At 63.4% G+C, this 57,671-nt stretch carries 41 protein-coding genes (2 of these 41 cut by a window edge); 9 read left to right on the forward strand and 32 right to left on the reverse strand.

What is annotated here, in order from left to right:
* From tkt to uxuA, 18 genes are all read right to left on the reverse strand, one after another.
* Nucleotides 1–1,571: the 5' portion of a transketolase family protein gene (gene tkt, locus ACYVGC_RS18310; protein ID WP_460585297.1), read on the reverse strand. The gene continues 505 nt to the left of window position 1, outside the view; 1,571 of the gene's 2,076 nt are visible here — the first part of the coding sequence; its start codon is at nt 1,569–1,571; its stop codon lies beyond the left edge, outside the window.
* Between the two features lie 169 nt (nt 1,572–1,740).
* On the reverse strand, nt 1,741–3,057 hold the full coding sequence (xylA, locus tag ACYVGC_RS18315) for a xylose isomerase (protein WP_460585298.1): 1,317 nt from the start codon (nt 3,055–3,057) through the stop codon (nt 1,741–1,743).
* Nucleotides 3,058–3,814: 757 nt separating this feature from the next.
* Nucleotides 3,815–5,158 carry a family 43 glycosylhydrolase gene (locus ACYVGC_RS18320; protein WP_460585299.1) on the reverse strand — a complete coding sequence of 448 codons (1,344 nt, stop codon included), beginning with the start codon at nt 5,156–5,158 and terminating at the stop codon, nt 3,815–3,817.
* A gap of 197 nt (nt 5,159–5,355) precedes the next feature.
* On the reverse strand, nt 5,356–6,972 hold the full coding sequence (locus ACYVGC_RS18325) for a glycoside hydrolase family 43 protein (RefSeq protein WP_460585300.1): 1,617 nt from the start codon (nt 6,970–6,972) through the stop codon (nt 5,356–5,358).
* Between the two features lie 11 nt (nt 6,973–6,983).
* A complete protein-coding gene (locus ACYVGC_RS18330) occupies nt 6,984–8,285 on the reverse strand; it encodes a glycosyl hydrolase family 8 (RefSeq protein WP_460585301.1) in 1,302 nt (433 codons plus the stop codon).
* 89 nt (nt 8,286–8,374) lie between these two features.
* Nucleotides 8,375–10,051: a glycoside hydrolase family 43 protein gene (locus ACYVGC_RS18335; RefSeq protein ID WP_460585302.1), complete on the reverse strand. Its 1,677-nt coding sequence runs from the start codon at nt 10,049–10,051 to the stop codon at nt 8,375–8,377.
* 131 nt (nt 10,052–10,182) lie between these two features.
* Entirely contained in the window at nt 10,183–12,834 is a 2,652-nt protein-coding gene (locus ACYVGC_RS18340; protein ID WP_460585303.1) for a glycoside hydrolase family 3 protein, read from the reverse strand.
* A 100-nt stretch (nt 12,835–12,934) separates the two neighbouring features.
* Nucleotides 12,935–15,517, reverse strand: coding sequence for a glycosyl hydrolase 115 family protein (locus tag ACYVGC_RS18345; RefSeq protein WP_460585304.1), 2,583 nt, complete (start codon nt 15,515–15,517; stop codon nt 12,935–12,937).
* An 88-nt stretch (nt 15,518–15,605) separates the two neighbouring features.
* Nucleotides 15,606–16,721 (reverse strand): endo-1,4-beta-xylanase, encoded by a 1,116-nt coding sequence (locus tag ACYVGC_RS18350; RefSeq protein ID WP_460585305.1) that lies wholly within the window; start codon nt 16,719–16,721, stop codon nt 15,606–15,608.
* A 258-nt stretch (nt 16,722–16,979) separates the two neighbouring features.
* Entirely contained in the window at nt 16,980–18,311 is a 1,332-nt protein-coding gene (xylA, locus tag ACYVGC_RS18355; protein ID WP_460585306.1) for a xylose isomerase, read from the reverse strand.
* 113 nt (nt 18,312–18,424) lie between these two features.
* Nucleotides 18,425–19,924 carry a xylulokinase gene (locus ACYVGC_RS18360; RefSeq protein WP_460585307.1) on the reverse strand — a complete coding sequence of 500 codons (1,500 nt, stop codon included), beginning with the start codon at nt 19,922–19,924 and terminating at the stop codon, nt 18,425–18,427.
* Between the two features lie 62 nt (nt 19,925–19,986).
* Entirely contained in the window at nt 19,987–21,945 is a 1,959-nt protein-coding gene (locus tag ACYVGC_RS18365; RefSeq protein ID WP_460585308.1) for a sialate O-acetylesterase, read from the reverse strand.
* Nucleotides 21,923–23,557: a GH35 family beta-galactosidase gene (locus ACYVGC_RS18370; RefSeq protein ID WP_460585309.1), complete on the reverse strand. Its 1,635-nt coding sequence runs from the start codon at nt 23,555–23,557 to the stop codon at nt 21,923–21,925. The genes ACYVGC_RS18365 and ACYVGC_RS18370 overlap by 23 nt, the downstream gene beginning before the upstream one ends.
* 95 nt (nt 23,558–23,652) lie before the next feature.
* The gene (locus ACYVGC_RS18375) at nt 23,653–25,416 is read right to left on the reverse strand and encodes a RagB/SusD family nutrient uptake outer membrane protein (protein WP_460585310.1); all 1,764 of its coding nucleotides are present in this window, start codon (nt 25,414–25,416) and stop codon (nt 23,653–23,655) included.
* 91 nt (nt 25,417–25,507) lie between these two features.
* Nucleotides 25,508–28,660 carry a SusC/RagA family TonB-linked outer membrane protein gene (locus ACYVGC_RS18380; protein WP_460585311.1) on the reverse strand — a complete coding sequence of 1,051 codons (3,153 nt, stop codon included), beginning with the start codon at nt 28,658–28,660 and terminating at the stop codon, nt 25,508–25,510.
* Between the two features lie 150 nt (nt 28,661–28,810).
* On the reverse strand, nt 28,811–29,638 hold the full coding sequence (locus ACYVGC_RS18385; protein ID WP_460585312.1) for an SDR family NAD(P)-dependent oxidoreductase: 828 nt from the start codon (nt 29,636–29,638) through the stop codon (nt 28,811–28,813).
* Between the two features lie 47 nt (nt 29,639–29,685).
* Entirely contained in the window at nt 29,686–31,803 is a 2,118-nt protein-coding gene (locus tag ACYVGC_RS18390; RefSeq protein ID WP_460585313.1) for an alpha-glucuronidase family glycosyl hydrolase, read from the reverse strand.
* Between the two features lie 98 nt (nt 31,804–31,901).
* On the reverse strand, nt 31,902–33,104 hold the full coding sequence (uxuA, locus tag ACYVGC_RS18395) for a mannonate dehydratase (RefSeq protein ID WP_460585314.1): 1,203 nt from the start codon (nt 33,102–33,104) through the stop codon (nt 31,902–31,904).
* A 307-nt stretch (nt 33,105–33,411) separates the two neighbouring features.
* Here uxuA and ACYVGC_RS18400 point away from each other — a divergent pair, with 307 nt between their 5' ends.
* Nucleotides 33,412–34,590, forward strand: a complete 1,179-nt coding sequence (locus ACYVGC_RS18400; protein ID WP_460585315.1) for a LacI family DNA-binding transcriptional regulator — start codon at nt 33,412–33,414, stop codon at nt 34,588–34,590.
* 14 nt (nt 34,591–34,604) lie between these two features.
* Here the strand turns inward: ACYVGC_RS18400 and ACYVGC_RS18405 are convergent, their stop codons facing one another.
* Nucleotides 34,605–34,946 carry a hypothetical protein gene (locus tag ACYVGC_RS18405; RefSeq protein ID WP_460585316.1) on the reverse strand — a complete coding sequence of 114 codons (342 nt, stop codon included), beginning with the start codon at nt 34,944–34,946 and terminating at the stop codon, nt 34,605–34,607.
* Between the two features lie 11 nt (nt 34,947–34,957).
* Nucleotides 34,958–35,908 carry a polysaccharide deacetylase family protein gene (locus tag ACYVGC_RS18410; protein WP_460585345.1) on the reverse strand — a complete coding sequence of 317 codons (951 nt, stop codon included), beginning with the start codon at nt 35,906–35,908 and terminating at the stop codon, nt 34,958–34,960.
* A gap of 72 nt (nt 35,909–35,980) precedes the next feature.
* Between ACYVGC_RS18410 and dapA the strand changes: the two genes are divergently transcribed.
* Nucleotides 35,981–36,844 carry a 4-hydroxy-tetrahydrodipicolinate synthase family protein gene (gene dapA, locus ACYVGC_RS18415; RefSeq protein WP_460585317.1) on the forward strand — a complete coding sequence of 288 codons (864 nt, stop codon included), beginning with the start codon at nt 35,981–35,983 and terminating at the stop codon, nt 36,842–36,844.
* Here the strand turns inward: dapA and ACYVGC_RS18420 are convergent.
* The 4 genes from ACYVGC_RS18420 to ACYVGC_RS18435 all read right to left on the reverse strand — a co-directional run bounded on the left by ACYVGC_RS18420 (nt 36,828) and on the right by ACYVGC_RS18435 (nt 40,176).
* On the reverse strand, nt 36,828–37,151 hold the full coding sequence (locus tag ACYVGC_RS18420) for a hypothetical protein (RefSeq protein WP_460585318.1): 324 nt from the start codon (nt 37,149–37,151) through the stop codon (nt 36,828–36,830). The two genes, dapA and ACYVGC_RS18420, sit on opposite strands and share 17 nt — an antisense overlap.
* 65 nt (nt 37,152–37,216) lie before the next feature.
* Nucleotides 37,217–38,419, reverse strand: a complete 1,203-nt coding sequence (locus tag ACYVGC_RS18425; RefSeq protein WP_460585319.1) for a glycoside hydrolase family 130 protein — start codon at nt 38,417–38,419, stop codon at nt 37,217–37,219.
* A 71-nt stretch (nt 38,420–38,490) separates the two neighbouring features.
* A complete protein-coding gene (locus ACYVGC_RS18430) occupies nt 38,491–39,228 on the reverse strand; it encodes a (Fe-S)-binding protein (RefSeq protein WP_460585320.1) in 738 nt (245 codons plus the stop codon).
* Between the two features lie 69 nt (nt 39,229–39,297).
* Nucleotides 39,298–40,176 (reverse strand): hydroxymethylglutaryl-CoA lyase, encoded by an 879-nt coding sequence (locus tag ACYVGC_RS18435; protein ID WP_460585321.1) that lies wholly within the window; start codon nt 40,174–40,176, stop codon nt 39,298–39,300.
* Nucleotides 40,177–40,317: 141 nt separating this feature from the next.
* On the opposite strand from ACYVGC_RS18435, the gene ACYVGC_RS18440 reads away from it, so the two are divergent.
* Entirely contained in the window at nt 40,318–41,643 is a 1,326-nt protein-coding gene (locus ACYVGC_RS18440) for a M23 family metallopeptidase (protein ID WP_460585322.1), read from the forward strand.
* 211 nt (nt 41,644–41,854) lie between these two features.
* Nucleotides 41,855–42,841 carry a hypothetical protein gene (locus tag ACYVGC_RS18445; protein ID WP_460585323.1) on the forward strand — a complete coding sequence of 329 codons (987 nt, stop codon included), beginning with the start codon at nt 41,855–41,857 and terminating at the stop codon, nt 42,839–42,841.
* A gap of 264 nt (nt 42,842–43,105) precedes the next feature.
* Here ACYVGC_RS18445 and ACYVGC_RS18450 read toward each other — a convergent pair whose 3' ends face one another.
* The 3 genes from ACYVGC_RS18450 to ACYVGC_RS18460 form a co-directional block, all read right to left on the reverse strand.
* Nucleotides 43,106–43,720, reverse strand: coding sequence for a hypothetical protein (locus ACYVGC_RS18450; RefSeq protein ID WP_460585324.1), 615 nt, complete (start codon nt 43,718–43,720; stop codon nt 43,106–43,108).
* 86 nt (nt 43,721–43,806) lie between these two features.
* Nucleotides 43,807–44,514, reverse strand: coding sequence for a hypothetical protein (locus ACYVGC_RS18455; protein ID WP_460585325.1), 708 nt, complete (start codon nt 44,512–44,514; stop codon nt 43,807–43,809).
* Nucleotides 44,515–44,571: 57 nt separating this feature from the next.
* Nucleotides 44,572–46,419 carry a S8 family serine peptidase gene (locus ACYVGC_RS18460; RefSeq protein ID WP_460585326.1) on the reverse strand — a complete coding sequence of 616 codons (1,848 nt, stop codon included), beginning with the start codon at nt 46,417–46,419 and terminating at the stop codon, nt 44,572–44,574.
* A gap of 158 nt (nt 46,420–46,577) precedes the next feature.
* On the opposite strand from ACYVGC_RS18460, the gene ACYVGC_RS18465 reads away from it, so the two are divergent.
* Nucleotides 46,578–47,393, forward strand: coding sequence for an OmpA/MotB family protein (locus tag ACYVGC_RS18465; protein WP_460585327.1), 816 nt, complete (start codon nt 46,578–46,580; stop codon nt 47,391–47,393).
* A 155-nt stretch (nt 47,394–47,548) separates the two neighbouring features.
* On the opposite strand, the gene ACYVGC_RS18470 is transcribed toward ACYVGC_RS18465, so the two are convergent.
* The 4 genes from ACYVGC_RS18470 to ACYVGC_RS18485 all read right to left on the reverse strand — a co-directional run bounded on the left by ACYVGC_RS18470 (nt 47,549) and on the right by ACYVGC_RS18485 (nt 52,095).
* Complete coding sequence (locus ACYVGC_RS18470) at nt 47,549–48,952, reverse strand: zinc-binding metallopeptidase family protein (RefSeq protein WP_460585328.1); 1,404 nt, start codon at nt 48,950–48,952, stop codon at nt 47,549–47,551.
* A 464-nt stretch (nt 48,953–49,416) separates the two neighbouring features.
* A complete protein-coding gene (locus tag ACYVGC_RS18475; protein WP_460585329.1) occupies nt 49,417–50,376 on the reverse strand; it encodes an MlaD family protein in 960 nt (319 codons plus the stop codon).
* Nucleotides 50,377–50,502: 126 nt separating this feature from the next.
* Nucleotides 50,503–51,282 (reverse strand): ABC transporter ATP-binding protein, encoded by a 780-nt coding sequence (locus tag ACYVGC_RS18480; protein ID WP_460585330.1) that lies wholly within the window; start codon nt 51,280–51,282, stop codon nt 50,503–50,505.
* A 186-nt stretch (nt 51,283–51,468) separates the two neighbouring features.
* Nucleotides 51,469–52,095 carry an ABC transporter permease gene (locus ACYVGC_RS18485; RefSeq protein ID WP_460585331.1) on the reverse strand — a complete coding sequence of 209 codons (627 nt, stop codon included), beginning with the start codon at nt 52,093–52,095 and terminating at the stop codon, nt 51,469–51,471.
* Between the two features lie 360 nt (nt 52,096–52,455).
* Between ACYVGC_RS18485 and ACYVGC_RS18490 the strand changes: the two genes are divergently transcribed.
* Complete coding sequence (locus tag ACYVGC_RS18490) at nt 52,456–53,895, forward strand: BON domain-containing protein (RefSeq protein ID WP_460585332.1); 1,440 nt, start codon at nt 52,456–52,458, stop codon at nt 53,893–53,895.
* Nucleotides 53,896–54,021: 126 nt separating this feature from the next.
* Nucleotides 54,022–54,852 (forward strand): DUF6544 family protein, encoded by an 831-nt coding sequence (locus ACYVGC_RS18495; protein ID WP_460585333.1) that lies wholly within the window; start codon nt 54,022–54,024, stop codon nt 54,850–54,852.
* A 13-nt stretch (nt 54,853–54,865) separates the two neighbouring features.
* Here ACYVGC_RS18495 and ACYVGC_RS18500 read toward each other — a convergent pair whose 3' ends face one another.
* Nucleotides 54,866–55,999 carry an Acg family FMN-binding oxidoreductase gene (locus ACYVGC_RS18500; protein ID WP_460585334.1) on the reverse strand — a complete coding sequence of 378 codons (1,134 nt, stop codon included), beginning with the start codon at nt 55,997–55,999 and terminating at the stop codon, nt 54,866–54,868.
* A gap of 336 nt (nt 56,000–56,335) precedes the next feature.
* Here ACYVGC_RS18500 and ACYVGC_RS18505 point away from each other — a divergent pair, with 336 nt between their 5' ends.
* Both ACYVGC_RS18505 and ACYVGC_RS18510 read left to right on the forward strand, forming a co-directional pair.
* Complete coding sequence (locus ACYVGC_RS18505) at nt 56,336–57,388, forward strand: cyclic nucleotide-binding domain-containing protein (protein WP_460585335.1); 1,053 nt, start codon at nt 56,336–56,338, stop codon at nt 57,386–57,388.
* Nucleotides 57,389–57,588: 200 nt separating this feature from the next.
* Nucleotides 57,589–57,671, forward strand: partial view of a universal stress protein gene (locus ACYVGC_RS18510; RefSeq protein ID WP_460585336.1) — the beginning only. Its footprint extends 748 nt past the window's final position; the window shows 83 of its 831 coding nt (coding positions 1–83); it begins with the start codon at nt 57,589–57,591; its stop codon lies beyond the right edge, outside the window.

The raw sequence follows: 57,671 nt of genomic DNA on the forward strand, positions 1-57,671 counted from the left end.
CGCGAGAAGATGAGCACGACTGGCGACTTGGGCGTGGTCATGGCGATACGCCAGGCCTCGGTGCTTTCGTTGGCGTCGGCGGGGCGCAGCACCACGATATTCGGGATGGTGCGCAGAGCCAGCACCTGCTCGACCGGCTGGTGAGTCGGGCCGTCTTCGCCCAAGCCAATGCTGTCGTGGGTGAACACGAACGTGGCCGTGCTCTCGGCCAGGGCCGTGAGGCGGATGGCCGCGCGCATGTAGTCGCTGAACGTGAGGAAGGTACCGCCGTAGGTACGCAGGCCGCCGTGGTGGGCGATGCCGTTCATGGCCGCGCCCATGGCGTGCTCGCGCACGCCCCACCACACGTTGCGGTTGGCCGGGTGCGCGGGCTGGAAGCTGTCGCTGCCCGCCTTGTCCATTTCATTCGACGAGGCCAAGTCGGCCGAGCCGCCGAACATAAACGGCACCGACTTCTTGATAGCGTCCAGGGCTTTGCCCGAGGCCTGGCGGGTGGCCAACTCACCATCGGCGGGCGTGTACACGGGCAGGTCCTTGTCCCAGCCTTCGGGCAGCTTGCCTTCGAAGGAGAGCTTGAACATAGCGGCCTCGTCCTTAAAGGCTTCGGCGTACTTAGCGAAGTCCGCGTCCCACTGCTTTTGCAGCTCCGCGCCCTTCTGGCCGGGCTGCTTGAGGTGCTCATACACTTCAGCAGGCACCTGGAACGACTGCTCGGGGTCAAAGCCGTAGAACTTCTTGGTAATCTTGACGTTATCGGCGCCCAGCGGTGAGCCGTGCGACTTGTTGGTGCCGGCCAGCGGCGAGCCGAAGCCGATGATGGTCTTCACGGCGATAATCGAGGGGCGGTCCGTCACCGACTGCGCCACCTTGATGGCGTTCTCAATGGCGTCGAGGTCGTTGCCGTCCGTTACGTGCTGCGTGTGCCAGTAGTAGGCATCGAAGCGCTTCATCGGGTTCTCGGTGTAGGTGAGGTTGGTGGGGCCGTCGAGCGAGATGTTGTTATCGTCGTAGAGATAAATCATCTTGCTGAGCTGCAAGTGGCCGGCCAGCGAGGCGGCCTCCGAGGCGATGCCTTCCATCAGGTCGCCGTCGCTCACCAGCACGTAGGTGTAGTGGTCCTGCACCGGCGCGTGGCCCTCTTTATTGTAGATGGCGCCGAGGTGCGCCTCGCTCATGGCCATGCCCAGGCCGTTGGCAAAGCCCTGGCCCAGCGGACCAGTCGTTACCTCAATACCGGGTGTGATGTGCGACTCGGGGTGGCCCGGCGTCTTGGAATCTAACTGGCGGAACTGCTTCAAATCGTCCAGACTCAGGTCGTAACCATAGAGGTGCAACAGGCTGTACAACAGCGCCGAACCGTGGCCGGCCGACAAGATGAAGCGGTCGCGGTTCGGCCACTTGGGGTCTTGAGGATTGAAGCGCAGAAAGCGCGACCACAGCACGTAGGCCATGGGGGCGGCACCCAGCGGCAGGCCGGGGTGGCCCGAATTGGCCTGCTGCACCATGTCTACCGACAGCAGGCGGATGGTGTTGACGCTTAGCTCGTCAATCGAAATTTGGGAGTTACTCATATTTTTTTAGGCGAAAGAATGACGCCGTAAAGGAACGCAACGCGGGACGCCCGCGCTGCCTTCGCTCACGAATTTTTCTACTGGGTAGTAGCGTGGACTCTGTGAGTCCGCGCGTGGAGTCGTTGTTCAACGTTTCCACGCGCGGACTCGCAGAGTCCACGCTACCCGACTAGATGTACTGATTGATAATGCTTTCCAGCCACTCCTGCTTGCCGCTGCGCAGCGTGGGCTCACCCGATTCGTGCGCGATGGTACGCAGGTCTTCCAGCGTAAGGCCACCCTTGGCAAACTCCGCACCGGGGCCCTGGTCAAACGAGGCGTAGCGCTCTTGGCGGAACTTCTTGTAGGCCGACTTGGTGAGAATAGTATCGGCCGTCACCAGCGCGCGGGCGAAGGTGTCCATGCCCGCGATGTGGGCCACGAAAATATCCTCCAGGTCGGTCGAGTTGCGGCGCGTTTTGGCGTCGAAGTTGATGCCGCCCTGCGTGATGCCCCCCGCCTCCAGGATAATCAACATGCTTTCTGTCAGCTCGTTGAGGTTGTTGGGAAACTGGTCGGTGTCCCAGCCATTCTGGTAGTCGCCGCGGTTGGCGTCCATGCTGCCCAGCATGCCCGCATCAACGGCCACTTGCAGCTCGTGCTGGAAGGTGTGGCCCGCCAGCGTGGCGTGGTTCACCTCCAGGTTCAGCTGGAAGTCGTGCTCCAGCCCGTGCTCCTTGAGGAAACCGATGACGGTGGCGGCGTCGAAATCGTACTGGTGCTTAGTAGGCTCAGCTGGCTTGGGCTCGATGAAGAACTTGCCCGTAAAGCCCTGCTGCCGCGCGTAGTCGCGGGCCATGGTCAGGAAGCGCGCCATGTGGGCCTGCTCGCGCTTCATGTCCGTGTTCAAGAGGGTCATGTAGCCCTCGCGGCCACCCCAGAATACGTAGTTCTCCCCGCCCAGCGCGATGGTCGCGTCGATGGCGTTCTTGACCTGCGTGCCGGCGTGAGCCACCACTTGGAAGTCGGGGTTGGTGCTGGCCCCGTTCATATAGCGCGGGTTGGAGAACACGTTGGCCGTGCCCCACAGCAGCTTCACGCCGCTTGCCTGCTGGTGCTGCTGCACGTAGTCCACCACCGTGGCCAGGTTGCGCTCGTACTCAGCCAGCGACGCGCCCTCATCAACCAGGTCAATGTCGTGGAAGCAGTAGTAGGGCGTGCCGAGCTTGGTGAAAAACTCAAACGCGGCATCGGCCTTGTCCTTGGCGCGGCCCACGATGTCACCCTTGCTGTCCCAGGCGAAGTTCTTGGTGCCGGGGCCGAAGGGGTCGCCGCCGGTGCCCACGAAGGTGTGCCAGTAAGCCGTGGCAAAGCGCAGGTGGTCCTTCATGGTTTTGCCGGCCACCACGCGGTTCTCGTCGTACCACTTGAAAGCCAAGTAATTATCGGAGTCGCGGCCTTCGAACTTGATTTTGTCGATGCCTTTAAAAAATTCAGACGTTGCCATGTTGAGAGGATGGTTGGGGGTAGTTGGGAAGTTTTTATAAAGGAATAGTCGTTTGAGGGGCACCTCACCCCTAGCCCCTCTCCAAAAAAGATGGGGAACTAGCACTGGTCTTTAGGCTAGCATTCGAGCCTGGTTCCTCACTCGCTATTTCGGAACGGGAGTCAGTGGGTGAGGCGAACACCTACGCAGCTAAGCCAGTAGCAATTCCACCGGTCAAGTTTCGCGGGCCCGCAGTTGCTGCCAGTTGCCATACAGCTCTTACTGCTGCGCCTGCCAGGTGAGCGTAGGTTCTACGGTACTGAGATTTGCCAGGTCATTAAAAGCTTCTTTTGGGCTAGCCTAAGTACCGACGCGGCCCGCGCCGGATGCTGGGCCACGTTGGTTTAGCAGAGCGACAGCGCCACGCGGCCGCAGCTCACCTGGCGCACGGTCTAGCTGCGGGAAGCAGTCACCCAGCTACGGAAAGAAAGGCAGGTAGTGCCCCCTCTTTTGTGGAGAGGGTGCTAGGGGGCAGAGCTGTTAAGTTCTCGCGTTTCGCCCTCCACGTGACCTCACCCCCTAGCCCCCTCTCCCGTGGAGAGGGGGAACTAGCTCTAGTTCTAAAAATCTAGTAATCAAGGCTAAAACTAAAAACTAGTCCCCCCTCTCCACGGGAGAGGGGGCTAGGGGGTGAGGTTACGTGGAGGGCGAAACGCGAGAACTTAACAGCTCTGGGGCTAGGGGGTGAGGTGCCCGTTAGGTTTCCCCGCGCCGCTGCTCACTCAAACCGCACCCAGTCAATCGCCACGGGCGCATTGGTTTTAGGGGCCACGAGCAGCGTGTGCGTGCCGGGCCGGAAGGCACTTAGCGGCGCTTTTACCTCCTGCCACTGGCTGCCCTTGGGCACCGTGACCACGGCCAGCACGGGGCCGGTGGGCCCGTCGGCGCGCAGCTGCACGGTGGCCCCGGCGGCGGCCTGCACGCGCAGCGTCACGGTCTTAAGGGCCTTTTTGCCGAAGGCTACGCCATTGTACTGCACCCAACCCTGGCTGCTGGCAAAATCGGTTTTCCAGCCCTGGAAGGTGTTCGCCGTATCCAGGAAGGCGATGGCCGCGCCACTGCTGCTGAGGCGGCTATAGCGGTCGAGCTGGATTTTCTGCCGGGCATCGGTCAGGCCTGCGCCGCGTAGGGTAGGCACCACTTTGCGGATGTTCCCGTTGGGCTCAAAAAACAGGCTATCCAGGCGAATGGAGCGGCTTTTGTCGAACTTCGGCGACAGGTCGTTGTGGTGGTAGAACAGGTACCACTGGTTCTTGAAATCGATAATGGAGTGGTGGTTGGTCCAGCAGCCCGTAAACTCGTCCATAATCACCCCCTGCACCTTAAACGGACCTAGGGGGCTGGTGCCGGTGGCGTATTCTAAGCGCTCAATTTTGTTCTCCACGTGCGGGTAAGTGAGGTAGTAGGTGCCGTTGCGCTCGAATAGATAGGGCCCTTCTTTCAGGCCTTTGGTGGGCAGCTCGCCCAGCGTTTTGGGCTCGGAGGCCAGCTCCAGCATGTTCTCCTTCAGCTTGGCCCCGTAGAGGTTGCCCTGCGACCAATACAGGTAGGCCTGCCCGTCCTTGTCGATGAACACGTTGGGGTCGATGCCGCGCACGCCCTTGATAGGTAGTGGCTGCGACACGAAGGGGCCCATGGGCTGGTCGGCCACGGCCACCCCCACCGTAAAGCCTTTGCTGCTAGCGGTATCGCGCGGGGTAGTAGGGAAGTAGAAGAAGTACTTGCCGTTACGAAATACGCAGTCGGGGGCCCACATGCTGTAGCTGTCGGGCTTCACCCAGGGCACCTTGTTTTGGGTCACCATCACGCCGTGGTCGGTCCAGTCGGTGAGGTTGGCGGAGGAAAACACGTGGTAGTCCTCCATACAAAACCACCCGACGCGCCCGTGCCCTGGGGTAGCCACAATATCGTGCGACGGGTACACGTACACCCGGCCGTTGAACACCCGCGCCGATGGGTCGGCGGTGAATTGGTTGGTAATTAAGGGGTTTTGAGCCCTGGCGGTGCCCGCCCAAAGGAGCGCGAGCAAGCTCAGGAGATACGGCAGTTTACGAAGGGTCATGGGGTTGTTTTTTGGTCGGGAAGTCAGACAAAAGGCTTTTGCTAAGTATTCGGTCATCATTGACAGTTCAACGGTTCGCCTCACGAGACCCCTATGGGGCCGGCCCCATAGGGGTCTCGTGAGGCGAACCGGTCGCGCCGTTGCAACGAAGCGGCAGGGCTGCTTCACTGCGTGGACGCCAGATGGGCATGACGGCCTCACTTCCCTCCCACTATCGTATCGGCGATGTGGAAATAATCGAAATCGGCGTAGCCGCCCGGCGTTTTGGTGGCGTAGTTGAACAGGCCGAACCGGTAACCGATGAAGTGCGGCAGCGTGTAGGCCATTTTGAGGGGGCCGCCAATGGGCTTCCAGAACTTCCCGTCGAGGCTGTAGAAGAACATGGCCCGGTCCTGGCGGTCGATGAAATCGCAGGTAGCCTTGAAGTACACCGTGCTTTGGGTGAGCGGGATGCGCGCCATTTCCACGGGCTTTTCCGATTCAGCGCTCACCATTACGATGGATTTTACGCCGTTGCGGTAGTCCACGCCCACCTGGCCGTAGCGCTTTTGCAGCAGGGCCAGGCCGGCAAAATCACCTTCCTTGAGGTGCGACACATCCAGGGCGGTGCTACCGGCGCACACGGGGCCGATGGTGCGCTGCGTGAGGGTGTTGCGGGCCAGCAGAAAGGTGGTGTCCTCGCGGTTGGTTTTCAGGCGCAGGAAGCCGGGGCGCTCCTGCACCGACCAGAGGCTATTAACGGGGTTGTGGTTCCACTGCCAGACCAGCGGCAGGGCGGGCTCGCCCGGCCGGCGCGCAAACTCGTCGGAGGCCACGAGGCCGGGGATGAGGCGCTGGTTGGGGGGCAGGGCAAGGGTTTCGGGCACCTGGCCGGCCGGGTCGCCCAGCACGGGCCAGCCGTCGGCCCAGGTCACCGGCACCAGGTAGGGAATGCGGCCCACGGACCCAAAATCGCGGAATAAGTAGGCAAACCACCGGCCGTCGGGCGTGTCGATGAGGCCGCCCTGCGCCACGCCCTGGTCTTGCAGCGCCAGGCGGCCCTCGTAGGGGCCCGTGAGCTTGTCGGCCCGGTGCACCACCACGGTGCGCATCCCGTTCTTGGGCCATACGATGTTGAACAGGTAGTATTTACCCTTGATTTTGAAGAGCTGCGAGCCCTCGGCTTGCAGGTTAATGTCGGGGCCGGCGGGCGCGCTGGCGTTTTCAATCAGCACTTGCTCGGTGGTGCCGGGCTTCACGCCCGAGGCATCGGCCGTAAGCTCCAGCAGGCGCAGCTTGCCCGCGCCGTACACCAAGTACACGCGGCCGTCGTCGTCAAAAAACAGCGAATGGTCGTGGTAGCTGGGCTTGAACGATACCTCCTTCCAGGGGCCCTTTTCGATGTTTTTGGTCGAGTAGATGTAGGTTTTGCCGGTGGTCTGGGCGAAGGTGCTCACGTAGTACGTGCCGTTGTGCAGGCGCAGGCTGCTCGCCCACGAGCCGCGGCCGTAGGTGCTTTTGCCGTTGGTGAGCGCCAGCTCATCGGGGCTGCCCAGGGTCTGGGAGGCGTAGCTCACCAGCTGCCAGTTCACGAGGTCGGTCGATTTCATAATCGGTACGCCGGGGCTCATGTGCATCGTGGTGCTGCTCATGTAGTAGGTGTTGCCCACCCGAATCATCGACATATCCGGCACGTCGGCGTAGATAAGCGGGTTCTCAGCCCGCTGCACCGGCGGGGCCTGCGCCGCCACCGGAATGGCCGCGGCCGGGGCCACTAGCAGCCCCAGCACCAAAGCGCTTTTGCGGCTACCAGCCAGCAGTTGAGTAGTCGTCATAGAGTTGCGATTTAGTGGGCCGAGGGCTTGATGGCCTGGTACTTCCCACTCAGGTGCATCAGGCTGAACAGGTACAGGAGGCCGTCGTAGTAGGGGTCGAAATAGCCATCTTTGTAGGATGCCAGCTTGGCGTTCCAGAGGGCGTGCACAAAGGCCAGCTGCGGGTCTTGCCCCATGAGGGAGGCCGCCGCGCTGGTGGATACCAGGCCCAGCGAATGCCGCAGCTTCTTCACGTTGCCGGCGGGCAGAATGAAGTCGGGCCGCGTGCCATCCACGTTAAACTGGTCCTCGAAGGTGGCTAAGCCCTTGCCGCGCAAAAAACCCTGAAAACGCCGCGCATACTGCTGTTGCCAGGCTTTATCCTTGCCAAACCACACGTAGTCCATGGCAACGTTCATGGGCACCCGCCACGAATCGTAGCGAAAAGCGGGCGGCGCCCACTTGGTGGCGTGGGGCTTACCGCTAAACTCGGTGTAGTCGTAGTTGAGGCCCGTGGGCGCGGCGCAGGCCCGGTGCAGGTACGCCCGCGACGAATCGGCGCAGGCCCGGTAAAACGGCTCGTGCCCGTCCTTCGCGTACGCGGCCCACACCTCCATAAAGGCGGGCAGGTGGTACGACGGGTCGGTCCAGTTGTACATATCCCCCATCGGCACGAAGGTTATCTGCTTGTGCTCGGTATTCAGCAGGTTGCGCACGCCGCCGGTGCCATCTTTCTGCCACATCGCATCCAGGATGTGGCGCGCCTCCTGGTAGTAGTTGAGGCCGGTAGCATTGCCCCAGCGGTTGGAGGCAAACAGCAGGCTAGTAACGAAATACAACTCGCCATCCGAAGCGGGACCCTCCGAATTAAGCTTCATCGTAGTAGTGCTGAAACTCCAGGCGAAGTAGCCCGCCAGCGGCCCATCCTGATACTGCAAGTTCTTCTTCGACCAGCGCCACAGCCGGTCAAACACCGCCTTCTTGTCGAGCTGCACGGCCACCATCATCCCATACGAAAGCCCCTCAGTGCGGGCGTCGTGGTTTTTTATGTCCGACACGTAAGCCATCGAATCGCCCACCTCGAAGTACACCTTATCGGGCCCCTCAAACACGTCGTGGTAGGCCTGGGCCAACTTCTGGTCGATGGCGGCCTGACTGTAACCCGCTTCCCGGAGCAGGTTAGGGTACTTGCCGGTATAAAACGCGCCTTGCTGGCTAGCGGGCTTCGGTTTTGGGGCGCGCTGGGCGGCTACGCTACCCTGGCCGGCGTACAGCAAGCCAAGCAGCAACGCCAGGTGCCGGCCAGCGTGCAGCAAGCTTGAGCAGCATTTCATAAGTTGCTTTTGTTGAAGTATTTAGCGTTAGCATTCTGGGTAACTACCGGGCCCGCGGCCTACGCGTACCGGGCAGCTGCCCGCAGGTACTATTTTTTATACACGGGGTCGTGCCCTTCGTATTTCAGCCACTTAAAGGAGGCCGTGTTGGTAGTGGGCTGCCCGGCCGAGGTGCCATACATGCCGTACAGGCAGCCGATGAAGCCACCCGCGGTCTGCGTGCTCAGGAAGCGCGCATCCACCTTGTCCTTCAATACATTATACGTTTTGCCATCCTCCGAAAAGCGGAAGCTGTACGTGTCGCCGTCGGCGTTTATGCGCAGCTGCACCTTGCCGGCCGCCGCTTTTAGCGGGGCCTTGGCCAGCAGCTCCGGGGCCTTGGCGTCGGCGGTACTCTTGAAAAGCTGGACGACGGGCTTGCCGTTCTCCACCGATTTGCAGAGGTAGTAAAAGTGTTTTTCATCCTGAAAAGCCACCAGACCGGCTGTTTCATTTGCTGCCTTGGCCGCAAACGTCAGCTCGGTTTCGGCGCTGCCGTACAGGTGCTGCTGCCGCTTGCCGATGAAGGCCGGGTTGCCCGTTTCGGCGCACGTTTCGGGCTTCAGCTTCAGGGCGAGGCCCTTGGCTTTGCTCAAAGAAAAATTAGTGCTGTCCACCGTGCGCAAAAACAGCAGCGCGAGGTCCAGCTGCTTCTCGAAGGTGAGGGTGTAGGCAAAGTTGCCGCTCTGAGGCAGCGCGCCGGGCTGCTTCACCTCGGGGAAGTTGGCCCGGTAGCTGTACTGCACGCCGTTGGAGCCGGGGTTCATCACGGGCCAGTCGTTTTTCCAAACTATCGGTGTGATAAACGTCTCGCGGCCAGTGTTATAGTAGTTACCCTCGTAAGGCCGCACGGCCAGGAAAATGGCGTACGTCTTACCATCCGGCCCTTCCACGAACTGCGCGTGGCCCGCCGAGGTGATGGGGTCTTTGCGGTCGCGGGGCAACTCGCGCTGCGAGAGGATTGGGTTGTTTTCGTAGGGCACAAACGGCCCCAGCGCCGCTTTGCTGCGAAACACGACCTCCGTGTGGTTGACCGAGGTGCCGCCTTCGGCCGCGTAGAGGTAGTACCAGTCGCCCCGCTTCATCAGGTGGGGGCCCTCAATCCAGATGGGCTTCTTGCTGAGGTCCACCCCGCCATTTACCACTATTTTGGCCTCGCCCACCGTCTGCAACGTGCTCGGGTTCAGCTCGATAATTTTGATGGAGCGGTGGCCTTCGTAGAGTGGCTTGTTGTCGGGCGGGTCGCTGTTGTAGATGACGTAGGCCTTGTTGCCTTCAAAGTACAGCGAAGGGTCGATGCCCCGCACCTCGGGCAAAAAAGTGGGGTTGCTCCACGGCCCGGCGGGGTTTTTGGCCGTCACCACGAAGTTACCCTTGTGGTCGATGAGCGTGCAGGTGACGTAAAACGTGCCATTGTGGTGCTCGATAGCCGGCGCAAACAGCCCCCGCGTCATGCGGTCGCCCAGGAAGTTCATCTGCGCGGGGCGGTCTATCACGTTGCCTACCTGCTTCCAGTTTTTGAGGTCCTTACTGTGCATTACCGGGATGCCGGGGAAGTAAGCAAACGTGGAGTTAACCAGATAATAATCAGGGCCTACCTTTACAATGCTCGGGTCGGGGTAGAAGCCCGTCATAATGGGATTTACCAACTCAATCGGTTGTGCAAACAGGGCAAAGGGGGTAAGCAGTAAGGCGGGTAGCAGCCAGTTCAGTTTCACTCGTTTCATGCGGATAAGAAGTTGGTATGTAGTAGGTTGAGTACTTTTCGGGTGGCGGTTTGGTACGGTAGCCCGCCCTGCTGCACGCAACAGGACGGGCTACCGTGCCTTACCAAATATGGTGAAGGACACCAGCTCAATCAATTGATTGCCACGCGGCTGCCCGTTAGCTGCACATTGGTTTGCAGCACCCGGCCGGCGGCCACGGCGGGGGCGAGCGGCTGGCTGCCGCCCACAAATACCTGCACGCGGCCGGGCAGCTCCGCACGCTGGGCCTTGGCATCGAGCTGCGAGAGCTGCCGGGGCGTGAGCTGAAATTGCACGGTCCTGGTTTCGCCGGCTTTGAGGTTGAGGCGCCGGAAGCCTTCGAGGGCGTGCCGGGCCACGCGGCTCGTGGCTGCCGGGTGGCGCACGTAGAGCTGCACCACTTCGTCGCCGGCGCGCGCGCCGGTGTTCTGCACCTGCACGCTTACCGATAGGGGCTGGCCGGTAGCGGGCTTCGAGAGCACTTTTAAGTTGCTGTATTTGAAGGTGGTGTAGCTCAGGCCGTGGCCGAAGGCGAAGAGCGGCTCGCCGGTGAAGTAGCGGTAGGTGCGGCCGGCCATGCTGTAGTCGTCGAAGGCCGGCAGTTGGGTTTCCGACTTGTAGAACGTCACCGGCAGGCGGCCGGCGGGGTTGTAGTCGCCAAACAGCACGTCGGCCAGGGCCGTGCCGGCGGCCTGCCCGCCGTACCAGCTGTTCACGATGGCCGGCAGGTTGGCGGCCTCCCAGGGCGTACCCAGGGCGCTGCCCGTCATCAGGGCCAGCACCACGGGCTTGCCCGAGCTGTGCAGCACCTTCAGCAGGTCGGTTTGCACCTGGGGCAGGCCGATGGTGGTACGGTCGCCGCCACTAAAGCCGGGCACTTTCACGTTCATTTCCTCGCCTTCCAGCTTAGGCGAAATGCCCCCCACAAAAATGAGCGCGTCGGCATCCTTCACCCGCGCCAGGATGTTGGCGGCGTTCATGGGCACCACGCGGGCCCCGGTGAGCTTGAGGATGGTGCGGCGGTCGTACTGGCGGTACTCCAGGCGCAGGGTTAGCGGCTGCCCGGCCGTCACGTGCAGCACGTGCTGGTTGGTGGAGAAGCCGCGCCCCTGCCAGGCATCGAGCGCCAGCTGGTCGTTCACAAACAGCCGGTAGCCGTCGTCGCCGGAGATTTGCAGGGCCAGCTCCTCGGTGGCGGCGGGCGTGAAAGTGGCCAGGTAGCGGGCCGAGAAATTTTCGGCTTTCAGGCCGGGCGCCACCTCCAGCTGCACATTGGCCAAGTAGCGGTCGAGGCCGGCTTCCTGGCGCGTGGCTACGGGCGCGCCCGCCAGGTCGGGGCCTTTGAAATACTCGGCCCGGAAGCCCGGCTGGCCGTTATGGGTCAGGTTTTTATTGATATCCAGCGGCTCGTACACCGTGTTGCTGGCGTAGTCCACGCCTTGCAGGTACTCCACCGTGGTGCCCGCCCCCACCTTGGCCCGGATGCCTTCGAGCGGCGTCACGATGTCGGTGGGGAAGCCGTTGTAGTTGCCCAGCTGCACGCTTTCGTTATCGGCATTGGGGCCGAGCACCACAATCTTTTTCAGGTCTTTGCGCAGCGGCAAGGTGTTCTTTTCATTCTTGAGCAGCACCACCGACTCGCGGGCCATTTTCAAGGCGTGGGCCTGGTGCGGGGCGCTTTCCACCACGCTCAGCGGAATCCGGGCGTACTTCACGCGCTCCACGGGGTCGAACATGCCCAGCTGAAACCGGATTTTGTAGAGCCGCTTCACCGACACGTTGAGCTGCTGCTCGGTGATGAGCTTTTTCTGCACCGATTCCAGCAGCGAGCTGTACGTGGACAGCTTGCCCGTGGCGCACTCAATGTCGGTGCCGTGCAGCACGGCGTTGGCAGCGGCGGTGGCCGCGTCGGGGTCCGTTTTATGGTGCTGCCAGAAGTCGTTGATGCCGTCGCAGTCGGATGTGACGTAGCCCTTAAACTGCCATTTCTTGTAGAGAATGTCATTCATCAGCATGTCGCTGCCGCAGCAGGGCTGGCCGGCGTAGGCGTTGTAGGCGCACATCACGCCGGCCACTTTAGCGTCCACAATCAGGTCGCGAAAAGCGGGTAAGTACGTGTCCCACAGGTCGTAATCGCTGATTTGGGCGTTGTACTCGTGGCGCGACGATTCGGGGCCGCTGTGCACGGCAAAGTGCTTGGCGCACGCCGTGATTTTCAGGTACTTCGGGTCGTCGCCCTGGAAGCCCTTCACCAGCGCCGAGCCCAACTGGCCGGTCAGGTAAGGGTCTTCGCCGTAGGTTTCCTGGCCCCTGCCCCACCGCGGGTCACGGAAGATGTTGATATTGGGCGTCCAGAAGGTAAGTCCTTGGTAGATACCGCGTTCGCCGCGACGCACGTACTCCTGGTGCACCGCCCGCGCCTCGTCGGAGGTCATGGTAGCCATCGTCAGCAGCGCGTCCTTATCAAACGTAGCGGCCATACCGATGGCCTGCGGGAACACCGTGGTTTTCAGGCCCGTACGGGCCACGCCGTGCAGGGCCTCGTTCCACCAGTTGTAGGCCGGAATACTCAGCCGGTCGATGGCCGGCGAGGAATTAAGCATCTGCGACACCTTTTCGGCCAGCGTGAGGCGGCCCACCAGGTCATCGACGCGCTGGTCAATCGGCAGGTCGGGGTTTTGAAAAGGAAATTGCTCGGCTGGGGGCCGCTGGGCGCTGGTAACGGCCACGAGCAGCACCCCAAGCAGGGTTTTCGCGAGTTTCATACGGGCGGAAAAAGAATGCAACTATCTTATTAACAAACCATTATAACGCCATACTGAACTTGCCGAAGCCTAGCGTTCAATGGACTTTCTTGACCAGCATTTACCAGCTGCCCACGCTGCCCTTGCTGGTAGCGGGGGCGGCGGCTTTGGCAGGAGTAGTCTCGGGCGGGCCGAGGTAGGTGGCGGGCACGTTGCCCTGGCTCACCACCAGCTTTTCGAGCACCACGCCGGGATCCACGCGCCAGAACTTGAGCACGTGCGCGCCCGCCGCCGCTACGCGGTGCTGCGACGTTTTGAGGATAATGCTTTCGGCTACTGCCTGTTGCCAGAGTCGGTTGCCCTCGCCAGCCTTCATGCCGGTGTGCAGGTTGATAACCTGCGGCGCTTCGTCGTCCAGCGATACGGCGTAGCGCAGGCCAGTGGTGGTGGTGAAGTCCAGGGTCGGGGCCAGGTAGGCGCTTACTGTCACGGGGCCGGCCTGGGTCAGGTTGAGGCGATACTCCAGGTGGGGGCTAGCCCCGCCCGGCGTGGCCGTAGGCGCGGCTGTGGTGGGGAGCGCCATGACGGCCCCCAGCGTGCGGCCCAGGTCGGGCAGGCGCTGCCAGGTAATGGGACCCGCATTGATGGCCTGGGTATAGTGCTCAGCTTCAATCGACACATAAGCGCCAGTGGAGGGCTGCGCCGGGGCAGAGGCCGTTGTCGGCGCGACGCCGGCGGCTAGGGTCACCACTTCGGGCATGATATCCTTGGGCTCATCGTGCCAGGAGGTGTAGCCGATGTGCATTTGGTCCATCAGGTGGTTCCATTTGCCGCCAGCTACGGCGTGGTAGCGGTTTTTAATTTCCGCGTCCTTAGCAAATAGTCCCCGGGCCTTTTCGGCCAGCGCATTGGTGTTGGGCTGGTTGGTTTTGGCAGCTTCCCGATTTAGGGCCACCGTGTAGTACATCTCGTTGAGGTTGGCGCAGGCTTGCACCGGGTGCAGCACCAACTCGTAATAGGCGTCATGGTCAGCCACCGGTAGCTTTTGGTTGATGGCCTCGGCGCGCACCAGTAGTTGGTTGTATTCGGAAACTACTGTCGCCCATTCGCCGGTGGTTAGGCTATAGGTATTAGCGTCGATTAACTCGGGCTTGCGGCGGCTGTTGTACTTGGCATATTTGGCCAGGATATCAGCAATATCGACGGCGTATTTTGGGCCGAATTGCTGGGCCGCCCAGCGCTGGGTGTAGGCCGCCACCTGGTCGGCCTTAATGTTGTCGGGGTTCCAGGCGTAGTCCAGGAAGAACGAGATGGGCAACTCCATCGGCTTGAGGTCACCCACGTTCACTATCCAAATCTGGTTGACGCCGTTTTCGTGCGCCAGGTGCAGTTGCTCCCACACCCGCGGCAGCGGATTGGTGTTCAGCCACCGGTAGCTGCGCGGCCCGCCCACGTAGTCGAAGTGGTAATAGATGCCGTAGCCGCCCCGGCGGGGCTTGTCGGTGAGCTTGGGCAGCTTGCGCAGGTTACCCCAGTTGTCGTCGCACAGCAGCAGAGTCACGTCGTCGGGCACGCGCATGCCCTTGTCGTAGTAGTCCTGCACCTCCTTGTAGAGCGCCCAGAGCTGGGGCGTCTGCGCGGCGGGCCGGTGGGTTTCTTCAGCCAGAATCTGGCGCTGGTCGGCCACTATTTTTTCGAGCAGGGCAATGTTGCTGCCTTCACTCATGGGCTCGTCGCCGTCGCCACGCATGGCCATGGTCACGATGCTCTCGTGGCGGCCCATGTGGCGGATGCCCTGGCGCCAAAAGCGGCGCAGGGTGGTGTCATTAGTTTGGTAGTTCCAGGGGCCGTGGCCGGAGCGCTTCCACTCCTGCTGGGCGCGCAGCATGGGCTCGTGGTGCGAGGTGCCCATCACAATGCCGTACTCGTCGGCCATCGCGGGGCTGAGCTTGTCGTCGTCGTTGAAGGCGTTGCCCCACATAGCGGGCCACAGATAATTGCCTTTTAATCGGAGGATTAGCTCGAATACGTGCGCGTACATCTGCGAGTTGATGCCGCCGAATTTCTCCTTGGCCCATCCCGTCAGCGCGGGTGCTTCATCATTCAGGAAAATGCCCCGGTATTTCACCTGGGGCTCGCCCAGCGTGTGCCGCGCCGCCGGAATCAGCAAGGTGCTTTGCGCCTTCACCGGCACATCGGCCCACCAGTACCAGGGCGACACGCCAATCTGCTGCGAGAGGTCGTAGATGCCGTAAATGGTGCCGCGCTTGTCGCTGCCGGCAATCACCAGCGCTTGCTTCACGCCCGGCAGGGGGTTTTGCACCACCTGCCGCACAAAGACCTCCCACTTGCCGGCCACGGCCGAGGCGTCGAGTTTCTTCTGCTTCACTAGCGCGTCAATCAGCGGGCTTTTACCCAGGGTGCCAATCAAGACAATTTCCTGACCAGCGGGCTGGCTAGTGCTGAAAACCGGTTCGATTTTGGTCACGCGCTGCACATCGGCTTGCAGGTCTTTGGCGGCGCGCAGCACGCCCGGCCAGTCACTGGCGCTGGCATAGATGGCGGCCGTTTTGCCGCCGCCGGCCAGGGTGAAGTCACCGGCCTTTTTGGGAGTCGATTTCGTTTGGGCCTGGGCCGTGGCACTGCCGAGCACGAGCAACAGCAGCAGCCACAGCGGCTGGCGCGTGGCAAGGGGCCCAAACAAGGAGCGGCAACTTGTGGATGGAAAAGGCATGGAAGCGGGCGCTAATGCGTGGGTGGGAATAGCGGAGTAGTTGTTGGTAGCAAGCCTGTTACTTGGCCGCTTGCACTACCGCCCGAAAAGCGGGCTTGGGCTGGTAGTCGCGGCCAAATAGCAAGGGGTAGCTGGTGCGACCCCGAATGGGCCAGTTGTTCAGCCACGAATCGGCGTCGGTGACGCCCCAGAGCGTGATGCGGTCGATGACGTCGCGGTGCTTGTGGAAAAGGGCGAATAAGTCAGCGTAGCGCTTAGTGAGCTGCTGCTGCACCGAATCGGGCAGGCCGGTGGTGTACACGTTGTATTTCGCGTCGGCCCCGAAGGTTTCGGCAATGTCGGCCCCCTGGCGGCGGCTGGGGTTAGGCAGTACGTCGATGTCGAGCTCCGTAAAATTGACGTGCACGCCCAGCTGCGAGAAGGCCACAATACTGGCTTCCACCTGCTCGATGCTCGGCTTGGTGAGGCCGTAGTGGCCCTGCATGCCAATGGCCGTCACCTTGATGCCTTTGGCTTGGAGGCTTTTCACCAGCTTGATGACGCCCGCCCGCTTTTCGGGGCGGTAGAGGCTGTAGTCGTTGTAGTAAAGCTCGGCTTTGGGGTCGGCCTGGTGGGCGTACTCAAACGCCTTGGCGGCAAAGTCCTCGCCGAGGATTTCCAGCCATTTGGTTTTGCGCAGGTCGCCCTGCTGGTCGTCGATGGCTTCGTTGAGCACGTCCCAGCCCGCGATTTTGCCCTTGTAACGGCCCACTACCGCATTGATGTGGTCTTCCAAGCGCTTGAGCAGCACTTCCCGGCTGGCCGGCTGGCCCGCCGCGTCCTCAAACACCCACTTGGGTGTTTGCTGGTGCCACATCAGCGTATGGCCAATGGTAAACATCTTGTTCGCATGCCCAAAAGCCACGTAGTCGTCGGCGGGCTTGAAGTTGTACTGGTCGGGCTGCGGATGCACGGCCTCCCACTTCAGCAGGTTTTCCGGGCTGATGGTGTTGAACTGCTCCTTTACCAGGGCCATGCCTTGGGCATCGCGGCCGCCAATCTGTCGGTAGCTGAGCGCCGCCCCCACGTAGAAATCTTTTTTGTATACCTCTTTCAGGGTTGGGGCGGCTTTCGGCCCAAAACCCAGGGCAATGGCAGCCAACGCGGTGTACGACAGTAGTTTGCTGGTTTTCATAGACATAGCGAGGTCAAAGAGGCCGACGGCGCCGCCTCTGAATTCATCAAAATGGAGTTGGCGTGCGCCGGCCAGTACTGGCTGGCATTGCGGCCGGCGGCGGCCGTTTTTTGGTTGCTGGTGCCTAAAAACGCCTCATCCTGCGCTTGTCGAATGCCCACCGCTACCGCATAATTCAGTTAATCAGCAACGGATTAATGAAGCGGAAGAGGTGCTTCGACAAGCGCAGGATGAGGCGTTTCCTAATCAGCTACCGGCTTAGATGTACTGGTTGATGATGGCTTCCAGCCACTCCTGCTTGCCGCTTTTCGGCAGGGGCTCACCCGATTGGTGGGCGATGGTGCGCAGGTCTTCCAACGTCAGCTGGCCTTTCGCGAAAGCAGCCCCTTCACCCGAGTCGAAGGAGGCGTAGCGCTCGGTGCGGAACTTCTTGTACGCCGACTTTTGCAAGATGGCATCGGCCGTCACCAGGGCGCGGGCGAAGGTGTCCATGCCCGCAATGTGGGCGATGAAGATATCCTCCAAATCGGTCGAGTTGCGGCGCGTTTTGGCGTCGAAGTTGATACCGCCCTGCGTGATGCCACCGGCCTCCAGAATAATCAACATACTTTCCGTCAGCTCGTTGAGGTTGTTGGGAAACTGGTCGGTGTCCCAGCCGTTCTGGTAGTCGCCCCGGTTGGCGTCCATGCTGCCCAGCATACCGGCATCGGCGGCTACTTGCAACTCGTGCTGGAAGGTATGGCCGGCCAGCGTGGCGTGGTTCACCTCTAGGTTCAGCTGGAAGTCGTGCTCCAGCCCATGCTCCTTGAGGAAGCCAATTACCGTGGCGGCATCAAAATCATACTGGTGCTTGGTGGGCTCGGCTGGCTTGGGCTCGATGAAGAACTTGCCCGTAAAGCCCTGCTGCCGCGCGTAGTCGCGGGCCATGGTCAGGAAGCGCGCCATGTGGGCCTGCTCCCGCTTCATATCCGTGTTGAGCAGGGTCATGTAGCCCTCGCGGCCGCCCCAGAATACGTAGTTCTCCCCGCCCAGCGCGATGGTCGCGTCGATGGCGTTCTTGACCTGCGTGCCGGCGTGAGCCACCACTTGGAAGTCGGGGTTGGTGCTGGCCCCGTTCATGTAGCGCGGGTTGGAGAACACGTTGGCCGTGCCCCACAGCAGCTTCACGCCGCTCTCTTGCTGGTGCTGCTTCACGTAGTCCACTACCGTGGCCAGGTTGCGCTCGTACTCAGCCAGCGAGTTGCCTTCGTCCACGAGGTCCACGTCGTGGAAGCAGTAGTAGGGTGTGCCGAGCTTGGTGAAGAACTCAAACGCGGCATCGGCCTTATCCTTGGCGCGACCCACAATTTCGTGGTGCGAGTCCCAGGCAAAGGTCTTGGTGCCGGGGCCGAAGGGGTCGCCGCCGGTGCCCACGAAGGTGTGCCAGTAAGCCGTGGCAAAGCGCAGGTGGTCCTTCATGGTTTTGCCAGCTACCACGCGGTTCTCGTCGTACCACTTAAAAGCCAGGGGGTTATCTGATTCACGGCCTTCGAACCGAATGGTGTCGATGCCCGTAAAAAATTCAGTCTTCGAAAGCGTGTTGCTAGACATGAGGAAAATTTATTGGTTGGGGGAGAGTTTAATTGTAGCGTGTTCGGTATCAGGCGTTAATCGTTGGCCACGGACTAAGAGCAGTTTAGTTAGAAAAGCCCGCGACCTGACAACTAATAAGTGGCAACCGACACCTCGTTTTTGGGCAGCGCGTCCTGCCAATGGGCGTAGGCCTTCTGGTACTGGTCGCGGAGCGCCGCGGTGGGCTCCACGGTGAGAATGCGTTCGAGGCCCCCGAAAGCTTCGGCCGTGCTGGCGTACACGCCGGCGCCGATGCCGGCGCCGCGGGCCGCGCCCTGGGCCGCGTCGGTGTTGTAGAGCTCCAGGGTCACATCGCCGGCGTTCACGAAGGCTTCCCGGAATACCGGGCTCAGGAACATATTGGCGTTGCCGGCGCGCACGGTGCGCACCTGCACGCCCATCTGACGCATGATGTTCATGCCGTAAATCAGGGCGAACACGATGCCTTCCTGGGCAGCGCGCAGCAGGTGGGCCTGGCTATGAATGTTGAAGTTCAGGCCACGCAATTCGGCGTCGGTGGGGCGGTTTTCGAGGATGCGCTCGGCCCCATTGCCGAAGGGCAGGAATACCAGGCCGTCGGCCCCCACCGGCGCCTGCGCGGCGCGGCGGTTCATCTCGTCGTACGGCATTTCGCCCACTATTTTGCGCAGCCAGCTGTTGAGAATACCGGTGCCGTTCATGCACATGAGCACGCCGTTGCGGGGCTGCGCGGGCGTGTGGTTGACGTGCACAAAGGCGTTTACCCGCGAGGCGGGGTCCGAGGCCGGGGTCTCCGTGATGCCGTACACCACACCCGAGGTGCCAGCCGTGGCCGCGATTTCACCGGGGTTCAACACGTTGAGCGAAAAGGCGTTGTTGGGCTGGTCGCCGGCCCGGTAGCTGATGGGCGTGCCCGCCGCCAGGCCCAGCTCGTGCGCGGCTTCGGCGCTCAGGTGACCCTGCACCGAGAAGGTATCCACCACCTCGGGCAGCAGGTCGGCACTGATGCCGTAGTAGTCCAGCAGCTCCTGGGCGATGGCCTGCTGCTTGAAATTCCAGAATACACCTTCCGACAAGCCCGAGACGGTGGTTTGCAACTGGCCCGTGAGCTTGAAGGCGATGTAGTCGCCGGGCAGCTGAATCTTGTGAATCCGGGCGTAAATCTCGGGCTCGTTTTCGCGCACCCACTTCAGCTTGGAGGCGGTGAAGTTGCCGGGTGAGTTCAGGAAGTTCTCCAGGCAGTATTCCTGCCCTAGCTCCGCAAAAGCCTGGTTGCCAAGCTCAACGGCGCGGCTATCGCACCAGATAATGGCGGGGCGCAGCACCTGGCCCGCCTGGTCTACCAGCACGAGGCCGTGCATCTGGTACGTGATGCCGATGCCAGCTACCAGGCCCGCGTCGAAGCCATAGGCGGCTTTGAGCTCGGCGGTGGCGTTTACGCATTCCTGCCACCAGCGCTCGGGGCGCTGCTCGGCCCAGCCCGCCTGGGGCACGCTGATTTCCATCTCCTGCTTGGGCGAGATGGCCGTCGCGACTGCCTTACCGGTGGCAATGTCGAGCAACGAAACTTTGATGGAAGAGCTACCGAGGTCGTAGCCGAGAAGGTATTTCATGGGGAAAGTCAGGAGTAGTTAACTGGGGGCAGCCGGGCCCGCCCCTGGCGCCGGGCAGCGGCTTAAAGCGCGTCGGCCTGGAAGGAAGAGGCCGGCAGGCCCGCTTTATTGTACAGATTGACGCCCTCCGGGTTGTCGGCCCAGGCGTAGCGCACGGTGGTAGGCTGGGTTACCTGGTCGCTCCACACCACCACTTTATCGCCTTCAATGCGGGCCTGCGCCCACACGAATTTCTGGTCGGCGCCCGCCACGGCGAAGCCCGTGAGCGGCCCGCCGCCCTTGGCCACCAGGCTGCTGCCGGGGTCGGCGAAGTTAAGCGTGACCTTGTTGCCGGTGGCGTGGGCCGACTGAAAGAGCGGGCCGGCTGCCACCACTTTGGTATCGCCGTAGGCGGCTTTTTCGGCGGCCAGGGCCAGGCGGTGGCCCACCGTCTGCTTGTCGAGGGGGTGAATGTCGTTCCACTCGCCCACGTCGAGCAGCACGGCCATGCCGGTGTGGGGCACGGCCAGCGTGCGGCGCTGGGCCTCACGCAGGGCGGCCCAGCCGCTTTCGCTCGGCTCCTTTTTCACGGCCATGAAGTTGGGCAGTTGCGCGTAGATGAACGGCAGCGCGGGCTGCTTGAGCTGGGTGCGCCAGTCGGCGATGAGGCCGGTGAGCAGGGCTTGGTAGTCTTGCGGGTGGCCGGCGTTGCTTTCGCCCTGGTACCAGAGCACGCCCTTCACGGCGTAGGGCAGCACCGGCGCAATCATGCCGTTGTAGAGCCCGCCCGGCTGGTACTGGAAGGTGGTGGTACCCGGCGTAGGCGGCGTAGTCGCGCCCAGCTTGTACTGCCAAGCCCCTTTCAGGTCGATGGTTTGGCCGCCCGCTACGAGCCGGTATTCCTTGCCCGGCGTGAAGCCACCGCGCCCACTGTTGCTGATGAGGCGCACCGTAATTACGTTTTTGCCGGCTTTGAGCACGCCGGGGCCGAAGTCGTACTTGCGCGGCGGGTACTGGTAGCCGGTGGTGCCCACCAGCTGGCCGTTGAGGTAGGTAGAGTCGGCATCGACCAGCGTACCCAGCTCCAGACGGGCGGGCTGGCCCACCAGAGCGGCCGGCACTTCTACCTCTTTGCGGAACCACACCACGCCGTTGGCCATGCCCAGGGGCGTTTGGGTGGCCCAGTAGCCGGGCACGTTCATGGTGGCCCAGTTGGTGGCGTCGTAGCCGGCGGCGCTCCACTTGGGCTGGCCGGGCTGCTCACCCTGGTCGGCCTGGTGCAGGCTCTTATACCAATCGGCCACGGCCGCATTTTCGCGCTGCTTGGTACTGGCTACCAGCGTGCTGTCTTTGTACTTGGCACCCTGCTGCTCGTAGGTCGGGAATTGCTTGAGGGCGTCGGCGCTCAGCCAGGCCTCGGCCGGCGAGCCGCCCACGGCGTCTTTGATAATGCCTACTGGTACCTGGTACTTGCCTTGAATTTCTTTGGCGAAGAAGTACGCCACGGCCGAGAACTTGAGCACGCTCTGCGGGGTGGCGCTCACCCAGCTGCCGCCGGTGAGGTCGGCCTTGGGGCCGCTGAAGGCGTAGGTGAGCGGCACCTCAAACTGCCGGATGCGCGGGTTGTTGGCCTGGGCTATTTCCTGCGGGTATTTGTCGCGCACGCGGCTCATGGGCGTTTCCATGTTCGACTGGCCCGAGCACAGCCACACGTCGCCCACCAGCACGTCTTTCACCACCAAGTGGTTGCTGGCGTCGATTTTCAGCTCGTAGGGGCCGCCCGCTTTCTGGGCCGGCAGCTGCACCTGCCACTGGCCGCTGGCGGTGGCCGTGGCGCGGTACGTTTTGCCCTGAAAGCTCACCGCTACTTTTTCGCCCGCGGCGGCCCAGCCCCAGATGCGCAGGGGCGCGTCGCGCTGCAACACTAGGCCGTCGCTCACCAGCCGGGGCAGGCGCACGGTGGCCTGGGCAACGGGGGCGGCGGCCAGCAGGCCGAGGGCGGCCAGCGCGCAGGCTTGACTAGTACGAGTAGAGCTTAACATGCTGAATATCATAGCTTCCTAATTCGAGGCGAATGTGGCGGCCCTGGTGGTCCTGGTCGCCGTTGAGGCGGCGGCCGGGGGCCCACACGCCGTTGACGAAGCGGCCTTCGTCGATGCTGACGTAACCGGCTTTTTTGCCGGCCGCCGTGGGCTCGCAGGTTATGACGAGGCCCGTGCCAACCACGTAAAACTCGTCGGGGGCCACGCTGATGATAAGGCCGCCGGTGAGGGGCCAGTCGGGTTTCTTGGATTCGGGCGTCCAGCCCAGGGTGTTGTCGTGCTTCACGGTGAAGCGGTAGTCGCCGAGCACGGTGCGGCCGGCGGCCGAGTCTTTGGCTTGCATGAAGCCGCGCACCGCGCCCTGGGGCTGGTACTTGGTGATGAGCGGGGTTACCTGCTGCAATAAATCGTAGGCTTTGCCGATGGGCTCCTGCGCGGGCTTGTCGGTGGACTCGATGGAAAAGGGCGAAAAGGAGAGGCAGTTGTAGCGGCCAAACGCGTAGAGCGCCTTGGCGTCGTCGCCGGGCTCAAACGCGATTTCGGGCGTGAAGAGCGGCTTGCCGTTGCGGGTGTACAGGTCGGACCAGTAGCGGAAATTGGGGTTGTAGTAGTCGGGCGCCAGAATGTCAATAGCCGGCGCACCGGCTTCCCACACGTCCATAAGGTGGGGCAGCGGGCCGGCGCTGGGGTACTGGCCGGGCAGGCGGTCGGGCCGGTAGTTGAGCGCCGCGTTCACGTACATGGGCAGGTTATAGGCCGCCTTGCCGGCGGCGGCCAGCGCGTTGGTAAAATTGGCGTAGTACCAAGCCTGAAAAATCTCGTCGGTAGCCACGCCGGGGCCGAAAACCTCGGTCCAGGTGCCCTGGGTTTTGGCACCGTGGCGCTGCCACTGGGCGGCAAACTCGGGCCGCAGGGTGGCGGCGTTGCGCTGCAAGTGGGTGAGCAGCTTGTCGGGCACGGGCTGGCGGAAAGCCGACTGCGCCGCGGCATCGTAGCTGCGGGCTTCGGGCAGCATCCCAATCTCGTTCTCGACCTGCACCATGAGCACGGTGCGGGCGCGGTCGGTTTGCTTGAGGTGCTCCATGAGGCGCACGAAGGCTTTTTTATCGGCCTCCAGGTTGGCGGGGCCGAAGGGCGACATGATTTCCTGGGGGCGGCCCTGGGCATCGGTGGCGCGCGGAAAGCGGGCGGGGTTGGTTTTCACCCAGGCCGGGGCGTAGCACGACATGCTGTTTTTCCAGGCTCCGAACCAGAGTAGCACCAGCTTCATTTGGTTTTTGCGGGCGTCGGCCAGCAGCTCGTCAATCAACTTAAAATCGAACTGGCCTTCCCGGGGCTCCATCAATTCCCAGTACACGGGCGCAATCACCGTGTTCAGGTGCATGGCCTTCACTTTGGGCCAGATGGGCTGCATGTAGGCCGTGCTGGAGGAACTGGAGTTACCCAGCTCACCCCCCAAAATGAGAAACGGCTTGTCATCGACCAGCAGCTGGGTGCTGGGCCCAACTTTCACCAGCCGGGGCAGGCTACTTTGGGCCTGGGCCGCCAGGGCGCTCAGCGCCAGCAGGCCGGCAGCCAAGTATTTACCAATCAATGTTTTAACAGTCAACATAAAGGCGTATTTGAAATAGCCAGGGCAAGTGGGCAGCCAGTAAGCCGGCGCTACCGGGCCGCGCAGGGCGGCCGGGCAGCGCCGGCACCGGTGGGCTAGTAGCCCGTGTTCTGGGTGATTTTGCCGTTGGTACGGTCAATCTCGGTCTGCGGCACGGGGCGTAGCACGTGAAAGTCCTTGATGTTGATGGCGGCATTGGAGCCGTACACGCCGCCCTTGGTAAAGCCGTCGCGGGTGACGGACCGGATGGCGGGGGTAATTGCCGTGTTGCGCACGCGGGTGAGTAGCTGGCCGGTGCGCCTGAGGTCGTACCAGCGCGTGAATTCACCCGCCAGCTCGCGCAGGCGCTCATCGAGGATGAAGTCGAGCGTGACCTGGCTGGCCGTGATATCCATCTGGGCTTTTTTGCCGCTGGCCCCGGCGCGCTCGCGCACCACGTTGAGGTAGGTAGCGGCCTGGGCCGAATTGCCGAGGTAGAAGTAGGCTTCGGCGGCCATCAGGTAGGTATCGGCCAGGCGGTAGATGATGTTGGGCCGGGTCGAGAAGCCGTTGAGCGACGTGCGGTTACGCGAGTCGAACTTGTTGAGCGTCGGGAAATACTCGGTGGTGAACTGGTCGGGCTGAATGACGGTGTAGGTGAGCGGCGAGCGGGCCGCAATCTGGGCCAGCTTGGCCGCCGACAGCTGGCGGCCGGGGTACCACACGGCCGTGTCGTTGGTTACGGCCCGGGTGCTACCCCCGTTGGCACCGGGCGAGTTCACGTAGTACACCGTGGTAAACCACTTGTTGTAGCGCGTGTCGGTGGTGCGCAGCGTATTGCCCGACTCCAGAGCGGTGCCGTTGGCATCCTTCAGGATGTACGAGTCCAGCAGGTAGAACGTGGGTACGTGGCGGGCAAAGGGGCGGCCGTTGTTCACGTCGCGGGCCATGTTGGGCAGCTTGTCGTAGCGGCTGCGGAAGTTGAAGGCCGCAATGTTTTCACCGCCGAAGTTGAAGCCATCGAGGCGCGAGAACGTGGGGTCGGCGTTGAACTGGGCGTTGAAAATCACTTCCTTACCGTTCTCGTTGCCTTCGGTGAATATCGTGCTCGGGTCGGTTTCCAGGCCCAGGCCATAGCGGCCCTGGTTGTCGATGAGCTCCTTGGCAAACTTGGCGGCGTTGGCGTAGTCGTCGCCCTGCTTGGCCGAGGAGGTAGCACGGGTTAGGTACACCTTGGCCAGCAGGTGCAGGGCCGTGGCGCGCGTAACGCGACCGGGCTGGGCGGGCTTGTCGGCAATGCTGGTCAGCGCCTCGTTCAAGTCCTTGATAATCTGGGTGTACACATCGGCCAGCGGCGCGCGGGTGATGTCGGTGGTGGGCGCATCCACAAAGTCGAGCATCAGCGGCACGTCGCCAAAGTCCTGCGCCAGCACGAAGTAGTAGTTGGCGCGCAGCAGCTTGGCCTCGGCCAGCAGCTGCGTGAGGCGGGCCGGGGTCAGGCCCTGGGCATTGGGGCCGAACTTGAGCACGCCGTTGGCGTTGTTTATCTGGGTGTAGCACACGGTCCAGATAAAGGAGTGCGAGCCGTCGTTGAGCGGCGTCAGGTCGTTGGTGTTGTAGTCGCTCAGGCCGCTGCTGGCCGAGATGCCGGTGGTCCAGGCATCGGTGCCCGCCTCGGTGGTGAAGAAGCCCGAGTCGTTGCCATACACCTGGCGCAGGCCCGAGTACACGCCCGTTACGCCGGCCTCCACGCCCTGCGCGGTTTGCAGGAAAGCGGGGGTGAGCACCGACTGCGGGTTTTCGTCCAGGATGTCCTTGTTGCAGCTGCTCGCCGACAGCACCAGGGCCGTGCCGAGCGTAGCTAATACTATTTTATTCATAACGATTGCGAAGAGTTGGATGGGAAATGGGATAGCGAGCGGCCTTGGGCAGAGCTAGGCAAAGCCAGTTGCCAGAGGCCGCCGCGCCGCGCTAAAAGCCCAGGTTAACGCCCGCGATGAAGGCGCGCGTAACGGGGTAGTTGCTACCGCCCTGGAAGTCGATGTTGGCCGAGGCCGTGCCCGTGTTGCTGAAGCGCGACGAGTACGACAGCGCATCGGGGTCGATGGCTTTATTGCGCTGGAAGTACTTGTCAGCCGCCCAGATGTAGGGATTCTGCACCTGCACGTAGATGCGGGCCGAGCTCATGAAGGCCGATTTGGCCCAGGCGGCGGGCAAGGTGTAGCCCAGGTCGATGCTGCGCACCTTGATGAAGGTACCGCTGTGGTAGCCCAGCGTGGAGCCGTAGGTGGGCCACTCGTTGGCGCGCACCGTCTGGTCGGGCTGCGGGTAGTCGTTGCTGGCGTTGGTGGGCGTCCAGTAGTTGAAGTTCAGCTGGTTGCGGCGGCCGGTGTTGGTGGCGTAGTAGCTGGGGCCGAACGAGTACGGGTCGACCACGGTGGCGCCCACGCGGGTCAGGGCCACTACCGTCAGGTCAAAGCCCTTGAAGCGGAAGCGGTTGGTGAAGCCAGCCTCAAACTTGGGCTGGCGCGAGCCCACCACCACGCGGTCGCTGGCGTTGATAACGCCGTCGTTGTTCACGTCTTCCACCTTAATCTGGCCGGGCTTCGTGCCGTACTTCTTGGCCTGGTCGGCCTCCGAAGTCTGCCACACGCCGATGTTCTTGTAATCATAAATCACGTAGAGCGGCTGGCCGATAAAGCGCTGGTTACCAATATCGTCGCGCTTGCTGCCGTCGGCATTAGTGGCGTTGAGGTCCAGCAACTTCTCGCGGTTCACGGTGAAGTTCCAGTCGGTGCTCCACTCAAAGCCGCCGAGGTCCTTGGCCCGCACGTTTACCGTAGTCAGCGAGATTTCGAGGCCGCGGTTCTGGGTCTGGCCGGCGTTGCGCAGCACCGAGCCATAGCCGCTGGTAGTAGGCAGGGCAAAGGGCAGCAGCAGGTCGCTGGTGCGCTGCTGGTACACTTCTACGCTACCCGTAATGCGGTTTTCGAGGAAGCCGAAGTCCAGGCCGAAGTTGGTGGTGGTGGTGTATTCCCAGCCCAGGTCGCGGTTTGGAATGCTGCCCGGCACCACGCCTACCGCGCCGGTAGGGCCGTAGTTGTAGGCGCCCTGGCCGAGGCCGGTCAGCAGCTGGCCCTGCGTTTGGTAGGGGTTGATAGCGGTGCTACCCACGCGGCCCAGGCTGGCGCGCAGCTTCAGGTTGTTCACCCAAGCGTAGTCCTTCAGGAAGGCCTCGTTGGCAATGTTCCAGGCCACGGCGGCCGACGGAAACAGGTTGGTTTTGTGGCCCGGGGCCAGGCGCGACGACTGGTCGATGCGCGCCGTGAGCGTGGCCGAGTAGCGGTTGTCGTAGGCGTAGTTGACGCGGCCCATGTACGACACCAGGCCCCAGTCGATGGGCTGGGTGGTGTTGCTGATGCTGCGCGGCGTGCCCGCCCCCAGGTTGGTGTTGAACTGGTAATCGGCCAGCGTATTCTGCACGCTGGCCCCAAAGCCGTCGGCGTGGTAGGTCTGGCGGCTATACAGGGCCGTCACGTTCAGGTCGTGCTTCTCGGCAAAGTTGCGGTTGTAGGTTAAAATGTTCTCCGCCAGCAGGTTATACACGATGTTGGAGGCGCTGCTGGCCGTATTCACGCCGCCGCCGTTCTGGGGCGTCACGGAGGCGTAGAACGAGTCGTCGGCCTGGGTGCGGCCGTCGAGGCCCACGTTGAGGCGGTAGTCGAGGCCCTTCAGGATGTTGACCTGCGCATACAGGCTGTTGAAGGTGCGCAGGCGGCGGCTGCGGTCGAGGTGCGCATTGGGCACGTACAACGTCAGCGGGTTCGAGCCCGCGTTGTCGCCGTTGGGGTAGAGCACGAGCTGGCCGTTGGCATCGTAGGGCGAGGCGAGCGGGCTGGTAGTCAGAATCTGGTACAGCACGTTCACGTTCGGGTCTTTGGCGTCGGTGAACGTGTTGAGTGTGTTCAGGCCCACCTTCACGCGCTTGCCAATCTGCTGGTCGAGGGTGCCGCGCAGCGAATAGCGCTGAAAGCGCGACACCGGCACGATGCCCGTTTCGTCGTAGTAGCCCAGCGAGGCCGAGTACTGCGTTTGCTCGGTGCCACCGCTCAGGCCCAGGGTGTGGTTTTGGATGTGGCCCTTCTGAAACAGCAGGTCTTGGTAGTCGGTGGTGCGGCCGGCGGCGTAGTTGGCGCGCTCGTCGGTAGTGAGAAACGACGCGCTGCTGGGGTCGAAGGTGGGGCTTTGCGCCCGGTAAGCTTGCAGCTTGTAGTCGTAATACTGCTGGCCGTTCTGCAAATCGAAGCGGCCGTAGGCGCGCTTCTGGCCGTAGTAGCCGGCGTAGGTGGCGCGGGGCGCGCCGCTTTTGCCGCGCCGGGTCGAAATCAGGATAACGCCGTTGGCCCCGCGCGCACCATAAATGGCGGTCGAGCTGGCATCCTTCAGCACTTCGAGCGAGGTAATGTCGTCGGGGTTCAGGTCGTTGACGCTGCCGTCGTAGGGCACGCCATCCACCACCAGCAGCGGGTCATTGGAGCCCGAGAGCGAGCGGTTGCCCCGGATGCGGATAGTGGGGGCCTGCCCCGGCGCGGTGCCGTTGCTCGACACCGTGATGCCCGCGGCGCGGCCTTGCAGGGCCTGGCCCACGTTGGCCACCGGCACGTCGCGCAGCTGCTCGTCGCTCACGCTCGAGATAGCGCCCGTTACCTGGCTTTTCTTCTGGGTGCCGTAGCCCACCACCTGCACCTCGTTGAGGGCCTGGGTTTCGGGCACCAGGCTCTGGCTCACGTTGGCGCGCTTGCCCACCGCAATTTCCTGGCGGGTGTAGCCTACCGAGCTGAATACCAGCACGCTGTTGTCGCCGGGCACGGTTACGGTGTAGTTGCCTTCCGCGTCGGTGGTGGCGCCGGTGGTGGTGCCTTTCACTACCACCGTCACGCCGGGGATACCCTCGCCGTTGTCGGAGGTAACGCGGCCGCTCACGGGGTGCGGGCCGCTGGTGGCTACGGGCGCTTGGGCCAGGGCAGCGGCGGGCGCCAGGCTGCCCGTGAGCAGCAGCAGCGTCACGAGCCGCGACCATTTCCAGCCCCGGTACGGGCTAGGCGAAGGTATTGGTGTGTTCATGGGGTGGGAAACTTGAAAAGTGAAATTGTTGGAGCGGTTGGCTAGTAGCGGCTAGCTGTTAGCTTTTTTAGAGAAGGTGACCTGATTGCGCTGACATTCTGCAAAGCCAGGAAGCTAACAGCTAGCTGCTATTAGCTAACAGCTTATAAATCAAAACCCTATTGAATTGCCCCCATCCACGGGCAGCGACACGCCCGTGATGTAGCGGGCCGCCTCAGAAGCCAGGAACACGGCCGCGTGGCCGATGTCGGCGGGCTGGCCAAACTTGCCCATGGGCGTGCGGCGCATGGCGCGGTCGCGGCGCTCGGGGTCGCTGTTCATGGCGGTGCGGCTCATCTCGGTTTCGATAAAGCCGGGGGCGATGGCGTTCACGCGCACGCCCTGGCCCGAAAACTCTGAGGCCAGCACCTTCACCATGCCCTCCACGGCCGACTTGGAGGCCGCGTAGGCCACCACGCGGTCGATGCCGTAGTAGGCGGCCATCGACGAAATCATGAGAATGGTGCCGCTGCGGCGGGGCACCATGCGCCGGGCGGCGGCGCGCGTGAGCGCAAACACGGCCGTGAGGTTGGTATGAATGATGCGGCTGAAGTCCTCGTCGGTTACCTCCAGCGCGGGCTTCTTCATGTTGATGCCCGCGTTGTTGACCAGGATGTCGAGCGGGCCGTGCGCGGCTTCCAGCTCCGCCACCAACCCATCGAGCGAACCCAGGTCACACACGTCGTTGACGAGGTAGTGAGCGCCCTCGCCTAGCTCGGCAACCGAGGTTTTCAGCACTTCTTCGCGCCGGCCGGTGATAATGACCGTAGCCCCGGCTTGCACCATGCAGCGGGCAATCTCGAGGCCGATGCCCGTGCCGCCACCCGTAATGAGGGCCACCCGCCCGGCCAGCGAAAACACGTTGGCCTGGGGGGCATCGAGTGGCGCGGCAGTAGTGTGGGCGGCGTGGCCGTTAGTCGAAAGTACAGAAGTATTCATAAAATAATTACAACTAGTTGATTGTCTTTTATTTAACTTAATTTCAACTACTTGAGCTGGTATATGCGCACCAGCTCCTTCACGTCGGCCAGCGAGCGGGTGGGCGGCACGAAGGGCGCCGGAATGGCTTGCCGGGCCACCGACTGGAAGTAGAGCACGCAGGCATCGCGCCACCACAGGGCCTCTTTGCGCTGGGTGGCGAGGCGGGCGGCCACGTCGGCATACAGAGCGGGGTCGAGGGCGGGACGGGCGGCGGCCCACTGGCTTTGCAGCCACTGCACCGAGTCGGCCCCGGTGTAGTAGCGGGTGGCCAGCTCGTTCCAAAGGGTGCGGCCGGTGGGCAGCTTCTGCGTCCAGGGCACGTGGTGAAACCAGAGCAGGTAGTTAACGGGGCAGGTTTGGGCATTGCCCCACTCCTGCTGTACCTCGGGCTTATACAAAGCCAGCGCGTTGGAACCAGTAGCCGTACGGTCGAAGCCCAAGCCCAGCGAGTCGGCTTTGTGGTAGTACACGGCCGTCCAATCGGGCCGGCCCGCCTTGGCCAGCCAGGGCTGCGGGCCGTAGTGAATGCTCTCGCCCATAATGTGATGCAAACCCAGCGGCATGGTGTAGCGCACGTAAATACTGCGCGACTGCCCCAGCATGGCCGTGAGCGTGCGCACGGCGGCCGGCTCGGTGGTGAGCGTCATGCGCGTCCATTCCTGGGCAATGGCGGCGGAACTCAGCTCATGGTCCCAGGCCAGGCGGCCGAAGGCGTACCAGTTGGCCTGGCCCACCGGGTGGCCGGTCCAGTTGCGGTCCGAGCCGATGTTGGCCACGCCCGCAATGGCGCTCAGCGCGTGGTTGTCCACGCTGCCGTCCACCACCTTGGCCACCGTCGAGCCGGGGCCCTTGGCGTAGGTGTCGGCTTCTAGTACTTCCTTGATGAGTGGCCCCAGGTACACGAGGTGGGTAGCAAAGCCCAGGTATTCCTGGGTCAGCTGCACTTCCAGCACCAGCGGCGTTTTGGGCATAGCCCCAAACAGCGGGTGAAACGGCTCGCGGGCCATGAAGTCAATCGGGCCGTTTTTCACCTGCACCAAGACCTTGAGGTCAAACTTGCCGTCGAGGGGCTGAAACTCCTCGTAGGCCTGCTTGAAGCGGTCTTTGCTGCCAGCCTGGTACACGAAGGCGCGCCACATCACCACGCCATCGTGGCGGCCTAAGGCTTGAGCCAGCATGTTGGCCCCATCGGCGTGGGTACGGTGGTAGTCCTGCGGGCCGGGCTCGCCCTCCGAGTTGGCTTTCACCAAGAAGCCGCCGAAATCGGGAATGGCCTTGTACAATTCTTCTGATTTGGCGGCCCACCACTGCTTCACGGCGGGGTCGAGCGGGTCGGCGGTAGCCAGGCCGCCCAGCACCTTGGGTGCCGCCCAAAATACGGACAGGTACACACGCTGGCCGTAGGGCCGCAGTACGCCCGCCAAAGCCGCCACCTTACCGATATACTCGGTCGATAGATAGCGGGCGCTGGCGTTTACATTGTTGATTACCACCCCGTTAATACCCACCGAAGCATTGGCGCGGGCGTAGTCGGTGTAGCGCGGGTCGAGGCGCTCGGGCAGCTCGTACCACTGCCAGATGCTGGAGCCGGCGTAGCCGCGCTCCACCGTACCATTCTGGTTGTCCCAGTGGTTGAGCATCCGAAAATTGATGCGCGGGTTGCTGCTCAGGTTGAGGCCGGCCAGCGGCTGGCGCGTTTGCACCTGCCGCAGCAGCGCGAAGGCCCCGTAGAGCACTGCCCGGTCGGTGCGGCCCGTAATAACGATATTGTTTTTCTCCAAAAAAACGCGGTAGCCCTCGGGCTTCAGCGGCTGGCCCTGGGCGCTGGCCTGGGCATCGACGCGCAGTACCACGCCGCCCGTGCGGCTGCCCGCGGCGGCCACCACCGGCACCGGCTGGCCCAGCAGCCCACTCAGCCCGCGCTGCAACTCGGCACTAGCGGCCAGCAATACCGGCGTATTGCCGGGGCTGGCAATGAACTGCGCAGCCCGCGCATATTGCTGGCGCTCAGTAACATTAGCAATACGGTCGTACTTCAGCCACAGGCGATAGCCATCGTCGGCCCGGCTGGGCGCGGCGGCTACTACGAGTAGCACAAGCAGGAACACGCTGCGCAGCAACATGGCGGGGCGGGTGGGAATGGTAAAAGGAAGAATTGGGTATGTAAAACGGAGTGGCCCTCCGTTTCCCCGTTCAGTCGGAAACGGAGGGCCACTCCGTTTTACATGAGCGTGCGGCGCAGGCCGTATTCGAGGCCGCGCAGCTCGGCCAAGCCGCGCAGGCGGCCGATGGCTGAGTAGCCGGGGTAGGTGCGCTTGGCGGTGTTGAGGTCGTCGAGCATCTGGTGGCCGTGGTCGGGGCGCATGGGCAGAGCGGTGATTGCCTCGCCGGCCGCCTCGCGGCGCAGCTCCTCGGCTACCAGCGCCCGCACCACGGCGTACATATCCACGTCGCCAGCCAGGTGGTCGGCCTCGTGGAAGTTGCGCGGGTTTTCTTCGCGCTTAGTAGTGCGCAGGTGCACAAAGTGGATGCGCGCGCCGAAGCGGGTTATCATGCCGGCCAGGTCGTTGTCGGGGCGCACGCCCAGCGAGCCGGTGCAAAACGTGAGGCCGTTGGCGCGCACGTCGCAGGCCGCCAGCAGGTTAGCCAGGTCGGCCTCGGTGCTTACCACGCGGGGCAAACCCAGCAGCGGGAAGGGCGGGTCGTCGGGGTGAATGCACAGCCCAATACCCACTTCCTCGGCCACCGGCGCTACCTGCTGAATGAAGTAGTGCAGGTTGGCTGTGAGCGCAGCCGCATCAATCGACTTGTATTCATCTAGATACGCCTGAAAGCTGCTCAGCTCAAAGGCCTCTTCCGAGCCGGGTAGGCCCAGCAGGGTGGTATTGGTGAGCTGGGCCACGGCCTCAGCGCTCATGGTGGCAAACTGCTGGCGGGCGGCTTCGGCCACGGCGGGCTCGTAGTCGGCCTCCGCGCCGGGGCGCTTGAGAATGCACAAGTCAAACACGGCAAAGTCCTGCCACACGAAGCGCAGCGCCCGCGAGCCATCGGGCATTTCGTAGCTCAAATCGGTGCGCGACCAGTCGAGTACTGGCATGAAATTGTAGCACACCGTGCGCACACCGCAGGCCGCCAGGTTGCGCAGGCTTTGCTGGTAATTGGCGATGTAGCCGTCGCGGCTGGGCCGGCCCTTCTTGATGTCCTCGTGCACCGGCAGGCTCTCAACCACAGCCCAATGCAGGGGCGAATGGGTCTGATTAGCGGCCTCTACCAGCTGCTGCCGGGCCTCAATTTCGGCCAGCGGCCACACCGTGCCCACGGGCAGCTGGTGCAGGGCCGTAACTACGCCGGCGCACCCCGCCTGGCGAATATCGAAGAGCGAAACCGGGTCGTTGGGCCCAAACCAGCGCATGGTGTGCAGCATGGCGATTATATTAAAAAAGTGCAATTTCTAACTGCCGCAACAACCTGCACCAGCGGAGATAGGTGCGGTAGCAAGTGGCAGATGGGGGAGGAATCTTAACCAAATGTAAAGGCTGTGTGACCACTTACTAAAACCTAAAAAGCTCAAATTCAGGTAAAATACCACCAAAAACTATCGGTAACGTTTTCGCAAACGTTACCGATAGGTAATCTTTGCGAAATATTTTTTGGTCAGTTACTTTCGGCGCGCTACTTCGTAGCTTATAGCCGACCTTCACATTATCTAACTTTCTTCCCACCCACCCGCCATGATTAAATGTGTTAAGTGCAGCCTCACCGACGACGTGCTGAAGGCAGGCTTTGTGCGGGGGCGGCAGCGCTTTTTCTGCAAGGCCTGCGACTATCATTTCACGGCCGAAAAACCGCCTGGTACGCCCAGCCGCAAGCGTCACCACGCCACCATTGCCGACGTGGCCCGGCAGGTGGGCGTGGCCCCCTCCACGGTGTCGCGGGCGCTCAACGGCCACTCCGACATTAGCCCCCTCACGCGGCAGGCCATTCTGGACGCGGCCCGGCAGCTCGACTACCAGCCCAACCTACTGGCCCAAAGCCTGAAGAACCGCGCTACCAATACTATCGGCGTGGTAATACCCGACCTGGAGCGGCCATTTTTTGCCACCGCCGTCAGCGGCATTCAGCAGGTGGCCACGGAGGCGGGCTACCGGGTGATGATTTGCCAGTCGAAGGAGTCGTACGCCACGGAAGTGAGCAACGTACAGGCGCTGGTAGCCAGCCAGGTAGATGGCCTGCTTATCTGCCACTCACGCGAAACCGAGAACTTCGACCACGTGAGTTCCACGGCGTGCCGCGATATTCCCATCGTGCATTTCGACCGGGTGTACAACCAGGAAAACGTGTCGCGGGTGATGATTGACGACTGGAGTGGGGCCTTCTCCGTGACCGAGCACCTGGTGCTCGAAGGCTGCCGCCGCATCGCCATTCTGGCGGGGCCGGCGTCGCTACTCATCAGTCAGCAGCGGCAGGCGGGCTACCTGGGCGCGCTGCGCAAGCACGGCCTGCCGGTGGAAGAGGAACTGATGGCCCACATCGACTTCCGCACAGAGTCGGCCGTGGCCTGCCTCGACGCGTGGCTGTCGCTACCGGAGCCGCCGGACGCCATTTTTGCCATCAATTACACCAATGCCTTCGACCTCATTCTGGCGCTGCGCAGCCGGGGCCGCCGCGTGCCGGAGGACATGGCCATTGTGGGTTTCGGCGACGAGTTTTTAGCCAGCCTCATCGAGCCCGGCCTCACCACCGTGGACCTCCACCCCTACCGCATTGGCCAGCAGGCCGCCCGCCTGTTTCTGGAGCAAATACAGTTGCAGGAGCGCTTTCAAGCGCGCACTTGCGTGGTTACCAGTGAGTTAATTATTCGGCAGTCGTCACTTAAAGGCAAGGGCGACGGGTTTCAACTGGCTATTTAACCTGCCTTATTCGCCTAGTGCATATTCTTCGCCAACGTATAAATTACCAGCAGCAAAAAAGCCCACACAACAGCCAACAGCCCCAATACCGCCTTAATACTGTTCTGCTTAAACCGCCCCAGTGCCCCGCGTACGGCCGTGACTACGGTGGCCACCACCACAAAAATGGGGAAGACAGCGTAGCCGACACTAAGCATAAAGTATCGGTTGTGCAGCTGAATATCCAGCGGCCCCGCGGCCAGGCGGCCGAACCCCACCACCAGCCCCAGCAGCACGAATGAAAAAGCCCAGCTGCCAAGCAGCCAGGCTAATTCCACGGAAATACTGGTAACGTACTCGCTGTTATTGGCGCGCATCAGCTAACAGCTTAGAAGCTCTGCACGATGCTGTTGTGCAGCGTGCGCGGGCTCCAGTAGCCGCTGGCAATGATGCGCCGGATGGTGAAGAGCGGGTCCGTCTGGTCGCGCTTTTCGGCCAGGCTGAAGGCGGCCACGAAGCCGCGCTGCTTCAGCTCGGGGAACGCCTGGGTGTTCCAGAGGCCGAAGGGATAGGCGAAGTACTTGATTTTCTTGCCGGTAAGCTCTTCCAGGGTTTTGGTGGGCTTGTCGATTTGGGTTACCCAGTCCTGGCCCTGGTACTTCTTCACGTTGTGGTGGTCCCAGGTGTGCGAGCCAATCTGATTGCCCTCGTCGGAAAGCTGCTTCACCATGTCCTTGGTCATATAGTGCGGGCGGCCCAGGCTCACGGTCATCACGAAGTACACGCCCTTGTAGCCGTACTGGCTGAGCGTGGGCCGGGCAATGGTAAACTGGTCGAGGTCGGTATCGTCAAACGTCAGCATCACCGGCTTGCTGGGCAGCTTGGCCCCGGTGGTGAGGTAGGCGTAGAGCTGGTCGGGCTGAATGGTATGGTAACCGCTGTCGGCCAGCATCTTAATCTGGGCCTTGAAGGCGGCGATGGGCACGATATAATCCTTGGCGCCCTTCGAGTCGCGGCCGGTCCAGTCGCGAATCTGGTGGTAGCACAAAATCGGCACCTGCGGCCGGGCGTAGATGGCGGCCGCGTCGCCGGCCTTCGCGGCCGGAATGGTACTGGGGTCGGGGCCGGGCGTGGCATTGGCCTCGTCGGCGGCGATGGCAGCGTTGCCCGAGGTGGGCGCGGCCTCATCGGTTTTGGCCGAGGCAGCTTTACCCATAGCTTCCGAGTCGGGGGTGGTGCGGGCTTCGCCGGTGGTAGCGGTTTTAGAATCGCAGGCGGCTAATACTAGCGTAGCGGCCAGCAAGCTGGTCGCGGAAAACAAGGTTTTCAAGAAATGCAGAAAAAATTGCCGGCTGGGCGCGACGGCGGACGAGAAGCGTACTTTTGCACAAAGCAACAACCCTCACCGCGGATGAACAAACTACACGGCACCGGCGTGGCCCTGGTAACGCCTTTCACCCCCACCGGCGCAGTCGATATGGCAGCCTGGCGGCGGCTCATCGATTTCACCATCGACGGCGGCGTAGAATACCTGGTTATTAACGGCACTACGGGCGAATCGCCCACTACTACTACTTCAGAAAAGACTGACCTACTGCGCGTTGCCCGCGAGCACGTAGCCGGCCGCGTGCCGCTCGTGTACGGCATTGGCGGCAACGACACGGCCACCGTGGCCCAGCAGCTGCGCGACACCGACCTCACCGGCGTAACGGCTATTCTGTCGGCCAGCCCGGCCTACAACAAGCCCAGCCAGGCGGGCTTACTAGCTCATTACCAGCACTTGGCCGAGGCTTCGCCCCTGCCCCTGCTGCTCTACAACGTGCCCAGCCGCACGGGCTCCAATATATCGGCCGATACGGCGCTGCGGCTGGCCCAGCACCCCAATATTATTGGCCTCAAGGAAGCCAGCGGCAACATGGAGCAGTGCCTGGCCATTTTGGCCAATAAGCCGGCCGACTTCCTCTTTTTGAGTGGCGATGATATGCTCACGCTGCCGCTCATTGCCTGCGGTAGCCAGGGCATTATCTCGGTGATGGCCAACGCGTTCCCGCATAAGTTTAGCGATATGACCCGCACCGCGCTGGCCGGCGATTTTGCTCGCGCGCAGCAGCTCCTTTTCGGCCTGGTACCGCTCAACCCGCTCATGTACGAGGAGGGCAACCCTGTGGGCGTGAAGGCTGCCCTGGCTTTGCAAGGCGTGTGCGAGCCTGCCGTACGCCTGCCGCTGGTACCCGCCAGCGAAGGGCTGATGGCGCGCATTAAAGCGCTGTTATAGAGCCAGGAAAAATATTCAACGTTCTTAGCTTTTGCCAAAAGCTTGCTTTTTGGCGGACAAAATAGCCTGTATAAACAGTACCCGCATTGTTTACGAAGGGCTTGAAAAGCTCCCACTTTTGCCCGCAGGTTCTGCACTCATACTTGTCCCAAAAATATTCACTACGCAGGTGGTCCATACCTGCGATTGTTTTTGTATAAAACACATGCTCTCTCCCTAACTTTTGAGTTAAAAGCAAGTCAAATTCAGCCCAAGCTTCCTTACTGGAGAAGCTACGTGTTTCTTCTGTAAAGCAATTGATATACATATTTTACTAGGCTTTGACTAACCCATAATTAGCTATCAAGTCAGTTTAGAATATGCCAAGTTACGCTACTCCACCGGCCGGGTAGCAACGGCTATTTTGGAGTCGGCCGTGCCATAATATAAAAGCCAGCGATTTTTGAAGCGCACCAGACCTTCCACAAAAACCACTTGGTTTACCTGGCCCGTAGTTTCGTAAGGGCGCTCGGGGCGCAGGAAATACGTATCGGTGCGCTGGAGCAGCCGGGTTGGGTCGCGGCGGTCGAAAAGGGCCTGGCCGGCCGCGTAGGTGCCCGCCGGCAGGGCTTTGTCGCCAAAAGCCGGCTCGTTGCGGCCGTTGTAAATCAACCGGATGCCCTGGTCCGTGAGCATGGCGGGCGGCCCCGACTCCACCAGGTCGCTGTCGAACTTGCCGGCGCGGGTGGGCAGCACCACTTTTAGGTCGGGCACGGTGGCGGCGGTGCTGCGCAGCGGCACGGGCGGCCGCCCGCCGGCCGCCATTTCCAGGGGCGTCCAGTGAATGAGGTCGTCGGAAGTGGCCAGCCAGACCTGGGTATCGCCCCAGTACATCCAGTATTTACCGTTGATTTTGGTGGCCACAATGCGGCCACCGGCCTCGTAGCGCGAAACGATGGCGCCCGACTTGGCCCACTTATCGCGGTACTTGCCGCCGTAGGCCTGGGCAAACGCGTTGCCGTACTTAGTCCAGTGCCGCAAATCGGGCGAGGACGCTACGTGCAAACGGGCCAGGTGGCCATCGTAGGCCGTGTAGGTCAGGTAATACCGGTGGTCGGGGCCTTCGACCAAGCGCGGGTCTTCGGTGCCACCGGGCCACTCGGCGGGCTGCTGGGCATCGGGGCCGGGAAACAGCACGGGCTCGGGCTGCCGGGCGAAGTGAATGCCATCGGCGCTGGTAGCCAGCCCGATACGCGAGGTTTTGGCAAATTTGCCCACCAGGTTTTCGGCCCGGTACAGCATCCACACCTGGCCATCTTTCACCGTTACGGCGGGGTTGAAAACGTCTTTCTCCTCCCACTGCACCGGCTGCTCCAAGATGGGGTCTAAAAAGCGCCCGACCGGGCTAGGCCCCATAATGGGGTTGAGGCTATCCACTTTGGTGAAACCAAGCAGCGCCCAGCTCGGGGCAGCTGGCTGGGCAACCGCCGCGCCTGCCGCCGCGGTGCGCGGGCCAAGCCGGCAGCCCAGCAGCGTGGCTAGCGCCAGTACCGGCAAGGCGGCCCCAAAAAAACGGTAGGTAGTTGGGGCGCGCATAGGTTCTTTGGATAAATCAGGAAAGGACATGGCCCAGAGGCCATCCTGGCAATGACACGGCCACTAGCCGGTTACCAGCCGCTGGCCAGCACATCGGCAATGTGCATGGTCTTGATAGCCAGCTTCTCGCGCCGGATGTAGGCCTCCAGGTGCATGAGGCAGCTCACGTCGGTGCTCACAATGTAATCGGCACCGGTAGCCAGGGCGTGCTCTACTTTTTGCTGGGCCATGGCCACCGAAATGGCCTCAAACTTGACGGCAAACGTGCCGCCGAAACCACAGCAGGTGGTGGTTTCGGCCATTTCGAGGCGGCTGAGGCCAGCCACGCCGTCGAGCAGCCGACGCGGGGCTTCCCGGATGCCGCACTCGCGCAGCGCCGAGCACGAGTCGTGGTAGGTGTAGGTGCCGGCCAGCGCCGCGCCAGGTATGGTGCTGATATTCAGCACATCGGTCAAAAACTCGGTTAGCTCGTAGGTGCGGCGCTGCACGCCCTGGCAGCGCGTAGCCTCGGGCGTGCCGGCAAACAGGTGCGAGTAGGCATTGCGCACCATGCCCACGCACGAGGCCGACGGGCTTACCACGTAGCGCGGCTCGTTGGAGTGCGGGGTAAAATCGTCGAGAAACTTGCTGGCGATATCGCGGCTTTCAGCCTTGTAGCCAGCATTATAGGCGGGCTGGCCACAGCAGGTTTGGGCCGCGTTGTAGTACACCTGGCAGCCGGCTTTTTCCAGCACCTTCACCATGTTGAGGGCGGTGTGCGGGTAGAGCTGGTCAACGAAGCAGGGAATAAAAATATCGACGTGATGCATGACGGGGCGGGTTTGGGCGGGGAAGCTTTCCCGCAGAAGGCGCAGAGACTTGCGCAGAAGACGCAGAAGCTAAGCGGCGGTTGGTGTAAGCTGAAATACAGTAGCCGCCTGCGCCTGGGCGGCCGCCAGAGCCGCTGCGTCCAACCCCAGCTCCTCACCCTGCGCGGCCAAAAAGGCCACTATGTTTTCGGTAGCCATGTTGCCGGTGAGCACGTCGGTGGCCATGGGGCAGCCGCCTATGCCGCCCAGCGCGCCATCGAAGCGGCGGCAGCCGGCCTGGTAGGCGGCCTGCACCTTTTCGAGCCAGGTGGTGGGCGTGGTGTGCAGGTGCGCGCCAAACTCGATGTGCGGAAAGGCCGGAATCAATTCCTTGAATAAAGGCGTGATAAGGGCCGGCGTACTCACGCCGATGGTGTCGGAGAGGGCCACGATGCGCACGCCCAGCGCGGCCAGCTGCTGCGTGAATTCGGCCACCACGGCGGGGCTGTAGGGGTCGCCGTAGGGGTTACCAAAACCCATTGATAAATAGACGAGTAGCGTTTTGCCGCGGCGCTCGCACAGCGCGTGCATGGCGGCCACGTCGGCCAGGGCCTCGGCGGTGGTTTGGTTGGTATTGCGGCGCTGGAAGGTTCCGCTCGCCGAGAGCGGGAAGCCTAAGTAGCTGATTTCGGGGTGTCTGGCGGCTTGCTCGGCCCCGCGCAAGTTGGCCACAATGGCTAGTAGCTTGGTGCGCGTACGGTCGAGGTCGAGGCCGGCGAGTACTTCGGCGGTGTCGCGCAGCTGCGGAATGGCTTTGGGCGACACGAACGAGCCAAAGTCGAGCACGTCAAAGCCCACGGCCAGCAGCTGCTGGAGGTAGGCCGTTTTGGTGGCGGTGGGAATAAAATCAGGCAGGCCCTGCATGGCATCACGGGGGCACTCGGTGAGAACGACGGGGCGGGTGGACATGGCGCGAAGGTAAAGCGCAGTAGCGCGGACTCTGCGAGTCCGCGCGTGGGATACGATTGCACAACGACGCCACGCGCGGACTCGCAGAGTCCACGCTACCACCCTACCGAACTTGCTTCGCCGCGTGGGCGTTGGGGACGCATGCTTTTTTCGTTTCTCTCATCCCCTGGCAGGCGGCAGGCCGGGGGTATTTGGCTGGCCTCGCTCCTGCTGCTGGCCAGTTGCAGCAAGCCCCAGACGCTGGCGGCTTTATTCCAAAAGACCACCCCGCACGACGATTACGCCCGCGCCCTCGACCGGGCCGGCCTGCAAGAGGCGGCCCTGGGCCGGCAGTGGCAGCAAGCCGCCGCCCAGGCCCTGCATGACTCGCTGACGGTGACGCTGCCGGTGCTTGAAACCGGCTACTTCCGGCCCGAGCAGCCCACGGCCGCCAGCTACCGCTACGCCGTGCGGGCCGGCGAGCTGGTGCACGTGCGCCTCACGCTGGCCCCCGGCCCGGTGCTAGCCCCCCGCGTGTTCGTCGATGCCTTTACCCTGGCTCCCGGCCGCACCCCCGAGCTGCTGAAGTGGACGGCCACCGACACTACGGCCGCCGGCAGCTACGACTTCAGCTACCAGGCCGCCGACGATGCCCAGCACCTGCTGCGCGTGCAGCCCGAGCTGCTGGCGGCCGGCCGCTACACCCTGCGCCTGTGGCGCGGACCCGGCCTGGGGCTGTTTCCGGTAAAGGGCCGCACCGACCAGGCCATCGGCAGCTTTTGGGGCAATGAGCGCGACGGCGGGGCGCGCCGCCACGAGGGCGTCGATATTTTTGCGCCGCGTGGCACGCCCGCCGTGGCCGCCACCGATGGCTACATCACCCGCACCGGCGAAAGCCAGCTGGGTGGCCGCGTGGTGTGGCTGGCCGACGCCCAGGGCCAGCACCTCTACTACGCCCACCTCGACAAGCAGCTGGTGCAGCCCGGCCAGCGCGTGCGGGCCGGCGACACGCTGGGCCTAGTGGGCAACACCGGCAACGCCCGCACCACCGCGCCGCACCTACACTTCGGCATCTACCGCGCCGGGCGCGGGGCCGTGGACCCGTGGCCGTTTCTGCATCGCGCCGATGCTGTGCCCGCCGCCCTGGCCGGCCCCGACCGCCGGGCCGAGTGGGTGCGCCCGCGTGCGGCCAGCCGGCAGCTGCCCACTACCCTGCCGCTGCTAGTGCTGGGCCAGCGCGCCAGCTGGCTGCGGGTAGAATTGCCGAATGGCCAGCGCCGCTACGTGGCTACCAGCGCCGTAGCCGCGGCCCAGCCGTTGCGGCGGTTTCAACTGCCCGCAGCGCGCGAAATTCAGACCCAACCCGCGGCCACGGCGCCGCTGCTGGCCGCCTGGCCCGTACGCACGCCGGTAGCGGTGCTGGGCGAAAGCGCGGGCTACGCGCTGCTGCGAGGCCCCGCCGGGCAGCAGGGCTGGGTGAAGATTTAGCCGGGGCTAGTGCGCACATGGCCGGCTTCGCGCAGTGAGTTGTGGATAGGAATTTTATGCAAAAAGACCTTTATAATCAGCTTCCTGAGCCTAACGCTAAACCCACGGGCCGCCTGAACGTTAAGCCTCACGGCCTCGGTAGCACCGCGTATTGCGTGACCTGCATAAACCGGGCTACTGGTGAGCTTTTCAGGATTTCAAATAACTCCGTATGCGTACTCAACTACTGCTAGCCCTGCTGGGAACGGCGCTATCAGCTCAGGCCCAGACCTTTGATTTCAAAAAAGAGTTTCCCTACAAACCCCTCACGGCCTGGACGCCCGGCATGCGCTTCCTGATGCCCGACTTGTCGACCGGCTTCGATTGCCCGCTCATGGTGCTCAAAGGGCCCACCTTTGTGGGTACCGACCTCTACGGCACCTCCCCCAACGATAAAGCACTGAAGGGCAACACCTTTACCTTCGTGCGCCTCGACGGGTTCCGCGACCGGGGCTACAACAACAAAGACACGGGCAGCAATACCGAGCAGGTAGCCGTCGTGTTTAAGGCTCCCGGCGGCAAGCATTACGCCCACGTCATTCGCGCCACGATGCCCGAGCTGAAGCGCGACCCCAACCGCGCCGGCGGCCCCTGCTTGGTAAACCTCGAAGAGGTAGAAAAGGCGCGCCGCTTGCTGGTGGGGCAGACTCTTTACGTGCTGCAAGCCTACATCAGCAGCAGCTCGACCCGCGACAACGTGCAGTATCTGCCTAAATATGTGCCGGTTAAGATTACCAAGGTGGGGCCGGGCGAGGGGCCGGCCCCGGTGCGGCTCACCTTCGAGTACGTGGGCCAGCAGCCCCGGCAGGTGCAGGAACAGAACTATATTTTCAGCGGCACCAACGGCTACGGGGGCGGACCCGACAGCGACCCGCCCGCCAACGCTTTTCTGAAAAGCTTTAGCTTCAGCGACCCCCGCAGCAGCGCCGCCGCCACCGGTACCTCGGCCACCAAGTGGAAGGCTATCCAGCAGGGCAGTCTCGTCAAAGGCATGACTATGAAGGAGGTAGAGCAGGTGATGGGCCGGCCCAAGCGGCAGGCCGAAAGCATGGAGGAGGAGCGCATGACCATGTGGTACTACAGCCGCTTTCAGGGCAAGGAGTGGTCGCTCCTGTTCAAAAACGGCATATTGGACCGCTACTCCACTTACCAGGAATAGCTTACGCTTGAAGGTCAGCAGTTTATTTAATTCAAGCTGCGCGCTATGCTCCCGGTCCGCCGGCGTAAGCCGGCCGACCAGTTGTCGTTGACCGGGGCGGGCTGCGCAACGACAACCGGCCGGCTCGCGCCGGCGGACCGGCCAAGCGGCCCCGCCCACTGAAGCTTGCCAGGGCGGCCCCTGTACCGCAACCTGGGTTATTTAAGGCTTTTTCATAACTTCGCGCTCGTTTGGCGGCCACCCACGCTTGAACGGCTTTCCTGTTTACTGGTAATCGTTCACTACCAGCACTTTAGCGAGCTGGCGCGAATAAACCAAGCGCCGTTCGCCAGCTGGGCTGGCGTAGTCGAAACCCACGGCGGCGGGGTCGTTGCGCAGGCTAGCCCAGGCCTGGGAGCTTACGCCGGCGGGCGGCGTGGCCGTGGCAGGCAAGGCAGGCTGCGCGAAGTGCTTGTCGCTGAAGAAGTTATTCATACCGCGCAGGATACTGACTTCCTTGTCGCGCACCGAAGCCGACTGGTTGTCGCGCAGCGTGGGGTCGTCGATGAGGGCGGTGGCGGGCATTACCTCGTAGCGCAGCGTATCGCCCTGGCTGCTAAGCACTACCAGGTGCAGGCGGCCACTGAGAATGCGCGGCCCCCGCAGCTGCAATATGAACGTGTCGGCCGACTTAGGGTCGGAAAACGGGTGAGTAGCCTGCACGGTATTGAGCACCGTGGTGCCCCCCACGCGCTCGCCCCGGCCCCGGGGCGGCGTAAACTCGGTACGGGAAGTGCGGGTGGCGGATGAGCTAGCAATGTCGCGCTCGGTATTAACGCAGGCGGTGGCGGTCAGTAATAGAGCGACCACAGGGCCGAGCGAGCGAAAGGATATAGACATAAAGAACAGCGGCAAGAGAGCAGAAAAAGGCGGGGCGGCTAGCGAGCCGCCTATGGCCTATGTACGCAGCGCCCGCCGCCGGGGGTTTAAAACCAGCCCACCTCCAGGCCCAGCACCAAGCGCGGCGGCTCAGGTAACCCGCTATTTTCCAGCGCATTGCTGAGGCGATAGCGGCCCACCAGGGCCACGGCATTGCTGCCCACGCGGGCACCCACCCCGCCCAGCCAGCGCGCCAGGTAGGGCGGCTCGTGGGCCACTACTTCGAGCCGGCCGCCCCCGGGCGCGGGGCCTTGGGTAGCGTAGTTGGTGGCCAGCGCCCGGCCGCCGTAGGCTAGCAGGTCGAGGTAGCGGCCCACGGTGTTGCCCCGGCGGCGGCCGGGGGTGAGGCGCAGGCTGGCTTCGCCCTGCACCTGGTGGTAGCTAAAGAGCTGGCTATCATAGCCCAAGCCAAACGGCACGGGTCGGACCACGGCAGGGTCTAGCCCGTAGCGCAGGTAGGCGTAGCGCAGGTCGGCATTGAGGGCCAGCAAGCCGCCCAGCCGCCGCTTGAGCCGGCCGCCCACCATGAATTCGGACGACGACAAACCGTACTTCACCCCCAGCGCGCTGGCGCCCACCGCCAGCCCGTAGCCCGCGTAGAGGTGGCCGAAGTAGCGCCGGTTGGGTCCCGTGCGAGCGGGCAGGGTATCGTTGGCTACGTCGGTTTGCAGCAGCACCTGCTGGGCGCGGGCCGCTGGGCCAGCCACCAGCAGCGCCCCCAAGAGCAGAAACGTTTTTACTTGATTAGCAGGCATATATAAAATTCGGGGCTTTCGCCCATCCTGACAAACGACGCGACATTTCCGGTCTCTTTATTCCGTGTACTGCCCCGTATAACCTTGGTAATGAACCCGTAGCACGTTGCCGCCCCGCGCCAGGCGGCGCGGCACCTGCACCACCAGGCGCTGGGTGGTGGCGCGCACCTCGTAGCGGTGCAGCACGCCGCGCGCGTTAGCCAGGTGCCAGTAGAGGTGCGGCGGGTAAGCGGGGTACGGCGGCAGGGCGGGCGCAGCCTCGGCGGGGGCCGCCTGCTCCTTGCCCACAGGGGCCACGTTGGCGGTGGTGGGCGTGGGCGAGCCGGGCGGACGGGCGGACGTGGGCGGGGTGAGCCAGTCGGTAGCGCCGGGGGTAAGCTCGTCGCTTTCAGCTACTAAGGGTAGCGGGCGGGCAGCGGGCACGGTGGCCGCCGCCCGCAGCACCACGGCCACCAGCGAGTCGTGCACCACAAAATCGAAGGTGGGCTCCGGGGGCGGCAGCGGGCCCTTGAGGCGCGCCAGCAGGCGGCTGGCCTCGGGCCGGCCAAAGCCGTGGGCGTAGTCGTAGTACGGGTACAGCTCGCCGGCCTCCCGCACCTGCCGAAACAGCGTCATGGCCGTGGCCTTGCCGCCGCTGGCTTGCTGGGCGCAGGCCGCCAGTCCCGCCACCAGCGGCGCGGCAAAGGAGGTGCCCTCCACCCGCTCGTAGCCGCCGCGGGCGTTGGTAGTGAGCACGATACCAAAGGCCGACACGTCGGGCTTGATGCGGCGGTCGGCGCTAGGGCCCACCGAGCTAAAGGCCAAGTGCAGCCCGGTGGCCGGGTCGAGGCCGCCCACGGCCAGCACCGAGTCGGCATCGGCGGGCGTGCCGATGCGCACCCAGTCGTCGTCGCCGTCGTTGCCGGCGGCGCTCACTACCAATATGCCTTTGCGCGCCGCCAGCGTGGCTGCCCGCCCAATGAGCGAGTGCCGGCCGTCCATTTCCTCAGGGAAGTAGCGCTGCTCAGTATAGGCTAAGGATGAGCTGATTATGTCGGCGCCCTGCTGGTCGGCCCACTCAGCGGCGCGCAGCCAGGCTTCTTCCTCGGCGTAGCGCTCGCTGGCCAAGCCCTCGGTACGGGCCAGCAGGTAGGTGGCGGCCGGGGCTAAACCCAGCGCAGGACCCAGGCGCAGCGTATCGCCCGCGGGGCCGGGTAGGCGGCCGGCCAGGCAGCCCAGCACCTCGGTGCCGTGCGAGCCGCCGCCAAATACGCCGGGCCGGTTTTTCAGGAAGTCGTAGGTGGCGGCAATGCGCCCCTCGCGCCGCAGCGCCCGAAACGCCGGGTGCCGCTCGGTGCCCCGAAAGCCCACGTCGAATACCGCAATGCGTACGCCCTGGCCCAGCAACCCGGCCCGGCTAAAGTCGGTGCGGCCCAGGGCGGCCGTTTGCTGGCGAGCCAGCAGGTAGTCGGCGGGCGACACGGCCGCCGCGCTGGCTGATTCTACAACTTCTTTTCTAGCAACACGATAGCTAGCGGGCCGCAGCCGGCTCACTACTGGCCAGGCTACCACAGCGGCCACGCCGGGCAGCTGGCGCAGGGCCGCCGCCTGGGCGGGTGTGGCCCGGCAGGCCACGGCATTAAACCAGCGGCTGACCAGCGTGAGGGTATCGACGCGAGCCTGCACGGCGGCCACGTAGTCGGCCCGCACGGGGCGGTCGGTGGCCTCGGCGGCGGGTAGGCCCTGGCGTTGGCGGCGCGCCTGGGCGGCCGGGCTGAAGTAGTGCGCCGCGTCGAATGGCACCCCGCGCTTGTCCTGAAAGCGAACCCAGTACCGGCCGGGCGATGTGCCAGCACCGCTGGCCTGCGCCTGGCTGCGCCCGGCCAGCAGCAGCAGGCCCATACTCACTAATGTAATGATGCGCATACTAAAAAGTAGTTCCGGCTGGGCCGGGGCGTAAAAGTAGCCCGGCGCGGCCCGGCGGCCCACCATCGGGGGGCCGACAACCTACGCATAAGCTCCACCGTTTAGCCCAGGCTCCCCGGCCGGAAGGTGGGGATTTTTCGCGCTTTACGCATTTTGCCATGAATTTCTTATCGAAGCCCCGGCTGGGCACGGCCCCGGCCCTGCTGCTGGCCGCCACGCTGCTGGCCCTTCCCGGCTGCAACCAGAAGGAAATCGCCGCCTTGCAGCAGCAAAACTCCGACCTCACCAAGTCGCGCGACCAACTTCAGCTGGAGAAATCGGCCTTGCTGCAAACCAGCAACCGCACCCAGGCCGAGCTCAGCGCCGACTTGCTCAACAAGAGCACGCAAGTGAACCAGCTTAACCAAACGCTGGGCACCACTGAGCAAGACCTGGCCGGCAAAAACGCCCGCGTGGCCGAGATGCAACGCATTCTGGATGAGAAAGATGCGGCCACCAAGGCCCTGCGCCAAAAGGTTAGCGACGCTCTGCTGGGCTTCAACTCGCAGGACTTGCAGGTGAACGTCAAAAATGGCAAGGTCTACGTGTCGCTGTCCGAGCAGTTGCTGTTCAAATCGGGCGCTACCAAGGTGGACCCGGCCGGGCAGGATGCCCTCATCAAGCTAGCTAACGCGCTGACGGGCAACAAAGACATCAACATTTTGGTGGAAGGCCACACCGACAACGTGCCCATCAAAGGCGTGGTGAACGGGGCCAAAGACAACTGGGACCTGAGCGTGCTGCGCGCCACCGAAATTACGCGCCTGCTCACCGCCGCCGGCATCGACCCTACGCAGATAACGCCTTCGGGCCGAGGTCAGTACCTACCCGTGGCCGCCAACGACACGCCCCAAAATAAGGCCATCAACCGCCGCACCGATATTATCCTGACTCCGAAATTGGACGAGCTGTTCTCGATTTTAAATACGAACTAGGCAGACCCGAAAGAACGTCATGCAGACCGAAGGGAAGCATCTCGCATGGGATGGTAACTAAAATCGTTAAACGATTGATTTACTACTTTATGCGAGATGCTTCCCTTCGGTCTGCATGACGTTCTTTTTTTTGCTACGCGCTAGCTTTCAGGTTCTTACAAACCATACTTACCCAGCAGGTAAATGAGCGACGCCATGGCCGCGCCGCCCAGCTCCAGCTCGCGCTTATTCACCTTGTCGAAGGTGTCGGCGGCGGTGTGGTGGAGGTCAAAGTAGCGCTGCGAGTCGCAGTCGTAGCCGAAGAGCGCGATGGGCTTCACGGCGGCTACCAGCGGCTCAATGTCGGTGCCGGAATGGCCGGGCGTGAGCTGGCCGGCCAAGTATGGGGCCAGCAGGGGCTTCCAGGCGGCCACTTTTTGGAACACGGCGGGCGTGGCTTCGATGGTGAAGCCGCGCGGGGTGAAGCCCCCGCCGTCGCTCTCGATGGCGGCGAGATGGTTTTCATGGTTTTGCTGGGCCTGCTCAGCGTACTTGTTGCCGCCGCGGGTGCCATTTTCCTCATTCATGAAGAGCACGGCGCGCACGGTGCGCTCGGGCTTGAGGCCGGCGGCCTTGAGCAGGCGCAGGGCCTCCATACTTTGGACCACGCCGGTACCGTCGTCGTGGGCACCTTCGGCGAGGTCCCACGAGTCGAGGTGGCCACCCACGGTGATAATCTGCTCGGGGTATTTGGTACCGCGTACCTCCCCTATCACGCTGTAGCTTTTCTCGTCGGGCAGGGTTTCGCAGCTCATTTGCAGCTCAAACTCCAGCTTGGGGTCGCCAGCCAGCAGTTGGCTGAGCTGGTCGGCGGCCAGGGTGCTGAGGGCCGCGGCGGGCACCTTGGTGGGCGTGTCGCCGTAGTTGGTGGTGCCCGTGTGGGGGTTGTTGTCCTGGGCCGAGGTGAGCGAGCGCACGAGCGCGCCCACGGCCCCGCGCCGGCCGGCCTCGGCCGGGCCGCTGCGGCGCTGGTCGCCGGCCGCGCCGTAGGCCGCGCCCGGCTCCACGAGCGCATCGTTGAAGGGCCGGTTGAAGAAGATAAACTTGCCTTTCACGGCCGCATCGGGCAGGCCCTTTAGCTCAGCTAAGCTCTTGACTTCCACCACGCCGGCGCGCAGGGGCTTGTTGCCGGGCGTGGCCACCGAGCCGCCCAGGGCGCACACGGCGGCCGGCACGCTTTTGCCCTTGTTGCCCACTATCTGGCCCTTTTCTTTGGCCCCGCGCACCCAGTGCGGCACCAGGCACTCTTGCAAATAGACTTTGTCAAAGCAGTTGGCTTTTTCCATCGTCAGCTTGCCCCACTGCACGGCCATGGCGGCCTGCGGCGAGCCCGCGAGCCGCCCCCCAATGCGCTGGCACAGGTAGCGCAAGTTGTCGTAGCTCTGGCCGCGCAGCAGCGCCTCGTCATATATTTTGCGGATGTTGAGCGAGTCGGCCTTGGGGGCGGTTTGGGCGGTGGCGGGGGCCACGCTGGCGGCCAGCAGGCCGGCAAAAAGCAGGGTAGCGGGTAGACACTTCATACACAGAGAGAAAAAGAAAGTGCAAGGTTACTAACTGAAACCCCCACCCAAATAGGTACTCCTGAGATAAGTGGGGCCGGGCCACGAGTGAAAAGGGCCATTTTTTTCTACTACGGTGGGCCTACAGAAACGTGTAACATTACTTAAGTATCACAATTTCAGATACTTAGCATTAATATCTATTACCAGGAAGACTTGCTACGCTTTTGTGAGCAGGGCCATTGGCTGGTGATAATGAAGCTGTTTAGGAAGTCGTCAGGCCGTCATGCTCATCTGGCGGCCACGCAGTGAAGCATCTCTGTCGCTTCATCTGGACTGTTCAGCGAAGCGACAGAGATGCTTCACTGCGTGGCCGCCAGATGAGCATGACGGTCAATTTTAAATTCTCAGACTTCCTAGACAGTTTCAATAGCGCGTTGCAGCGGCCAGTGCCCGCTGCTGGCCCAAGGGCAGCACCGTGGCGGCTATTTCGGGCTGGCCCCGGCCCCGGGGGCAGCTGGCTGGCCGGCGGCCTTCGCCTGCTTTTTGGCCTGCTTGCGGAAGTAGCCGCGCAGCAGGAAGTTGTGTTTCAGGGCTTCCATATTCTGGTTGAAGCCGGCCGTGCCTTGCTCCACGTGGCCGAGGGTTTGGCGCAGCTGCCCGCTCATGGCCGTATCAGTCAGCAGCGTGTGCAGCGGGCCGGCGCCGGTTTGCACCTGCTGCTGGAGGCTGCCCAGGGTGCCGGCTAGGGTATCGGTGCTGCGGGCCAGCTGGCGGGTGGCGTGGCGCAGCTGGCCCGCAAACTCCTTGTCGGTCAATAAGTAGCCCGCCGGCCCCTGGCCCTGGCGGATGCCGCGCGTGAGCTGGCTGATGTCGGTGGCGGAGGTTTGGAGCGTGGCCGTGGCGCGGGCCAGGTGGCGCAGGCTCTGGCGCACGTTGGCGGCCACTTGCTGGTCGCCGAGCAGCTCCCAGAGGGCCTGGCTGCCGTTGAGCTTGCCCGTAATCTGGTGTAAATCCTGGGTGATGCCGACCAGGTTTTTGTTCGATACGCTGAGGGTTGCCAGCATCTCGTCGATGGCCAGCGGGGAGGTGGTGCGTAGCACGTCGCCGTCGGCGATGAGCGGGGCGGGGGCGGCCACGGCCGTCAGGTTCACGATGGTGTTGCCCACCAGGCCGTCGGTGCCCACCGAGGCTACGGCGTTTTGGCGCACGTAGGGCTGCACGTCGCGGTTGAGGTGCATTCGCACGCGTACGGTGCTGTCGTTCAGTATGCTAATCTTCTTCACCGTGCCCACGGTGATGCCGGCCAGACGCACGTTGTTGCCGGTGAGCAGGCCCGAAACGTTGCGAAAATCGGCCCGCACCGTCAGCGAGGAGCCAAACAGATTCTGCCGTTGCCCCAGCAGCACCAGCGTGGCGGCCAGGCACGCCAAGCCCGCCAGCACAAACAAAACGAGGCGGATATGGCGGCTGGCATTTTTTTAAGTGTGAGTTATAAATTAATAAATTTTTGTGCTTCGATTATTCTACGCTGCGTTCAGCAGGAGAGTCAAACCCAATTCAACCCCAGCTCAGGCGAAAAAGGCGTGGATAATGGGGTCCGTATTCTGGGCCAGCTCGGCGTAGGTGCCTTCGGCGTAGCAGCGGCCATCAGCCAGCAGGATAACGCGGTCGGCGGTGAGGCGCACGCAGCTCATATCGTGCAAGATAATGAGGGCCGAGGCGTGGTATTTCTGCTGCACGTGGCGGATGAGCTGGTCGATTTCGCGGGCCGTAACGGGGTCGAGGCCGGTGGTGGGCTCGTCGTAGAGAATGATTTCGGGCGGCACAATGAGGGTGCGGGCCAGGGCGATGCGCTTACGCTGGCCGCCCGAGAGCTCGGCCGGTAGCTGGTCGATGGTTTGGGGCAGGCCCACGTCGTCGAGGGCCTGGCGCACCAGCTGGTCTTCCTGGCCCGGGCGGTCGGCGAGCCAGTGCCGCCGCAGCGGAAACAGCAGGTTTTCGCGCACCGTCATCGAGTCGTAGAGGGCGTTGCTTTGGAAGAGGAAACCCACCTTGGCCCGCAGCGCGTCGAGGGCCACGTGGCCAAGGGTAGCCACCGGCTGGCCCAGCACCGTGATGGTGCCCGCATCGGGCGTGAGCAGGCCGATGATACACTTGATTAGCAGCGACTTACTTGAGCCCGACTTGCCGAGCACCACCACGTTTTCGCCCCGGTGCAGCGTCAGCGAAAAGTCTTGCAGCACGTGGTTGTCGCCAAACGATTTGCTGATGCCCGCCACCGTCAGCACGATTTCAGCGGACGGGGCGGGTAGCGCTGCGAGCGGGGCGAGGGTTGTGGCAGGTTCCAAGGCAACAGAGCTTTTATATAGGAAAATCGTTTGTCATTGCGAGCGCAACGCAGTGGAGCGCGGCAATCTTTCCTGCACGCTCGGGTTACTAATCTCACCGAACCAAACGACCAGGAAAGATTGCCGCGCTCCACTGCGTTGCGCTCGCAATGACAGACGGCTCACAAAATGATAAACAGCTCATAATCAAATTAAACCGAACGCGGTGCTGACGCCCACCGCCACTAGGTCGAGCAGAAAAATCAGGAGCGAGGAGAGCACCACGGCCGAGTTGGCGGGCACGCCCACGCCCTCGGTGCCCTTGTCGGCGTTGTAGCCTTTGTAGCAGCCAACCAGGCCGATGGCGAAGCCGAAAAAGAAGGTTTTGGCCACCGCCGGCAGTACTTCGCCGAAGGTGAGGCGGCCCGTAAACGTGTGCAGCGCCTGCAAGCGCATGCGCAGGTAGCAGGCCCCCAGACCCACGGCATCGGCCAGCAGCGTGAGGATGGGCACCATGAGCGTAGCCGCTAGTATCCGCTTGACTACCAGGTACTTAAACGGATTGATACCCAATACTTCCATAGCGTTAATCTGCTCGCTCACGCGCATCGAGCCCAGCTCGGCTCCGATGCTGGAGCCGACTTTGCCGGCCACCATCAGCCCCGTAATAATGGGCCCCAGCTCCTGAATGATGGTGAGCCCCACCATCACCGGAATCCAGGACGTGGCCCCGAACTGCACCATGGTGGGCCGCAGCCGCAGCGTGAGCACCAGCCCCATAATAAAGCTGGTGATGCCCACCAGCGGCAGCGACTGGTGCCAATGGCATAGCACTGGTTCAGGAGCTCCTGCCACTCGTAGCGCGGCCGAAACCCCTCGCGGAAAAACCGACCGGCAAAGCCCAGCGTGGCCCGTAGCTCGGTGAAAAAAGAACTAACGGGCATGGCTAAGGCTAGAGCGGAATTGATGGACTTGGCACCATAGGGGCGGCCGCCCTACTCCCGGCCCAGGCACTGCTCCTTGTCACTAGTTGCACACTACAAATTTGGCCGGCCTTTTCAGTGGCAAACATGATATAAATCAGGCAGCTGGCCTGACACTTGTCAGCGCCCCCGCCCCGGCTGGCGGGGAGCTTTGCGGTGGTCCTTCCGCTGGCGGCCCGGCGGCCGGCTTTCGCTTTTATTCTCCCCTGCCATGTACATGCCCCTAGACCTGCCCAGCGTAGACGAGCGCCTGGCCGATGCCGACATTCTTACGGCCGTGGCGCGGCTCTTCGAACAGCCCAAGGGCGTGGCCGCGGCCTACATCACCACCACCTGCCACGAGGGCATTGTGGCGCTCACCGGCTTCGTGGACAGCCTGCTGGCGCGCGAGCGGGCCGCCGACCTGGCCAAGGCCGTGCGCGGCGTGCGCGGCGTGGTAAACGAGCTGGCCGTGCGCACCCCCGACGTGCCCAATGGCGAGCTGCTGCGCCGCGTGCGGCAGGCCCTGGCCCAGGACCCGGCCGTAAGTAGCTATGTGCTAGACTGCCGAGCCTGCGACGGGGCCGTGACCGTGGAGGGCGTGGTGCAGTCGTGGGCCGAGGCGCAGCTGGCGCTGCGGGTGCTGTTTGGGGTGCCGGGCCTGCGCCAGCTGCACAACCACTTAGTAGTGCGCGGCGGCCGCCTCACCAACTCCGACGGGGAGATTACCACCCAGATTCAGGCGTTTCTGGCCTGGGATATCCGGGTGCCGAGCACGGGCCTCGACGTGCGCACCACCGACGGCGTGGTGTACCTGGCGGGCACCGTGGGCTCGGCCGCCGAGCACGACCAGACCGTGGCCACGGCCTGCCTGGCCGGGGCCAGCCGCGTGGAAGCCAGCGAGCTGCGGGTAGCCCACGGGGCCCAGGACCCCGCCCTGCGCCGCCAGCCAGGCACCCCCAAGGCCGATGCCGACGTGGCCCAGGCCATTCGCGATGCCCTGCGCGCCGACCCGCGCCTCGACACCCTGCCCCCCACCGTGCAGGTGCGCGCCGGGGTGGTGACGCTGCTGGGCACCCTCAGCAACCTACGCGCCCGCCAGGCCGCCGAGCAGGATGCCCGTAACGTGCTGGGTGCCTGCGAGGTACACAACCTATTGAAAGTGCGCAGCCCGCACCCTGCGCCCGATGCCATCGTTCAGGCCCACGTGCTGGCCGCCCTGCACCACGACCCCTACGTGGGCCGCCGCAGCCTGGTGGTGCAGGTGCGCAATGGGCAGGTGCAGCTGTCGGGCAGCGTGGCTACGCACTTCGACCGGGAGCACGCCGCCGACGTGGCCGCCGGCATCAGCGGCGTGGTGGCGGTGCTCAACCACCTGCACCTGGCCGCCGCCCCCGGTGCCCAGGTGGCCCCCGACACGGGCGCGGCCGTGCCCACCACGCCCCCGCCCAACAGCCCCGAAAAAGCGGACGCGCAGCTCGAAAACCGCCTGAATCAGCGCTACCACTGGTCGGCCCTGCTCCACAACCAGCCGATTGCCCTGCGCGTGCGGGCCGGCCGCGTCACGCTCAGCGGCACCGTAGACTCGTGGCTGGCCCGCCGCCAGGCGGCCAGCGATGCCTACGCCTGCGGAGCCGGCGACGTAAATAATCACTTGCGTATAAGTACCTGATAGCGAATGCTTAGTGGGGTAACAGAGCAGCTTGCGCCATCAGCATGATGGGCTGCTGCGTTTTGGCGAATTACAAGAAGTAGCCGCCGCTCGAAAACTTATCTCCTACCGCTAGCCGCCGCTGCCATGAATCCGAAACGTGCGTGGCAGCTGGCTGCCGCGGCCCTGGCCTTACCCGTGCTGGGCATTGTAGTGGGCCGGGCGCTGGCCGCCCGCCGGCTGCGCCGCGACGTGAAGCGGCTATTTGCGCAGGCCATCCCTGTTTCGGCCCCGGTTTTTCGCCTGGCGCAGCTGGCCGGGCTGCCCGCGCCGGTGCAGCGCTATTTCCGCCACGTGCTGCGCGAAGGCCAGCTCTACCTGCGCGGCCTGCGCTGGCGCCACACCGGGCAGTTCAAAACTGATTTGCAGCATGACTGGGTGACCATTGCGGGCGAGCAGTACGTGACGGCCGACCCGCCCGGCTTCATCTGGCAGGGCACCACGCGCTGGTTTACGGCCCGCGATGAGTACGTGGCCGGCCGCGGGGCTCTCACGGTGCGCCTGCTGGGGGCCATGCCCATCGTGCGGGGCCACGGCCCGCACTACAACCAGGGTGAGCTGCTGCGCTGGCTGAGCGAAAGCATCCTGCTGCCCACCGCGCTGCTGCCCAGCCAGCGGCTGCGCTGGCAAGCAGTCGATGCGCACTCGGCCCGCCTGCTGTTCACCTACCGGGACGAGACGCTGACCTGCCTCATGCGCTTCAACGGGGCCGACGAGCTAGTGCAGTGCGAAACGCAGCGCTACTTCGGGGCCGATACCTTGCTGCCGTGGGTGGTGCGCTGCGCCCACTACCAGGAGCGGCACGGCGTGCGCATCCCCACCGAGCTGGAGGCCAACTGGCTGCTAGCCGGGCGCTTGCAACCCTACGCCCGCTTCACGGTACGCGAACTGGCCTACGACCAGCTGCGACCATTTTGAGGTTGCCCCGGCCCTACGCTGTATTTCGACCCACCTCGCCATTCTGCACAAACCAGTCCACCGGGCGGCGCTCGGCCACGGGCTCGGGGTAGCTGTCCACGTAGCCGCAGCGCAGCAGAAACTGCACCGGCTCGGCCAAACCCAGGGCGTGGTTAACTTGCTGATTGAAGGGGAATTCTTCCAGTATCTGAGTCATGGGGTGCAGGGCGATGCCGCGGCCCCGCACCTGCACCCAGAGGCGCTGCACCCGCCGGCCGGTGTCGAGCAGCGTGGTGGTGGCGCGGTCGGGGCTGGTGAGCACCAGCCACCCGCCCGACTGGCCCACCTGGGCGGCCACTTTGTCCAGGCCCCGCGCCCGAAAACCGGGCGTCAGCACGGTGGCGGGGGTGTAAAAATGGCGCACCCACCAGCCAGCCACCCCGTCGATTTCCATGCTGGCGGGTGTGAGGCCGTCGCGGTGCCGGGCGGCTTCCGGGGCCGAAAACCGGACCCAGCGGCCCAGCTCCTGCTCGGCGGCGTCGCGGTAGGTTTGCTGGTGGTTGGCGGCCAGGGTCTGGGCGTCCAGCCACTGGCCCTGGGGCGAGTCGCGGCGAAAATAGTGGTAGCCCGGCTCGCCCGCCGTGAGGGCGCGCACGTCGGCCGGGGCCAGCGGCTCGCTGCGGTAGCCGGTGCGCACGGTGCGGCGGCGCAGCAGGCTATTTATGTCAAAGGCAGGGAGGCCAGCGGTTTTGGTCAGCGTCACGTCTACCAGGCTGGCAGCCTGGTTGGTATCGGCTAGCAGCTGCCAGCAGCAGGCGTAGCCGAGGTGGGCGGCGGCGTAGGCCAGGCTTTGCAGGAAAGCTCCGATGGACAGGATGGTTTCGCGCTGGGCGGGGTCCACGGCCGGCAGCCAGCGGGCGCGGTCGCTGCCGATGGTCCACTGGAAGGGTGCGTGGCGCGTCACGCGCCAGGGCTGGGTGTTGTGGCCGCTGGGGGCCAGCGCGGCCAGCCGCAATATTTCGCGCTCGGCGGGCAGCAGCGGCACCGCGCCGGGGGCGGGCGGGGCCGGGTACGTAGCAACGGCGGGCGCGTCGGCACCCAGGTAGGCGAGGCCGCCGGTGGTGAGCAGCACGCCCCCAACGGCGGGCCAGAAGTGTCGGCGGGTCATGGCGGTAAGGAGCTAAAGTGGTTGTTAGATTCGCGTCCTTTTCAGATAAATTAAAAATTTGACTGCCAGACTTTTATTTTTAATTTATCCAAAAAGGCGTGACGCGGCACCAGCAAAGGTGCGCACCGGGCGGGGCGGGCAACATGAGCAAAGTCAGCCCTTTGGGCTGCGGATTGTCAGGCCGGTAGCGCGGGGCAGCGGCTATTCCTATGACGAAGCGCAGAATAGTAAACTATTTATTTTCAGCATAGTAAGCTGGATTTTACCCCCCTTATGCCCGCTGCTTACGTTTAGCCAGGCTACTCGGCAGCCCGGCCGTTTTCGCGCGGCCTTCCTATGAAAACGATTCTACTGCTGGAAGAAGACGCGGCCAGCCGGGCGCGCATTGCGGCCGTGCTGGAGCTGGCTGGCTACGGCGTGCACACCGCCCACAGCGGACGGGCCGGCGTGGCCCTGGCGCTGGCTCACCCCCCCGACCTCGTGCTGTGCGCCGTGGGCCTGCCCGTGCTCGATGGCTACGGCGTACTGGCGCAGTTCACCCAGCACCCGCGCCTGGCGGGCGTGCCTTTTCTGCTGCTGGCCAATGAGTTTGACCACGCCGACCAGCGCCGGGCCATGGCGCTGGGGGCCGACGACTACCTCGCCCAGCCCCTGGCCGACGACGAGCTGCTGGGGGCCATTGGGGGGCGGCTGGCACGCTTTGGCCACTTGCAGGCGGGCCACGACCTGGCGGCCCCCGGCGGGCTGGGCGAGTTTGTGGCCGATGCCCGCGCTACCGCCCGCCTCGACCACCTGGCGGGCCACCGCAAGGCCCACCCGGTGCGCCGCCGCCACGAGGTGTACCTCGAAGGCGACGAGGCCACGCGGGCCTACTTTGTGCAGGCCGGCCGCCTCAAAACCTTGAAAACCAACGCCGAAGGCAAGGCCCTGCTTACGGGCCTCTACGGCCCCGGCGAGTTTGTGGGCTACCTGCCCCTGCTGGAGCACTCGCTGCACCGCGACTCGGCAGTGGCCATCGACGACTCGGAGCTGGTGTACATCTCGCAGGAAGATTTTACGCAGCTGCTGCACCACGCCGAGGTGGGGCCGCAGTTTATGCGCCTGCTGGCGGGGCGGGTGAGCGAGCGCGAGCAGCAGCTGCTCGACATGGCCTACCACTCCATTCGGCGGCGCGTGGCCGACGTGCTGCTGCACTTGCACGAGCAGGCCGGCGGCCCGGCGGCCCCCGCCATTCAGCTGGCGCGCGAAGACCTGGCCGCCCTGGTGGGCACGGCCCCCGAGTCGCTCATTCGCACCCTGCGCGAGTTCAAGCAGGCGGGCTTGCTAGAGCTGACGGCCAAAACCATTCGCCTGCTAGAGCCCGAAAAGCTGCGGCATACGCCCTGGTAAGGCTATTAACTTCTAGTGGCTCGCCCACCGGGGCACCAGAGCTTAACAGCTCTGGGCCAACGAAGCGCAGTTGTGCAATAAATCAGACAATGCGGGCGCATTCGTCATTGGGGGGGCGGGCGGCGGGACCGACTTTTATAGCTGCGGGCTGCCTGCAACCCAATCCGGGTGGTTGTGGCTAGGGGCGGCCGCTGCTTGCCATGAAACCAGCCTTTGTAGTGCTCACCGATTTGTCGGGGGCGGCCGATGCGGCGCTCACCTACACCACCCGCCTGGCCACGTG

It is taken from the genome of Hymenobacter arcticus (assembly GCF_054779975.1).

What these genes read in the sequence shown, in the direction of transcription:
- xylA (WP_460585298.1), bottom strand. Translation starts at nt 3,057, where the DNA reads ATGGCAACGTCTGAATTTTTTAAAGGCATCGACAAAATCAAGTTCGAA.
- ACYVGC_RS18320 (WP_460585299.1), bottom strand. Translation starts at nt 5,158, where the DNA reads ATGACCCTTCGTAAACTGCCGTATCTCCTGAGCTTGCTCGCGCTCCTT.
- ACYVGC_RS18325 (WP_460585300.1), bottom strand. Translation starts at nt 6,972, where the DNA reads ATGACGACTACTCAACTGCTGGCTGGTAGCCGCAAAAGCGCTTTGGTG.
- ACYVGC_RS18330 (WP_460585301.1), bottom strand. Translation starts at nt 8,285, where the DNA reads ATGAAATGCTGCTCAAGCTTGCTGCACGCTGGCCGGCACCTGGCGTTG.
- ACYVGC_RS18335 (WP_460585302.1), bottom strand. Translation starts at nt 10,051, where the DNA reads ATGAAACGAGTGAAACTGAACTGGCTGCTACCCGCCTTACTGCTTACC.
- ACYVGC_RS18340 (WP_460585303.1), bottom strand. Translation starts at nt 12,834, where the DNA reads ATGAAACTCGCGAAAACCCTGCTTGGGGTGCTGCTCGTGGCCGTTACC.
- ACYVGC_RS18350 (WP_460585305.1), bottom strand. Translation starts at nt 16,721, where the DNA reads ATGAAAACCAGCAAACTACTGTCGTACACCGCGTTGGCTGCCATTGCC.
- xylA (WP_460585306.1), bottom strand. Translation starts at nt 18,311, where the DNA reads ATGTCTAGCAACACGCTTTCGAAGACTGAATTTTTTACGGGCATCGAC.
- ACYVGC_RS18360 (WP_460585307.1), bottom strand. Translation starts at nt 19,924, where the DNA reads ATGAAATACCTTCTCGGCTACGACCTCGGTAGCTCTTCCATCAAAGTT.
- ACYVGC_RS18365 (WP_460585308.1), bottom strand. Translation starts at nt 21,945, where the DNA reads ATGTTAAGCTCTACTCGTACTAGTCAAGCCTGCGCGCTGGCCGCCCTC.
- ACYVGC_RS18370 (WP_460585309.1), bottom strand. Translation starts at nt 23,557, where the DNA reads ATGTTGACTGTTAAAACATTGATTGGTAAATACTTGGCTGCCGGCCTG.
- ACYVGC_RS18375 (WP_460585310.1), bottom strand. Translation starts at nt 25,416, where the DNA reads ATGAATAAAATAGTATTAGCTACGCTCGGCACGGCCCTGGTGCTGTCG.
- ACYVGC_RS18380 (WP_460585311.1), bottom strand. Translation starts at nt 28,660, where the DNA reads ATGAACACACCAATACCTTCGCCTAGCCCGTACCGGGGCTGGAAATGG.
- ACYVGC_RS18385 (WP_460585312.1), bottom strand. Translation starts at nt 29,638, where the DNA reads ATGAATACTTCTGTACTTTCGACTAACGGCCACGCCGCCCACACTACT.
- ACYVGC_RS18390 (WP_460585313.1), bottom strand. Translation starts at nt 31,803, where the DNA reads ATGTTGCTGCGCAGCGTGTTCCTGCTTGTGCTACTCGTAGTAGCCGCC.
- uxuA (WP_460585314.1), bottom strand. Translation starts at nt 33,104, where the DNA reads ATGCTGCACACCATGCGCTGGTTTGGGCCCAACGACCCGGTTTCGCTC.
- ACYVGC_RS18400 (WP_460585315.1), top strand. Translation starts at nt 33,412, where the DNA reads ATGATTAAATGTGTTAAGTGCAGCCTCACCGACGACGTGCTGAAGGCA.
- ACYVGC_RS18405 (WP_460585316.1), bottom strand. Translation starts at nt 34,946, where the DNA reads ATGCGCGCCAATAACAGCGAGTACGTTACCAGTATTTCCGTGGAATTA.
- dapA (WP_460585317.1), top strand. Translation starts at nt 35,981, where the DNA reads ATGAACAAACTACACGGCACCGGCGTGGCCCTGGTAACGCCTTTCACC.
- ACYVGC_RS18420 (WP_460585318.1), bottom strand. Translation starts at nt 37,151, where the DNA reads ATGTATATCAATTGCTTTACAGAAGAAACACGTAGCTTCTCCAGTAAG.
- ACYVGC_RS18425 (WP_460585319.1), bottom strand. Translation starts at nt 38,419, where the DNA reads ATGCGCGCCCCAACTACCTACCGTTTTTTTGGGGCCGCCTTGCCGGTA.
- ACYVGC_RS18430 (WP_460585320.1), bottom strand. Translation starts at nt 39,228, where the DNA reads ATGCATCACGTCGATATTTTTATTCCCTGCTTCGTTGACCAGCTCTAC.
- ACYVGC_RS18435 (WP_460585321.1), bottom strand. Translation starts at nt 40,176, where the DNA reads ATGTCCACCCGCCCCGTCGTTCTCACCGAGTGCCCCCGTGATGCCATG.
- ACYVGC_RS18440 (WP_460585322.1), top strand. Translation starts at nt 40,318, where the DNA reads ATGCTTTTTTCGTTTCTCTCATCCCCTGGCAGGCGGCAGGCCGGGGGT.
- ACYVGC_RS18445 (WP_460585323.1), top strand. Translation starts at nt 41,855, where the DNA reads ATGCGTACTCAACTACTGCTAGCCCTGCTGGGAACGGCGCTATCAGCT.
- ACYVGC_RS18450 (WP_460585324.1), bottom strand. Translation starts at nt 43,720, where the DNA reads ATGTCTATATCCTTTCGCTCGCTCGGCCCTGTGGTCGCTCTATTACTG.
- ACYVGC_RS18455 (WP_460585325.1), bottom strand. Translation starts at nt 44,514, where the DNA reads ATGCCTGCTAATCAAGTAAAAACGTTTCTGCTCTTGGGGGCGCTGCTG.
- ACYVGC_RS18460 (WP_460585326.1), bottom strand. Translation starts at nt 46,419, where the DNA reads ATGCGCATCATTACATTAGTGAGTATGGGCCTGCTGCTGCTGGCCGGG.
- ACYVGC_RS18465 (WP_460585327.1), top strand. Translation starts at nt 46,578, where the DNA reads ATGAATTTCTTATCGAAGCCCCGGCTGGGCACGGCCCCGGCCCTGCTG.
- ACYVGC_RS18470 (WP_460585328.1), bottom strand. Translation starts at nt 48,952, where the DNA reads ATGAAGTGTCTACCCGCTACCCTGCTTTTTGCCGGCCTGCTGGCCGCC.
- ACYVGC_RS18490 (WP_460585332.1), top strand. Translation starts at nt 52,456, where the DNA reads ATGTACATGCCCCTAGACCTGCCCAGCGTAGACGAGCGCCTGGCCGAT.
- ACYVGC_RS18495 (WP_460585333.1), top strand. Translation starts at nt 54,022, where the DNA reads ATGAATCCGAAACGTGCGTGGCAGCTGGCTGCCGCGGCCCTGGCCTTA.
- ACYVGC_RS18500 (WP_460585334.1), bottom strand. Translation starts at nt 55,999, where the DNA reads ATGACCCGCCGACACTTCTGGCCCGCCGTTGGGGGCGTGCTGCTCACC.
- ACYVGC_RS18505 (WP_460585335.1), top strand. Translation starts at nt 56,336, where the DNA reads ATGAAAACGATTCTACTGCTGGAAGAAGACGCGGCCAGCCGGGCGCGC.